This window comes from Arthrobacter sp. AL12, assembly GCF_029960645.1.
In the GTDB taxonomy this organism is placed as follows: Bacteria; Actinomycetota; Actinomycetes; order Actinomycetales; family Micrococcaceae; genus Arthrobacter.
Map to the genome: position 1 here is coordinate 1 of NZ_JASBQY010000002.1, position 55,693 is coordinate 55,693.

General features: G+C 66.1%; 56 protein-coding genes and 2 pseudogenes (1 of these 58 cut by a window edge). 27 read left to right on the top strand and 31 right to left on the bottom strand.

What is annotated here, in order from left to right:
* Positions 1–249: 249 nt before the first annotated feature.
* The 6 genes and pseudogenes from QK291_RS02715 to QK291_RS02740 all read right to left on the bottom strand — a co-directional run bounded on the left by QK291_RS02715 (position 250) and on the right by QK291_RS02740 (position 5,626).
* Complete coding sequence (locus QK291_RS02715) at positions 250–1,335, bottom strand: hypothetical protein (RefSeq protein WP_282378970.1); 1,086 nt, start codon at positions 1,333–1,335, stop codon at positions 250–252.
* A 1,571-nt stretch (positions 1,336–2,906) separates the two neighbouring features.
* Positions 2,907–3,134, bottom strand: a complete 228-nt coding sequence (locus tag QK291_RS02720) for an MFS transporter (RefSeq protein WP_348994552.1) — start codon at positions 3,132–3,134, stop codon at positions 2,907–2,909.
* Positions 3,135–3,465: 331 nt separating this feature from the next.
* The gene (locus QK291_RS02725; RefSeq protein ID WP_282378971.1) at positions 3,466–4,155 is read right to left on the bottom strand and encodes an ATP-grasp domain-containing protein; all 690 of its coding nucleotides are present in this window, start codon (positions 4,153–4,155) and stop codon (positions 3,466–3,468) included.
* Complete coding sequence (locus tag QK291_RS02730; RefSeq protein WP_282378972.1) at positions 4,152–4,475, bottom strand: hypothetical protein; 324 nt, start codon at positions 4,473–4,475, stop codon at positions 4,152–4,154. Before QK291_RS02730 ends, QK291_RS02725 begins: the two co-directional genes overlap by 4 nt.
* Before the next feature lie 241 nt (positions 4,476–4,716).
* Positions 4,717–4,850: pseudogene (locus tag QK291_RS02735) on the bottom strand (IS3 family transposase); the annotation flags it as partial.
* A 92-nt stretch (positions 4,851–4,942) separates the two neighbouring features.
* Positions 4,943–5,626, bottom strand: coding sequence for a DedA family protein (locus QK291_RS02740; RefSeq protein ID WP_282378973.1), 684 nt, complete (start codon positions 5,624–5,626; stop codon positions 4,943–4,945).
* A gap of 563 nt (positions 5,627–6,189) precedes the next feature.
* Here QK291_RS02740 and QK291_RS02745 point away from each other — a divergent pair.
* Positions 6,190–6,390, top strand: a complete 201-nt coding sequence (locus tag QK291_RS02745) for a hypothetical protein (protein ID WP_282378974.1) — start codon at positions 6,190–6,192, stop codon at positions 6,388–6,390.
* Between the two features lie 384 nt (positions 6,391–6,774).
* Here QK291_RS02745 and QK291_RS02750 read toward each other — a convergent pair whose 3' ends face one another.
* The 4 genes from QK291_RS02750 to QK291_RS02765 all read right to left on the bottom strand — a co-directional run bounded on the left by QK291_RS02750 (position 6,775) and on the right by QK291_RS02765 (position 9,926).
* On the bottom strand, positions 6,775–7,437 hold the full coding sequence (locus tag QK291_RS02750) for a GAP family protein (RefSeq protein ID WP_282378975.1): 663 nt from the start codon (positions 7,435–7,437) through the stop codon (positions 6,775–6,777).
* A gap of 39 nt (positions 7,438–7,476) precedes the next feature.
* A complete protein-coding gene (locus QK291_RS02755) occupies positions 7,477–8,631 on the bottom strand; it encodes an AI-2E family transporter (RefSeq protein ID WP_282378976.1) in 1,155 nt (384 codons plus the stop codon).
* Positions 8,632–8,837: 206 nt separating this feature from the next.
* Positions 8,838–9,197 (bottom strand): trehalase-like domain-containing protein, encoded by a 360-nt coding sequence (locus tag QK291_RS02760; RefSeq protein WP_348994548.1) that lies wholly within the window; start codon positions 9,195–9,197, stop codon positions 8,838–8,840.
* Positions 9,198–9,398: 201 nt separating this feature from the next.
* Positions 9,399–9,926: a DUF427 domain-containing protein gene (locus QK291_RS02765; RefSeq protein ID WP_282378977.1), complete on the bottom strand. Its 528-nt coding sequence runs from the start codon at positions 9,924–9,926 to the stop codon at positions 9,399–9,401.
* A gap of 182 nt (positions 9,927–10,108) precedes the next feature.
* Between QK291_RS02765 and QK291_RS02770 the strand changes: the two genes are divergently transcribed.
* Positions 10,109–10,756, top strand: a complete 648-nt coding sequence (locus QK291_RS02770; RefSeq protein WP_282378978.1) for an SRPBCC family protein — start codon at positions 10,109–10,111, stop codon at positions 10,754–10,756.
* 57 nt (positions 10,757–10,813) lie between these two features.
* On the opposite strand, the gene QK291_RS02775 is transcribed toward QK291_RS02770, so the two are convergent.
* From QK291_RS02775 to QK291_RS02795, 5 genes and pseudogenes are all read right to left on the bottom strand, one after another.
* Entirely contained in the window at positions 10,814–11,584 is a 771-nt protein-coding gene (locus QK291_RS02775; RefSeq protein WP_282378979.1) for an alpha/beta hydrolase, read from the bottom strand.
* Between the two features lie 101 nt (positions 11,585–11,685).
* A pseudogene (ligD, locus tag QK291_RS02780) lies at positions 11,686–12,929 on the bottom strand (non-homologous end-joining DNA ligase).
* Between the two features lie 101 nt (positions 12,930–13,030).
* Positions 13,031–14,197 (bottom strand): cytochrome P450, encoded by a 1,167-nt coding sequence (locus QK291_RS02785; RefSeq protein WP_282378981.1) that lies wholly within the window; start codon positions 14,195–14,197, stop codon positions 13,031–13,033.
* Between the two features lie 160 nt (positions 14,198–14,357).
* A complete protein-coding gene (locus QK291_RS02790; protein WP_282378982.1) occupies positions 14,358–14,786 on the bottom strand; it encodes a heme-binding protein in 429 nt (142 codons plus the stop codon).
* A complete protein-coding gene (locus QK291_RS02795; protein WP_282378984.1) occupies positions 14,783–16,969 on the bottom strand; it encodes a malate synthase G in 2,187 nt (728 codons plus the stop codon). The genes QK291_RS02790 and QK291_RS02795 overlap by 4 nt, the downstream gene beginning before the upstream one ends.
* 340 nt (positions 16,970–17,309) lie before the next feature.
* Between QK291_RS02795 and QK291_RS02800 the strand changes: the two genes are divergently transcribed.
* From QK291_RS02800 to QK291_RS02810, 3 genes are all read left to right on the top strand, one after another.
* On the top strand, positions 17,310–18,995 hold the full coding sequence (locus tag QK291_RS02800) for an L-lactate permease (RefSeq protein ID WP_282379463.1): 1,686 nt from the start codon (positions 17,310–17,312) through the stop codon (positions 18,993–18,995).
* Positions 18,996–19,098: 103 nt separating this feature from the next.
* Entirely contained in the window at positions 19,099–20,478 is a 1,380-nt protein-coding gene (locus tag QK291_RS02805) for an FAD-linked oxidase C-terminal domain-containing protein (RefSeq protein ID WP_282378985.1), read from the top strand.
* Positions 20,479–20,645: 167 nt separating this feature from the next.
* Positions 20,646–21,584 carry a 5'-3' exonuclease gene (locus QK291_RS02810; RefSeq protein WP_282378986.1) on the top strand — a complete coding sequence of 313 codons (939 nt, stop codon included), beginning with the start codon at positions 20,646–20,648 and terminating at the stop codon, positions 21,582–21,584.
* Positions 21,585–21,647: 63 nt separating this feature from the next.
* Here QK291_RS02810 and QK291_RS02815 read toward each other — a convergent pair whose 3' ends face one another.
* On the bottom strand, positions 21,648–22,778 hold the full coding sequence (locus QK291_RS02815; protein ID WP_282378987.1) for a serine hydrolase domain-containing protein: 1,131 nt from the start codon (positions 22,776–22,778) through the stop codon (positions 21,648–21,650).
* 254 nt (positions 22,779–23,032) lie between these two features.
* Between QK291_RS02815 and QK291_RS02820 the strand changes: the two genes are divergently transcribed.
* The 3 genes from QK291_RS02820 to QK291_RS02830 all read left to right on the top strand — a co-directional run bounded on the left by QK291_RS02820 (position 23,033) and on the right by QK291_RS02830 (position 25,303).
* Positions 23,033–23,620 carry a ferritin gene (locus QK291_RS02820; RefSeq protein ID WP_282378989.1) on the top strand — a complete coding sequence of 196 codons (588 nt, stop codon included), beginning with the start codon at positions 23,033–23,035 and terminating at the stop codon, positions 23,618–23,620.
* 12 nt (positions 23,621–23,632) lie between these two features.
* The gene (locus QK291_RS02825; protein WP_282378990.1) at positions 23,633–23,938 is read left to right on the top strand and encodes a DUF1905 domain-containing protein; all 306 of its coding nucleotides are present in this window, start codon (positions 23,633–23,635) and stop codon (positions 23,936–23,938) included.
* Between the two features lie 99 nt (positions 23,939–24,037).
* On the top strand, positions 24,038–25,303 hold the full coding sequence (locus QK291_RS02830; protein ID WP_282379465.1) for an MFS transporter: 1,266 nt from the start codon (positions 24,038–24,040) through the stop codon (positions 25,301–25,303).
* A gap of 404 nt (positions 25,304–25,707) precedes the next feature.
* Here the strand turns inward: QK291_RS02830 and QK291_RS19035 are convergent, their stop codons facing one another.
* Complete coding sequence (locus QK291_RS19035; protein WP_348994553.1) at positions 25,708–25,848, bottom strand: transposase family protein; 141 nt, start codon at positions 25,846–25,848, stop codon at positions 25,708–25,710.
* A 77-nt stretch (positions 25,849–25,925) separates the two neighbouring features.
* Here QK291_RS19035 and QK291_RS02840 point away from each other — a divergent pair, with 77 nt between their 5' ends.
* Positions 25,926–26,162: a hypothetical protein gene (locus tag QK291_RS02840; protein ID WP_282378993.1), complete on the top strand. Its 237-nt coding sequence runs from the start codon at positions 25,926–25,928 to the stop codon at positions 26,160–26,162.
* Between the two features lie 669 nt (positions 26,163–26,831).
* Entirely contained in the window at positions 26,832–27,212 is a 381-nt protein-coding gene (locus tag QK291_RS02845) for a VOC family protein (RefSeq protein WP_282378995.1), read from the top strand.
* Positions 27,213–27,274: 62 nt separating this feature from the next.
* On the opposite strand, the gene QK291_RS02850 is transcribed toward QK291_RS02845, so the two are convergent.
* Positions 27,275–28,906, bottom strand: coding sequence for an MFS transporter (locus tag QK291_RS02850; protein ID WP_348994549.1), 1,632 nt, complete (start codon positions 28,904–28,906; stop codon positions 27,275–27,277).
* Positions 28,907–29,132: 226 nt separating this feature from the next.
* Here QK291_RS02850 and QK291_RS02855 point away from each other — a divergent pair, with 226 nt between their 5' ends.
* Together QK291_RS02855 and QK291_RS02860 are read left to right on the top strand one after the other, a co-directional pair.
* Positions 29,133–29,435 (top strand): hypothetical protein, encoded by a 303-nt coding sequence (locus QK291_RS02855; protein WP_282378998.1) that lies wholly within the window; start codon positions 29,133–29,135, stop codon positions 29,433–29,435.
* A 127-nt stretch (positions 29,436–29,562) separates the two neighbouring features.
* Positions 29,563–31,026 carry a protein adenylyltransferase SelO gene (locus QK291_RS02860; protein ID WP_282378999.1) on the top strand — a complete coding sequence of 488 codons (1,464 nt, stop codon included), beginning with the start codon at positions 29,563–29,565 and terminating at the stop codon, positions 31,024–31,026.
* Positions 31,027–31,116: 90 nt separating this feature from the next.
* Here the strand turns inward: QK291_RS02860 and QK291_RS02865 are convergent, their stop codons facing one another.
* A complete protein-coding gene (locus QK291_RS02865; RefSeq protein WP_282379000.1) occupies positions 31,117–31,374 on the bottom strand; it encodes a metal-sensitive transcriptional regulator in 258 nt (85 codons plus the stop codon).
* A 132-nt stretch (positions 31,375–31,506) separates the two neighbouring features.
* On the opposite strand from QK291_RS02865, the gene QK291_RS02870 reads away from it, so the two are divergent.
* From QK291_RS02870 to QK291_RS02890, 5 genes are all read left to right on the top strand, one after another.
* Entirely contained in the window at positions 31,507–32,175 is a 669-nt protein-coding gene (locus QK291_RS02870) for a rhodanese-like domain-containing protein (protein ID WP_282379002.1), read from the top strand.
* Positions 32,172–33,080 (top strand): sulfite exporter TauE/SafE family protein, encoded by a 909-nt coding sequence (locus QK291_RS02875; RefSeq protein WP_282379004.1) that lies wholly within the window; start codon positions 32,172–32,174, stop codon positions 33,078–33,080. Before QK291_RS02870 ends, QK291_RS02875 begins: the two co-directional genes overlap by 4 nt.
* 47 nt (positions 33,081–33,127) lie before the next feature.
* Positions 33,128–33,424: a rhodanese-like domain-containing protein gene (locus QK291_RS02880; RefSeq protein ID WP_282379006.1), complete on the top strand. Its 297-nt coding sequence runs from the start codon at positions 33,128–33,130 to the stop codon at positions 33,422–33,424.
* Between the two features lie 127 nt (positions 33,425–33,551).
* Positions 33,552–34,961 carry an MBL fold metallo-hydrolase gene (locus tag QK291_RS02885; protein ID WP_282379009.1) on the top strand — a complete coding sequence of 470 codons (1,410 nt, stop codon included), beginning with the start codon at positions 33,552–33,554 and terminating at the stop codon, positions 34,959–34,961.
* Between the two features lie 94 nt (positions 34,962–35,055).
* Positions 35,056–36,369 carry an MFS transporter gene (locus tag QK291_RS02890; RefSeq protein ID WP_282379011.1) on the top strand — a complete coding sequence of 438 codons (1,314 nt, stop codon included), beginning with the start codon at positions 35,056–35,058 and terminating at the stop codon, positions 36,367–36,369.
* Here the strand turns inward: QK291_RS02890 and QK291_RS02895 are convergent.
* Together QK291_RS02895 and QK291_RS02900 are read right to left on the bottom strand one after the other, a co-directional pair.
* Positions 36,347–36,613, bottom strand: a complete 267-nt coding sequence (locus tag QK291_RS02895; RefSeq protein ID WP_282379013.1) for a hypothetical protein — start codon at positions 36,611–36,613, stop codon at positions 36,347–36,349. The two genes, QK291_RS02890 and QK291_RS02895, sit on opposite strands and share 23 nt — an antisense overlap.
* A gap of 97 nt (positions 36,614–36,710) precedes the next feature.
* Positions 36,711–38,387, bottom strand: a complete 1,677-nt coding sequence (locus tag QK291_RS02900; RefSeq protein WP_282379015.1) for an alkaline phosphatase D family protein — start codon at positions 38,385–38,387, stop codon at positions 36,711–36,713.
* Positions 38,388–38,670: 283 nt separating this feature from the next.
* Here QK291_RS02900 and QK291_RS02905 point away from each other — a divergent pair, with 283 nt between their 5' ends.
* From QK291_RS02905 to QK291_RS02915, 3 genes are read left to right on the top strand one after another with little or no spacing between them, the layout of a single operon-like run.
* On the top strand, positions 38,671–40,032 hold the full coding sequence (locus QK291_RS02905) for a hemolysin family protein (RefSeq protein ID WP_282379016.1): 1,362 nt from the start codon (positions 38,671–38,673) through the stop codon (positions 40,030–40,032).
* Positions 40,025–41,083, top strand: a complete 1,059-nt coding sequence (locus QK291_RS02910) for a hemolysin family protein (protein WP_282379017.1) — start codon at positions 40,025–40,027, stop codon at positions 41,081–41,083. Before QK291_RS02905 ends, QK291_RS02910 begins: the two co-directional genes overlap by 8 nt.
* Positions 41,084–41,137: 54 nt before the next feature.
* Positions 41,138–42,325, top strand: a complete 1,188-nt coding sequence (locus QK291_RS02915; protein WP_282379018.1) for a TerC family protein — start codon at positions 41,138–41,140, stop codon at positions 42,323–42,325.
* A 94-nt stretch (positions 42,326–42,419) separates the two neighbouring features.
* Here QK291_RS02915 and QK291_RS02920 read toward each other — a convergent pair whose 3' ends face one another.
* The 5 genes from QK291_RS02920 to QK291_RS02940 all read right to left on the bottom strand — a co-directional run bounded on the left by QK291_RS02920 (position 42,420) and on the right by QK291_RS02940 (position 45,240).
* Complete coding sequence (locus QK291_RS02920; protein ID WP_348994554.1) at positions 42,420–43,019, bottom strand: thymidylate kinase; 600 nt, start codon at positions 43,017–43,019, stop codon at positions 42,420–42,422.
* A 114-nt stretch (positions 43,020–43,133) separates the two neighbouring features.
* Entirely contained in the window at positions 43,134–43,658 is a 525-nt protein-coding gene (locus QK291_RS02925) for a hypothetical protein (RefSeq protein WP_282379022.1), read from the bottom strand.
* A gap of 34 nt (positions 43,659–43,692) precedes the next feature.
* Positions 43,693–44,019 (bottom strand): GYD domain-containing protein, encoded by a 327-nt coding sequence (locus tag QK291_RS02930; protein WP_282379023.1) that lies wholly within the window; start codon positions 44,017–44,019, stop codon positions 43,693–43,695.
* A 112-nt stretch (positions 44,020–44,131) separates the two neighbouring features.
* Positions 44,132–44,608, bottom strand: a complete 477-nt coding sequence (locus tag QK291_RS02935) for an NUDIX domain-containing protein (RefSeq protein ID WP_282379024.1) — start codon at positions 44,606–44,608, stop codon at positions 44,132–44,134.
* Complete coding sequence (locus QK291_RS02940; RefSeq protein ID WP_282379026.1) at positions 44,605–45,240, bottom strand: hypothetical protein; 636 nt, start codon at positions 45,238–45,240, stop codon at positions 44,605–44,607. Before QK291_RS02940 ends, QK291_RS02935 begins: the two co-directional genes overlap by 4 nt.
* A gap of 106 nt (positions 45,241–45,346) precedes the next feature.
* Between QK291_RS02940 and QK291_RS02945 the strand changes: the two genes are divergently transcribed.
* Positions 45,347–46,555, top strand: coding sequence for an alanine racemase (locus QK291_RS02945; protein WP_282379028.1), 1,209 nt, complete (start codon positions 45,347–45,349; stop codon positions 46,553–46,555).
* A 30-nt stretch (positions 46,556–46,585) separates the two neighbouring features.
* Here the strand turns inward: QK291_RS02945 and QK291_RS02950 are convergent, their stop codons facing one another.
* Both QK291_RS02950 and QK291_RS02955 read right to left on the bottom strand, forming a co-directional pair.
* Complete coding sequence (locus QK291_RS02950; protein WP_282379030.1) at positions 46,586–47,500, bottom strand: MBL fold metallo-hydrolase; 915 nt, start codon at positions 47,498–47,500, stop codon at positions 46,586–46,588.
* Positions 47,497–47,925 carry a helix-turn-helix domain-containing protein gene (locus QK291_RS02955; protein WP_282379031.1) on the bottom strand — a complete coding sequence of 143 codons (429 nt, stop codon included), beginning with the start codon at positions 47,923–47,925 and terminating at the stop codon, positions 47,497–47,499. Before QK291_RS02955 ends, QK291_RS02950 begins: the two co-directional genes overlap by 4 nt.
* 175 nt (positions 47,926–48,100) lie before the next feature.
* Here QK291_RS02955 and QK291_RS19040 point away from each other — a divergent pair, with 175 nt between their 5' ends.
* The 6 genes from QK291_RS19040 to QK291_RS02980 all read left to right on the top strand — a co-directional run bounded on the left by QK291_RS19040 (position 48,101) and on the right by QK291_RS02980 (position 54,534).
* Entirely contained in the window at positions 48,101–48,685 is a 585-nt protein-coding gene (locus QK291_RS19040; protein WP_348994550.1) for an NAD(P)H-binding protein, read from the top strand.
* 17 nt (positions 48,686–48,702) lie between these two features.
* Positions 48,703–48,897, top strand: a complete 195-nt coding sequence (locus tag QK291_RS19045) for a hypothetical protein (protein WP_348994551.1) — start codon at positions 48,703–48,705, stop codon at positions 48,895–48,897.
* Between the two features lie 453 nt (positions 48,898–49,350).
* Positions 49,351–50,481, top strand: coding sequence for a DUF998 domain-containing protein (locus QK291_RS02965; RefSeq protein ID WP_282379033.1), 1,131 nt, complete (start codon positions 49,351–49,353; stop codon positions 50,479–50,481).
* Positions 50,482–50,505: 24 nt separating this feature from the next.
* Positions 50,506–52,227, top strand: coding sequence for a SulP family inorganic anion transporter (locus QK291_RS02970; protein WP_282379035.1), 1,722 nt, complete (start codon positions 50,506–50,508; stop codon positions 52,225–52,227).
* A gap of 108 nt (positions 52,228–52,335) precedes the next feature.
* On the top strand, positions 52,336–53,952 hold the full coding sequence (locus QK291_RS02975; RefSeq protein ID WP_282379037.1) for an MFS transporter: 1,617 nt from the start codon (positions 52,336–52,338) through the stop codon (positions 53,950–53,952).
* 195 nt (positions 53,953–54,147) lie between these two features.
* Positions 54,148–54,534, top strand: coding sequence for an SHOCT domain-containing protein (locus QK291_RS02980; RefSeq protein ID WP_282379040.1), 387 nt, complete (start codon positions 54,148–54,150; stop codon positions 54,532–54,534).
* A gap of 59 nt (positions 54,535–54,593) precedes the next feature.
* On the opposite strand, the gene QK291_RS02985 is transcribed toward QK291_RS02980, so the two are convergent.
* The 3 genes from QK291_RS02985 to QK291_RS02995 all read right to left on the bottom strand — a co-directional run.
* Positions 54,594–54,779: a hypothetical protein gene (locus tag QK291_RS02985; protein WP_282379041.1), complete on the bottom strand. Its 186-nt coding sequence runs from the start codon at positions 54,777–54,779 to the stop codon at positions 54,594–54,596.
* Positions 54,780–54,828: 49 nt separating this feature from the next.
* Positions 54,829–55,215: a hypothetical protein gene (locus QK291_RS02990; RefSeq protein ID WP_282379043.1), complete on the bottom strand. Its 387-nt coding sequence runs from the start codon at positions 55,213–55,215 to the stop codon at positions 54,829–54,831.
* 89 nt (positions 55,216–55,304) lie between these two features.
* Positions 55,305–55,693, bottom strand: the 3' portion of a protein-coding gene (locus QK291_RS02995; protein WP_282379045.1) for a hypothetical protein. It continues 73 nt past the right edge of the window; 389 of the gene's 462 nt are visible here — the last part of the coding sequence; the start codon falls outside the window, past its right edge; the stop codon is at positions 55,305–55,307.

Genomic DNA, 55,693 nt, shown 5'->3' on the forward strand with positions numbered 1-55,693 from the left:
TCGCGCTGCAACTCCCGATAATTCGGAGGTGTTGCAACGATCGCTTGAACCCGCCTCAGTGGGCAGTTCCGTGGCCGCCTATGGGCAGTTTTTCATGGCCGCTAACAAGCCAGCAACCAACTGTGTTGCAACGACCCTTAGATTCAAGAAACCAACATGCCGCAGCCGGTCATTTTCAACATGCCGCGTTCAACATGCCGCGCCCGGTCATTTTCAGTCTGCCGTTGCCAGTTGTTCGTTCTCCCGTTATCAGTTGGCCACTGTGAAGGGAATTACGACTACCCCGGAGTTTGTCGAACCCAGCGTATTGTCACGGCACGACGTCCGGAGGTGTAGCTTATGTACTCCATTGGTCAGAGTCCTGGTATCTATCGAGATGGGGGCGGACCCGAAGGGCTCGGGTCCGTATGGACCTGCGGCGTCCCAAAGGACGGTTCCGGGGTTGGACGGAACGGCGTGAAAGTCCGGGTCGATCGAGATGAATGAGTGAGTTGCCGGGCGGGAGCCATCGGGGTGAGTGGTCAGGCCAACTACGGGAGTCCAGATACCTGATACCGGACTGTCTGGAATGGGAACTGACCGGACCGAGGCCTCACAGTACAGGGCGTGGGTGTACCATCCCTTGCCCCGCAGGAACGCATGCCTCGATAGGTCGGACAGAGACTTGCCGTTTTGGATGTTGACTTGCCCGTTGAAGCTGGTTTGCATTTCCTTGCCGGCCGGCTCCGGGACGAACGCGCGAAAACGGACCTCCTGCGTGCCGGAATGGTTGAATGCAGAAATTGGCCGCGAGAACGTCAGCCAGCGCTCACATGTTCCGGTACATACGAAGTCACCCTTGCCGGTTCTGGACGGGCCGGGGCAAGTGAAGTTCGCTGCTGTCGCCCGCAGGTAACACTTCTGAACGGTGGTTTCGGTGTCCGAGGTTTTGAACACCATCGAGACGTAATTGGCCTTGCCCGGGTTGTCGTGGAGGATAACCCGCACATTAACGGTGAGGTTACCCGAACTGATCGTTTCACGTTCAGGGATGCAGGCCCCCATGTGAACATGGCCGGTATTGGTGGTGGAGTTGTTGGCTTGGTCCGTGTCCGGCATCCACCACGCTTGACTTTCCACGAACTGCCGGGTTTCGCTGTACGTCGTGCTATCGGCGGCAGGGGCACCCAGGCAAGGTCCGGCCACAGCTAGAGCAGCACCGGAACTCAGTCCAGACATGAGAGCACTGGTCAACGCAACACCAATTACCAGCCCTAAGAGTCGTCTCATGACCGTCCATCCCTCCACGTACCTGTTTGCGTCTCTTGATTGTTTCTTGCATTGGGGTTCCTTCATGCCCCCGTTCTTTCGGAGTGGGCCATGTGCCAGCATTACGGGCGCGTCGCGGTCGTCAGCCCATGCCCAGCACGATGAAGGCCGGATGCGTTGAGGCCTCGGCTCCTTCCGCAGGCCGGGCCCGGAGGTGCGGCGTATGTCGATTCGGGAGTCTGCGCGCCTACGTTCTGCCAGTTGCCGACGTCCCAGCGCCGAACCGTGACGTGTTCCGATTGGTATTGAGGCCAAATGAGATTTCGCCAGTATATGCCCGGGATACGAGGCAAACCAGTGTGGCAGGGGGTTCCGATACTTCGATATTTGGCTGGTCTACCCGTTCTCATCGAGGGACGACGAAACCGGAGCCGCTCCGTAGCGCGGATGAATCTATCTCTCGGCGAATTTGGTCACTGGCACTGCTGAGCATTTCGGCCAAGGGCCGGGCGCGAACTACAGTGGCCGGAGCCTGAAGGATCCGCGCGGGCCGAGACTGCGGATCGTGGCCCACTCTGCTGCCGCGCTCGTCTCGCACCGCGCAGCCGAGGCCCCTGGGGTGCCGCGGCCGACGACGGGACAGCGCTCGGCGACGTTGCCGGGCTTGCTGACATCGTCCGCCGGCGCGGGACGCGCTACGGGCTTGAGCACTTCGGTGTCGACCTCGGGAAGACGCCGAGCGGCTGCTCAGTCATCGAGATCAGCTGCTTCCCGGTGACGCGGGCGCCCCCGACGGGGCGCGCGGATCTCCGGCTTCATCCTCGAACGCGCGAGAGCTTCCTGACCCCGTACGGTCCCCGATGGCTGGGTCTACCTGTACGCGTGCCTCTTCCGGGCGTTTGGAACCGGTGGTGAAGCGCGACGGTATAGAGCTCGGTCAGGACAGCGAGGGCTATGCGAACGCCGAGGACTGCGGGGATGCCCACATGGTCCAGACGAGGCCGGCGAGGACGCGGCCTGTTGCTTCGCCGAGGTCTTCCGCTGCGCTGAGTCGGGATAGCGTCGAGGCGCGGCGGTGTGGGTGTTGTTCTGCGGCCTCGGCCATCATCGCGCCCCAGGCTGGCCGGAAGGCGGCCTTGCCGACGTCGTCGGCGGCCCTTGCCGACGAGGAATCCGGCGAAGGTGGGGGACACCAGCCAGATGCAGGAGGAGGCGATGCTGCCCAGAGCGCGCATTCCCAGGGCCAGCCGGGTGTTTCCGCGGTCGGCGAGCCATCCCCACAGCGGCCCGGACAGAGAGATGGCGGCGGTGACAAGGTAGATGCCACCGGCGGCGGCCGCGGGCACTCCGGCGTATTCGACCGCGAAGACCGGCAGGAGGCTGGTCATGAGGTCGGCGGTACCGGCGGCGAGGAACCCGAAACCAGCCAGGGGTGTAAGCCGACGCCACGAGCCCTGTGGGGCGGTGGAGGGGGACTCGGAGGCGTGGCAGAGGCCGGCCATTGCCGGCCCGCGCAGGCGCCACAGGATTAGCAGGAGTGGCAGCACCGATATGGCGGCAGCTGTGACAAACACCCACGCGTACACGCCGACCAGGACGGTGATCAGCACACCGGCGGTGAACCGCCCGGCGGCGCCGGCGACCGTCTTGGCGGTTTGTTACCACGCGAATCGCCGCGCGACTGCCTGTTTGCCGCCGAGGCCGGACAGCACCGACGCGGCGGCAGGGTCGCGCAAGGCGATGGCGACACCGTGCACACTGCGCACGGCGAACAGCTGCCACGGCGAGGAGCTAACCACCAGCAAGAGTATGGCGACGGACCGCAGCGCCACGGCGATGATGTAGGCGCGGCGGACGCCCATGCGGTCGACCAGTGGTCCGACCAGCGGTTACAGCGCGATCGCGACAGCGAGATTGGTCGAGAGCAGTAGGCCGATGGCGGCCAGAGACATGCCCAGAGAGCTCGCGTAAAGGGGGAGCGCGAAGCTGACGATGCCGAATGCGAGGCGTGAGCCAAACCCTTCAGTAATCACGGTACCCAGCGGCGTGGTGAGTGGTGGCCGACGTTCGTATGTATTCGCCCGGGGCTCATCAGGCCAGATCCGCCCCCAACCCGATCTCGGTTTGCTCGTGTATCACCGAGGCGATCTGGGCCGCAACTTGGTCATGGCAGCCCTTGTAGCCGGGGAAGTAGTTGACGTCAACCACCACGGGGCCTTAGAGGCTCTCGATGACGTCGACCCCGAACAAGTCGAGGCTGAAGGCTGTCCGCACCTTTCTGGCGAGGTCGTTGATGGCGTCCGTGACCGGTACTGGGCGGCCATACCGTGTGAAGGAATCGGCGGCAAAGCGCTTGCGCACGGCGTGGACGTGGCTGCCGGCGACATAGACCTTCAGGTCTTCCCCCGGACCAGGCACGACGCGCTGCACTATGACCGTCTCCGGAGTGGGCGGCAGGGACCGCAAGTGGGCGGCGCTGTGGACGATGTGGACACCGATGCCGCGGTGCCCGCTGTGCGGCCTCACGATAACTGGCCCTTCCTCGAGCAGGGGTGCTGCCAGGGCCAGGTCCCCGGTCAGCCAGGTCTCAGGCGCCATCACTCCCGCCCTCCGCAGCGCCTGGGAAGCGTGGACCTTATCCTGGGCGCGCAGGCACGCCGGATATGCGTTCAGGATCGGCAGGCCTTGGTCGTGGAGCATACCCGCGAGGCTGAGGGCGAGTTCGGTGTGGGACTTCAGCAGATATAGGTCGGCATCCGGAAGGAACCGATCGGTGCGAAGCAGCCGGGCCTCGGGGATCCACCCGTCGGCGACGTGACCTGCAGCAGCGAGCAGGCGCGAGACCTTTTCGACAACCGGACTGGGCACATCCGGTACCCGTTGGGCGAGCAGGAAGGTGATCCTCATGAGCCGACCGCCCGCCGGGCGACGGCCGGGCCGGCGTCCTTGGCCTCGACGGCGGACGTGGTGGTGGCGGCAGCCTTGGCGTAGATATATTCGGCCAGCCGCAGCGCCCCGTCGGGTACACCCTTGAACCCAGGAAACGGGTTGACGTCGACGACATACGGTTGGCCTCGGCTGATGACGATGTCCAGACCGAACAGGTCGGTGCCGATGGCTTCGCTGACCGCGCGGGCAATGTCATGCACTTCCGGAGTCAAGGTGAACTGTTCTCCCTGCTTCTGCTCATACGTTCTGGCTGGCCACTGTCGTTTGATGCCGAACATCTGACCACCGATGCAATAAAGCTTTCGGTCCTTGCCCTGTCGTGGCAGGTACCGGGTGGATCTGGTTGCCCAGGCTCGAAGCCTTCGGGAACCTCAACGCGGGGCGTCTCACCCGGCGGAGAAGGCTCTGCTGCTGCTGCCCCAGGCTCTATGTGTGCCGACATCGTTGTCCACGGCGGCCTGCGCTGCCAATGGGATTTCGGGCAGCGATTTAGTGGATTCTTCTACGCTGCCAGGGCTGGCTGTTGCAAAACCCCTCGATATGGCGAATAACGTCGAGACGGGCTTGTGATTTAGTCGCGTAAACGGTCCGATAAAAGGCGCGTGTTTTTTCAGGGCTGAGAAGAACGATTCGACCATGCTGTTGTCTCCGCATCGGAGGAAGACCCGCATCCGGGCGCAGCAGGGGCCGGACATCCAAGTGTCGGGCCGGGGTTGATCTCCGGCGGAACAACTGGGCCCAGGCTTCATTCGGCGCCGGGCACGCCGTCCCCTGTCCCTTCCACTGACCTGAGCTTCCGGCGTCTGCGCCGTCGCCGGACGATCACCAGGCCCAGCACGACGATGGGGACCAGCACCCAGCCGCCGATGTCGAGAGCATCACCGATGGCCCGGGCCAGCGCCCCGGCCAGATAGGCGAGCACGCTGAGGCTCGCTACCCAGGCAATGGACCCCGTAATGGTCCACAGCAGGAATGTGGGCCACGGCATCTTGGCAGCCCCCGCGGCAATGGCGCCCCAGAGCCGGACGACAATGACCCAGCGGCCGAAGAACAAGGCTGAGCCGCCGTGCCGATCGAAGAAGGACTCCAGCTGGGCGATGCGGTTCTCGTCGGCGTGGAAGCGCTGTGCAAGTTTCAGCATCAACGGGCGGCCCCCCACCCGCCCCAGTACATAGCCAATGGTGCTCCCGAGCATGGCGCCCAGGCTGCCGACCGCGATAACGGCAGTAAGGTTCAGATCTCCGTGGCGCGCCGAGGCGTAGGCCCCAAGCAATACGGCCACGGCGGGAAGCGGTACACCGGCGCACTGGGCCAGCACAATCACGAAGACGCCGAAGTAGTACCCCCATTCGTCCGCGACGCCTGCTTCCGCGGCGACGAAGCCTGCCAAGCCCAGCGCCACGAGACGGAGGGCAGCTAATCCGGTCATCGCTCACACCTCACTCCGCTGCCACGCCGTGGTTCGAAACGACGGTCCCCGCGCTGGCCAAGGTTGTTCTCCAGTCGTGCCGCGCGACGGGGATGGCCCCGGTATACCCTGATGGCCCGGGCCGCGTCAAGAGCACGCGGCGGCCACAGCGGGCAGTGACACGGCCCGGACAGCCGCCCCGCCGGCGCCGCCGGACTGCCGGAACAGGACCGCAAGCCCTCCCCGGTGCGCGAGGTCACCCGGCGCGGATGAGGTGCCGCACTGCACCCGGGGCGCAGGATGGAGCCGGGGCGATCCGTCGGATCTCGATTGGCAGACCGCTCCTGGCCGTCAGGAAAATCAACGGAATGGGTTCTGGCTTCACGACACGACTGCGCCGGCCATGAGGCCGATGGCAGAGCATTCAACGGAAAGCGGTCGGCACGAAGAGTACTGCCCATCATCCTGTCGCTTCAATTGGCTGGACCGGTTGGGTCACTTTCGCCGGAGTCATTCTGATCATCAACGGCGTGTTCAGCGGCCTTCAAGGTCTCGTCGCGCTCACCGGGCCCGACACCTATTATTTGTCGACCCCTGGCGCGCTCTTCATCTTCGATGCCAAGGGGTGGGGCTGGTGGAATGTGGCCCTCGGGGCTTCCCTGATCCTCACCGCCGTCGCGCTCTTCTCCGGTGCAACGTGGGCCCGAGTCGTCGCTGTCGTCGTTGCGGGCCTCAGCGCGGTCGTTCAACTGATGCTCATTCCGGCCCAGCCATGGTGTCCCTGATCGTCATCGCCGTCGACGTGCTGATCATCTACGCGCTCATCGCCCACGGCGACGAGCTGCGGACCGGCGAAACGCCGTCGAACGTCGACTCCTGAAACGGAACGCAGCGGGTTTCCTCTCAAACCAGCTCTCGGAAACTCCTCGCCGACCAGCCGGTAGGGATCCATGCCGAAATCGTCCGCACTTGAACGGACCACGGCCCCTGGCTCTGCAGGACAGGCTCCTCGTTTCGATCCTCGTCACGTCGAGGGTCCCCTGATCTCCTTCCGCAGGGTGCGGAGTCCCGGAGTCCCGGTCCCAAGCCCTCCGGCGCCGGCGAAGGCTCGATCCCGGGATGAGCCTCGCGGCGGCCGGGACCGGACCCGATCTCCGCGACGTCCCCGGTCAGCGCTGAAAGAGGCTGTAGCCGAGAAGGAATAGCCCGATCACCAGCGTGCCGATCGCCGCGATCCTGCGGCCGTTGCGCTGCAACCAGTTGTAGAGGGTGGTCAATGGTACTTGGGCGCGCTCCGGAGAGCGCAGCCAGACCGCGACAGGAACGACGACGGCGGACTGGGCCACGGCGGCGTAGGCGAGGACCAGCAGGCTACTTGGCAGTGGCGGCAGTGCCCGGACGCCAATCACGGCACCTGCCGTGACCGCCAGGAGGATCGCCTTGGGACGCAGGTTCAAGCCGAGGCCGAGGAGCACGAATTCCCAGGGCCGGGCGGCTTGGAACCTCAACTTCATTTTGTCCAGCATGGCGTTATCCCGCCGGTCCCTGCCCACGAAGAGGTAGATGGAGTAGCCAATAAGCATTGCACCGATCACGAGACCAAACTGTGCCACCACTTCATCCTTCAGGCGCGGCCTGACGGGCAATAACTGCAGACCCACCGCCGCTAGGCCCACGAACACAATTGAACCTGCGAGGCTGCCGATCAGGAAGGGAAGGGCGCCGCGGCGTGGACTGGGGGAGAGCAGAATCATGATCGTTACACTGACGGGCACTGTACTTATCGCCCCGGCGAGGGCGAAGAGCATCAGGCTGGTGAGGGTGCTCAGCATGCGGCTCTCACTTGCCCCGGACAGCCCGCCGACGGCACGTCATGCCTTCGTGTCACTGCCCGTGTCCGAGCGGCCCGGCCGCGGCCGGCCGCGGCGGGCGCGGATCGCATCGTCTTCCTGCCTGAGAAGCAGTTTCACGTCCTTCTGGTCTCCCGTCAACGCTCGCCACCATGAGAGGGACGGGTCGGCATCGAGCAGGATCGTGCGCACGAAGAGTGTCAGGGGGACGGCGAGGATGGCGCCGACGGGACCCAGAACCACGGTCCAGAACAGGACCGATACGAAGGTCAGAGTCTCACTAAGCGAGACAGCACTGCCCACGTACTTGGGCTGAATGATCGACTGGATCACGGCGTTGATCCCGCCGTAGATGATGATGATGGCCCAGACGGTCGGCCAGCCCCCGGCGAGGAATCCAAAGAACAGCGGCGGGACGATCGCGATGAAGTAACCAATGTTGGGGATGAAGCTGCAGATGAAAGACAGCAATCCCCAGAGCAGGGCGCCGGGGACCTGCAGGATGACCAGGATCAGCCAGTTGAACAGGCCCTGGGCGATCCCGAGGACCGTGGTGGCGACCAAATAGCGACGTACTCCGGTTCCAAAGCCGATGAACGCGGAGACCAATGCCGGCCGGTGGTGGTTCAAATGGGTCAGGATCGCGGGTACACGCGATCCGTCGACGGCCATGAGGATCAGCATGGTCAGGATGATCACGAGGCTTCCCAACAGGCTCGCTATGTTCCCCAGCAGACCGCCGAGGAACGCGATGATGCGGTCCGGAGTGAACCCATTCAGAACCTCTTGGGCTTGTTCCGGGCCGAAACCTAACGACTCCAGTGTCGCGGCGATGTTCGCGCCGAGCTGGGACATTTGGGGCGCGTATTGCGGCAGCAGTGCGGAGAACTGGGCGAGGGAGCCAACGAAGACTGCGGCGAAGGCAACCAGCAACCCGAAGACGGCCGCTATCGTGGTCCCCGTGGCTATACCCCGCGAAATTCCGCGCGCCTGCATCCAGCGTCGAATGGGATGAACACAGAGGGTGAGCACGAACGCAAGAAATACCGGGGTGACGATTCCCCTTACCGCTCCTAGGCCGAAAGCCACGACGGTTGCGCCAGCCAAGGCGAGCAAAATTGCGGCGGTGCGGGGGAGGGCTGGGCGTAGGTCGGACTCCGATGATGCCGGCTCCATTGTGCCCTCCTTGGTTCAGTCTGGCCCTATTTCAGGGGTGCGGAGGCGTGATGAGGAGTGGGGTTCGCCGCCTGCGCGCCGTCCCATGATCGTTTCCCATCGGTGTCAAACCCGGGCTGGGTCTGTGAGTCGGGTGTCATGGGAGCCTCCTCGGCCGGTGGTGCCCGGCGCGGCGAGTCTTTTCTGCGCCGTCGTCCAGGCATTCATTAAGTGTGATGGCGGCATCTATGAGCGCGAGGTGCGTGAACGCCTGCGCAAAGTCGCCGATCTGTGGCAAAGGCCTCACCCCTCGGACGCGTGCTGAAGTGACCGCCGCGCCGCTGGTCCAGCAGCGAGACGAAGATGCTGGGGGAGTCGAGGCGTGGACTGCAGAACCAGTCAAGCGTGCCGTCTGCTCCTGATCCGCTCAAATCCTCAGGTACAACTAGTGTTTGCTCCGCCCGGCACGGGCGCCTCACCCCCGGGGGGTGATCCTGGGCCCTTCGCCGCTGTAACAGTTGAATCGCCCAAAACAGGATCTCGGCCGGCTGACGTCTGCGGTCGGCACTGTGAGTACTGCCCATCATCCTGTCGCGTCAACTGGCTGGACCGGTTGGGTCACTTTCGCCGGAGTCATTCTGATCATCAACGGCGTGTTCAGCGGCCTTCAAGGTCTCGTCGCTCTCACCGGGCCCGACACCTAATATTTGTCGACCCCTGGCGCGCTCTTCATCTTCGATGCGAAGGGGTGGGGCTGGACCGGGTCGTCGCTGCAAAGGGTGCTGTGCTCACCACCCGGCGGTCCCCGGCCCGCCCTTGAACGGACCAACGACCTGCGTGGTGATCCAGCCGCCGTAGAAGTCACCTTCCTGGGAGGTCACGTGCTCGCCGTTGACCTCGCAGGAGTCCATCCGACCCGGGTAGAGGGCCACCCGGGTACTGAGCGACTCGAACCCCCGGGTTGGTTCCGGGTAGGTCCACCCGGCACGGGGAACAACGACTCCGCCGGCAACGACGTCGAAGTAGTGCGCTTCCCCCTTGAACTCACAGAAGCTGGTGCCCCCGACCGGGACGAGCACACCGGCAGGGAATGATTCCAATGGCAAGTAGTAGACAGGCGGATGACTCGTCTCCAGGACGCGCACTGCATCGGTGGTGTCGGCAATCACCTGACCGCCAAGCCGCACGATAACCCGTTCGGATCGTGGCTCGACCCGTGGCGGCCGCGGGTAGTCCCACACCGATTCCTGACCGGCCTCGGGTTTGATGGGCTGGGGGCGTCGGAAGAAGCCGGAAAAACCTTGAACAGAAGTCATGTCCCCATGATCTCATTCTCTGCTGGGATACCACCGGGGACGCAGGGGAGGTCTCGGCTGGCTGAGGTGGCGGGGAGGGGTCACGTTGGTTGCCCCGGCCGGGGTCAGCCCCGGCAATGCAACAAGGGGTAAGCGGGACCGGGGCGAATGGCCCGTGACCGCGAACTCGGTGGTCTTCAGGATTGGCAGATGACGAAGCGACAACACATGAAAAAGCCTTACCGCCCAGCCGCAGTGTTCGCTGGGCTGGTGGCATCGGGTTTCCTGTTCCGGCGCTTTCAATTGCGGTGGGGTGCCACCCCGCCGAAGCCGGCGGCGGGCTTCCGGGCGACCACTTCCTGTCCGCTGCCGGTCTGCAGTCAACGCGGGCGATCACCATCGAGGCTCCGGCGGGTGCAGTGTGGCCCTGGTTGGCGCAGATGGGCCAGGGACGCGGCGGACTCTACAGCTACGACTTCCTTGAGAACCTGGCCGGCTTGGATATCCACAGTGCTGACCGAATCCATCCGGAGTGGCAGGACATCAAGGTCGGCGACCGATTTCACCTGGCACCGGCTGCTTCCGCAGACCTGGAAGTGGGGTTGGTGGCGCCGGGCAACGCCGTCGTGCTGCGCGTTCCTCCCGGTTCCAGTTCCGGCCCGTTCGATTTTTCCTGGGCATTTGTCCTGCGGCCACAGTCCGACGGCACCACCCGGCTGCTGGTGCGGGAGCGCTATGCCAACCGGCAGTGGTGGGCCCGGTGCCTGGTCGAGGCGGTGGAGGTTGCCAGTTTCATCATGTCCCGGCGGATGCTCCACGGTATCCGGTGCCGCGCAGAGGGCAACGGTTAGCAGCGTTCCTTGAGCCTCCGGGCGAAGGGCCGTCACCGGTCGTCCGGGCGGGCCCGGTCAAGCCCGGTCAAGCCAATCTCTGAGCAACGCCGCGCGGAGGTCAGGCCGCTCGTGCATGAGTGCATGGCCCCCGCCGTCTGCTACTGCCAGAGTGGCGTGCGGGTAGCGCTCGGGTAAGTCCAGAGCGTCGGTGTAACCAACGACCGAATCGCGTCGTCCGGCCGCAATCAGGGTCTGCGCCGGGAAGGTGCCCGGTCCGACGTCGACCATCCATCCGGCGAAGATCCGGCCCAGCCCAGGAGCATCGACGAGCCTGGAGCCCGGCACGATATGGCTGCGGTAGCGGCGGGCGGTGGCCGGTGTGCGCACGACGAAGTATTCCTCGAAACCTTGCCGCTGCCCAGGTTCGAGTTCGTAGTGGGCATCAGCGTCCTGAAAAACCACCTGGTGGTCGGGCACATTTTGTGCGCGCTCGGCGACGGGGCATAGCAAAGCCAGGGCGCGCACGGTGTCTGGCCGCTGCGCGGCCACGCCGCGCGCAAGATATGCGCCGTAGGAATGCCCACGGAGCATCACCGGTCCGGCCTCCAGTCGATCGATGAAGTCAGCGATGAGCGCGACCACGTCGTCGTTGCAGGCCAGGTCCCCGGTTGTGGAGCGGCCCATTCCTGGCAGGTCCGGGTAGATCCGCCGGTAACCCGGACCGGGGACCACGGCCTCGATCGCCGCCTCTATTTCGCGGTGATCAACACCGGCGCAGTGAAGCGCCAGAAACGGCACGCCGCTACCGTGCTCGACGCAATGAATCAGGACGCCATTGAGACGCAATGAATCAGGACGCCATTGATCCGTCGCTCCATGTCAACATCGTATTGACCGAACCGTGGAAACAACACCGCCCAGCCATGTGGCCTCCCGGGGCCGCCGTGTCAGGGCCCAGGCCGCCCCGGCCACTCTTTGCCCGCCCACGGGTCGTAGTCGGCGATGAGTTCCTCCTGTGGCGGGCGCTCCTTCTCGGCGACGTGCTGCAGGTTCACCCGCACCCGGTACCAGAGCGAACTCGATCCCCGCATCCCGTCGACGAGTATATCGGCGGGATGCAGGGCCGGGACGAGGTCCGCATGCCGGGCCTTCCATTCATCGAGCGCCGTGAGCGCCTCGGCCTTGGTCTTGGTTCGTGCCACTTCGATCAGCGGCATCACCGACTGCCGGCGGCCCGAGCCGTCGCCGCTCCGCGGCGGTTTCTCGGCAGGACCGAGTTCGGCAGCCAGGGTGAGGAGCCCGTCGAGGGACCCGACGGCGTCGTCGATGCCTTCGTGGGGGTCGCCCACGACGGCGAAGCGGTCAAGCACCGTGGGCACCGTGAATTGCTCCGGGCGGGTGGAAGCCACCTCGTCCCAGGTGAGCGGTGTCGAGACCCGGGCGTCGGGCAGCGGCCGGATCGAATACGCCGACGCCACGGTGCGGTCCTTTGCGTTCTGGTTGAAGTCGACGAACACACTTTCGCCGCGCTCCTCCTTCCACCACCGCGCGGTGCCAAGGCCAGGGACGCGGTTCTCCACCTCCCGGGCGAGGGTCTCCGCGGCGAGCCGGACGTCGCGGTAGGGCCACAGGGCGCGATGCGCACCAGGATGTGGAGTCCGCGCGACCCGCTCGTCTTCGGCCATCCCACCAGCCCGACGTCGTCGAGCACCTGCCGCGCGACGTAGGCGACGTCGACGATCTGGGACCAGTCGACCCCCGGCATCGGATCCAGGTCGACCCGGAGCTCGTCGGGGTGCTCCAGGTCCTCGGCGCGCACGGGGTGCGGGTTCAGGTCCAGGCAGCCAAGATTCACAACCCACGCCAGGCCCGCAGCATCCCGGATCACGGCCTCCTCGGCCGACGTCCCCGACGCGTAGTGCAGCGTCGCTGTGTGGATGAAGCCGGGGTGGTTGTCCGGCACGCGCTTCTGGAAAAACGGCTCGGCGCCAATCCCCTTCGGGAAGCGCTTGAGCACCATTGGCCGCCCGCCGGCGCCCCGCAGGGCACCCTCCGCGACGGCCAGGTAGTAGCGAACCACGTCGAGTTTGGTCAGCCCGGGCTCGGGGAACACCACCTTGTCCGGACTCGGGATGCGAACCTCCATGCCGGCAATGTTGAGGACCTCGGCGGGGGCCTTGGACGGGTTCATTCCGCCACGTTAGCAATGATCGGATGTCCCAACCAGGCCCGCTGCACGGCAAGCGGATTGACCCGAAGGGCCGCCGCCTGCCGGGCACGACGGGTCTGCACTCAGGCTGCGTCCCAGCGGACCGGGAGCGTCTTCACCCCGTAGACGATGGTGCTGTCCATCCGTTCAAGGTGTGCTCCCGGGGCGAGGGTCAGGCCGGGCAGCCGGGTGAGGATGGCCTCCAGCGCGATCCGTGCTTCCAGTCGGGCCTGCGGGGCACCGAGGCAGAAGTGAACGCCGTGGCCGAACGCCAGATGCCGGATCTGGCCGCGGTCGATGTCGAACCGGTCAGGCCGCTCGAACTGCCGCTCGTCGCGGTTCGCGGAGCCGATCCACGCCACCACCGGGGCGCCGGCCGGAATCTCCGTATCGCCCAGGGTGGTGTCGGCAACGGTGACCCGGTACATGGACTGGACGGGGGACCGAAAGCGGAGCACCTCTTCAATGGCTGGGGGAAGCAGCGATGGTTCCTGTACCAACCGTTCGATGGTGCCGGGCACTTCGGTGAAGCACAGAACAGCGTTGCCGATCAGGTTGGTGGTTGTTTCATTGCCGGCGACGAGCAGCAGGGCGCAGAAGCCCAGCAGCTCGGCCACGTTCAGCTTCTGCCCGTCAATCTCGGCGGCGAGCAGGTTGCTGATCAGATCGGGACCGGGCCGCCTCCGGCGCTGCTCGATCAGGTCTAGGAAGTACCCGGTCATCTCCACGTTGGCGGTCTGGTGGTCCTCAGTCGCCGCGCCGGTCCGCGTTTGGCTGACGATGACGTCGGACCAGTGCTTGAAGCGGTCGCGGTCAGCGGTAGGGATGCCCATGAGTTCGGAGATCACGATGACCGGCAGCGGGTACGCCAACGCCTGAATCAGGTCGGCTGTTCCGAGTGAAGCGATCCCCGCCAGAAGCTCGTCGGTGAGCTCTGAGATGCGGGGGGCCAGCGCGTCCACAGATTTCGGCGTGAACGCCTGGGTCACCAGGGAGCGCAGCTGCCGGTGCCTCGGGGGATCGGTGGTGATCAGGCTCGACGCGAAAAGATGGCCTGTCTCGGATGGATCGTCGCCGCCCATCCTCGAGGAAAATCTGGCATGTTCGGAGAGCACCCGCTGCACGTCCTCATACCGGAAGACATGCCAGCTTCCGGATTCCTCGTCGTGAAAGACGGGGGCGGATTCCCGCATTCGCTCGTAATGGGGAAAAGGGTCCAGCGGATACTCACTGGCCGGGGCGAAGTCCATGGCTGGCCTCCCTGCTCAGCCCGGCGGTCTATCGGCCCTGATGACCGTCGGGGCGTCGAATTGATGGACCCGTGGAACCCTGAGTTTATTCGACGCCCGCTCCGCCTGTCAGTAGCTAACTGGGCGGCACCACCCCGGGCTTTTGGAACTACCAGGAGCGTCAGTCCACCTGAGCCGTCAGGCCGGCGGCCTCGATCGCGGTCGAGGCCGCCGTCTCGTCATTGTCTGAGCTGTCGCCGCTGATGCCGACGGCACCCATGATCGTGCCGTCTTCGTCGCGTACCAGAACGCCCCCGGGCACCGGGATGAGTCGGCCACCGAGGGCGGCGGCCGCCGCCGCGATGAAGTAGGCCTGCTGCTCGGCGCGTTCCATGATGGCGCGTGAGCCCATCCCCAGGGCCAACGCCCCGTACGCCTTGCCTTGGGCGATCTCGAAGCGGTTATTCGAGGCGCCGTCCTGGCGAGCGGCGGCCAGGACGTGGCCGCCGGCGTCGAGCACGACGACGGTCAGCGGTTTGAAACCGTGCTGCTGGCCCGCCGCGAGGGCGTCGGAAATGATGGACTGTGCGGAAGCCAATGTCATGTTCATGATGCGTTCCTCGCCAGGTTGTGGGTGTTTTTCTGCGCCGCACGGCGCCGGTGCAGGACAGGCTCGGTGTAGCCGGATGGTTGAGCGGCGCCGTCGAGAACCAGTTCGCGGGCCGCGAGGAACGCCTCGGTATCGAACGCCGGGGACATCGGCGTGTAGGCAGGGTCGGAGGCGTTCTGCTCGTCAACGACCGCGGACATTCGCCGCAGTGACGCTTCAACCTCTTCCTTGGTCACGATGCCGTGCAGGAGCCAGTTGGAGATGTGCTGTGAGCTGATGCGGCAGGTGGCGCGGTCCTCCATCAGAGCCGTGCCGTGGATGTCCGGGACCTTGGAGCACCCGACGCCTTCGTTCACCCAGCGAACCACGTATCCCAGCGTGCTCTGGATATTGTTGTCCAGCTCGTTGCGCCGGTCATCGGTGGCCCAGTCGTTGGGGTCACCGACGGGGATGGTGAGTAGTTGCCGCAGGGTCGAGCGGCGCTTCCCGGCGAGTTCGGCCTGCCGGGCATCAATGTCGACCTGGTGATAATGGGTGGCGTGCAGGGTCGCGGCGGTCGGCGAGGGGACCCAAGCGCAGTCGGCACCGGCGAGCGGGTGAGCGCTCTTCTGGGCGAGCATGTCCGCCATGTTGTCCGGAGCCGCCCACATGCCCTTTCCGATCTGGGCCCGACCGCTGAAACCGCACTCCAGTCCGATGTCGACGTTGGCGTCTTCGTAGGCCGCGATCCAGCTGGAGTGACGCATGTTGGCTTTGCGGACCATGGGCCCGGCGAGCATTGAGGTGTGGATCTCGTCGCCGGTGCGGTCCAGGAATCCGGTGTTGATGAACGCGACGCGGTCCCGTGCCTCCCAGATGCACGCCTTCAGGTTGGCAGAGGTGCGGCGCTCCTCGTCCATGATTCCAATCTTCAGGGTTAGCGGTTCGAGGCCCAGTACGGCCTCGGTGCCGGCAAGCAGGGCGCAAGCCACGGCGACCTCAGTCGGACCGTGCATCTTCGGCTTTACGATGTAGACCGACCCGGCCCGCGAGTTGTGACCGGCGTGCGGCCCGCGCAGGTCGTGAACGGAGCCGAGACCCGTGAACAGGGCGTCGAGGATCTCCTCGGGCACCGGAGCGCCCGCAGGGTCGAGTACGGCGTCGCTGGTCATCAGGTGGCCTACCTGACGGATGAGCAGCAGCGAGCGGCCGGGCAGGGTCAGCTCCGATCCGTCGGGTGCAGCGTAGACGCGGTCGGGGTTGAGCCGCCGGGTGGAGGTACGTCCGCCCTTGGCGACTTCGGCGGTCAGGGTGCCCTGCATCAGCTGCAGCCAGTTGCGGTAGCCCGCGACCTTGTCCTCGGCGTCGACCGCGGCCACGGAGTCCTCAAGATCCATAATCGTCGTCGTCGCGGACTCCAGCACAATGTCCTTGACACCGGCCGGGTCGCCCGAGCCGATCGGGTGGCCGCGGTCGATCTGGATCTCCACGTGCAGTCCGTGGTGCACAAGCAGCACGGACTCGGGCTCGTCCGCGGCTCCCCGATAGCCCGCGAGCTGTGTCGGCTCGGCCAGCCCCTTCGGGCCGTCCGGCGTCTCGGCGACGAGGGCGCCGTTGACGATCCGGTAAGCGGTGACATCAGCGTGAGATACGAACGCCAGGGGCGTGTGCTCATCCAGGAACTGCCTCCCGCGTGCAACGACGACGGCGCCGCGGACCGGGTTGTAACCGCTCGTGCGTTCGCGCCCGTCGGCCTCGTCGATGACGTCGGTGCCGTACAGCGCATCGTACAGTGAGCCCCAGCGGGCGTTGGCCGCGTTGGCCGCGAATCGTGCATTCAGCAGCGGGACCACCAACTGGGGACCGGAGACGGTCGCGATCTCGGAGTCAACCCGGTCGGTCGTGATGCTGAAGTCCCCGGGCTCCTCGACCAGGTAGCCGATGGAGCGGAGGAAGTCTTCGTAGTCATCCGGATCCACCGGCGCAGTGCCACGCGAACGGTGGTACTCGTCGATCTGCTGCTGTATCCGGTCACGGATGCCCAGCAGATTCTGTACCCGCGGAGAGAAGTCCGCGATGAGCGCGGCAGCGCCAGCCCAGAATGCCTCCATCTCGATCCCCGTACCCGGAAGTGCTTCGTCCCGGACGAAGGCGTAGAGCTCTTCGGCGACGCTGAGCCCGTTGGTCTCCAAATGATTAGGCATACTGGCCACCCTTAATAATTCTCGTAATGTGGAAAGAAACTACCAATATATAAAACCTAGCCAGCGCAGCGTCACCTGTCAACGCCGAATCCCGCCACGGCAAGATGCGCCGCCGCGCCGGGCGGCACTTCTTGACTGTGATTTGAATCGCACGTATTCTCTAGCATCTGAAAGATTAATTTCACAATGTGGAATCCCGCGGGCCGGGTGGACTGCTTGCCAAAGGGCCAATGCAGAGCCCTCGTTTGCTTGGAAAAACAAAGGAGTTTTTGTGAGTCCAAGGTTTGAGCCGTTTCAGCAAATCATCGATCCGATAGTGGGTTCCCTAGCCATCTCAGCCATGGTGGCCGCTCTTCCACTGCTTTTGCTTTTTGTTCTTCTCGGGGTTTTTCGAGTCAGGGCGCCCAAGGCGGCCATCGCGAGCCTGTTGCTGTCCGTTGTACTAGCCATCGTGGGGTGGCGAATGCCGTTTGGCCAGGTGCTCAGCGCCGGCGCCCAAGGTGCTTTTTATGCCCTTTTTCCGATCCTATGGATCCTCATCAACGCATTGTGGGTTTACAAGCTCACGGTGGACACGCCCTGGTTCGAGGTTTTGGGCCGTACCATCCGCTCCATTTCAAATGACCTGCGCATTCTGTCGATCCTGATCGCCTTCTGTTTCGGCGCGCTGCTTGAGTCGCTGGCGGGCTTCGGCGCGCCGGTTGCGATTTCGGCTGCGATGCTTATGGCTGCCGGGATGAAACCATTGAAGTCAGCCATCGTCGCGCTGCTGGCCAACACCGCCCCCGTGGCCTTCGGAGCGATGGCCGCTCCGATCATTGCCCTCAACGGCGTTACCGGCATCCCCCTTCAGGACCTCAGTTCCATGGCCGGCCGCCAGACACCCTTCATCGCCGTCATCGTCCCGCTCATCCTCGTCTTCATCGTTGATGGCAAGCGGGGACTCCGGCAAACCTGGCCCGTGGCCCTGGTATCGGGCATCGTCTTCGGCGTGTCGCAATTTCTTGCCTCGAACTTCCTCGTGGTCGAACTCACCGACGTCGTTGCCGCACTCGCGACCGTCGCGGCGGTCCTGCTCATGTTGAAGTTCTGGCAGCCGGCGGAGATTATCGGAATGAATGACGTCGCCGACAGCGACGCTGCCGACGTCCGGCCTGTCAGTGTTGGCGCTCAATCCGGCACCGGCTATGGGACGTCCTCCGGTTTGGGCGGGGTAAGTCGAAATGGTGCGGCCGCACAGGCGAGCACGCCCGGAAAAACCAATGGCGCCGCGGTAAGGCCGCCCAACGGCGAGGTGTGGATGGCTGTTGCCCCGTATCTGATCATTATGGCCGTGTTCTCCATCGCACAAATCCCGGCTGTGAAAGCCTGGCTCACGTCCGTCGGGTCAGTCACGTTTGAATGGCCCGGGTTGGACGCCGTTGATCCTGATGGGAAGCCGGTCGCCGCGCACAAATTCAAACTTGACCATTTCAAGGCCACGGGGACGATGCTGTTGATCTCGGGAATGATCACTATGGCGCTGTACAGGGTTGCACCCCTTCGGGGTGTCCGCATCTATCGCGACACGCTGTTCCAGTTGCGGTGGACTATCGTGACCGTCACCTCGGTCCTGGCGCTGGCGTTTGTCATGAACGTCTCGGGGCAGACCAACTCACTGGGAATCGCGCTGGCGTCGGCCGGGGGATTCTTCGCCTTCTTGTCCCCGCTCCTTGGCTGGATCGGAGTTGCGCTTACCGGCTCGGACACCTCGTCCAACTCCTTGTTCGGGCAGCTGCAGGTGACTGCCGCCGAGCAGACAGGACTCTCGCCGACGCTGATGGCGGCGTCCAATTCGTCAGCAGGAGTGTTGGGCAAAATGCTGTCGCTGCAGAACCTGGCCGTGGCCTCGGCGGCTGTTGGGCTGGACGGGGCGGAAAGCGTTCTGTTCCGAAAGCTCATCGGCTGGAGTCTGGCACTGCTGGCGTTCATCACCACACTCATTGTCCTGCAGTCCACCCCGGTCTTGGGATGGATGGTTCCTTAGTGAACCCTCAACGTCCCGTGCGGCAGGCTGGCGGTCTCCGAAACGTGTCCGGGGCGTTGCCAATATTGAAAAAGAATCAAAGAAGCGAAAGAGAGCAGGCCCTGTGAGTACTAACGTTAGCGAGATCAATTCAGAGGCTGGGGCAAGGCTCGTCGCCGCGGCCCGGCACGGTTCGACGGCGGAGGCCGACCGCAGGAACGTCAACACCGACCGGTCCGGGTACACGCCCGGCACACTGCCGGACGGTGTCGTGTACGCGACCAGCATCAACGACGTCGTTGAGACAATGGTCCGCGCGACTGCGGGGAGCATCCCCATTGTTGCCCGAGGTGCCGGCACCGGCCTGGCGGCGGGTTCGGCCGCGAAGGCAGGCGAGATCGTCCTGGACCTATCGGGGATGAACCGCATCCTGCGTCTGGATCCGATGGAGCAGATCATCGTTGTCGAGCCCGGCATCCTCAACGCGGAGGTCAACGCCGCCGCCGGCGAGCACGGGCTTTTTTACGCCCCGGATCCCGCCAGCACCGCCATCTGCTCCATCGGTGGAAACATTGCCACCAATGCCGGCGGTATGCGTTGCGCCAAGTATGGCGTCACGCGTGAGTCCGTCCTGGCGCTGAAGGTTGTCCTCCCGGACGGGCGCCTCCTCGTGACGGGCCGGGAAACGATCAAGGGCGTTACCGGGTATGACCTGAACGCCCTCATGATTGGATCCGAAGGGACACTCGGGGTCGTCGTTGAAGCGACTTTGCGTCTTCGCCCGCTCCCTGTGGCGACGGCAACGGTCGCAGCATTCTTCCCGGACATCGTTGCCGCCGCCCAAGCCGCCTCGGCCATCATCGCTGCACGGATCACGCCCTCCGTGCTGGAGCTCATGGACGGCCCGACCCTGGCGGCTGTCGATGCCGCACTGGGGACGGACTATCGAAGCCGCGGAGGTGCCTTCCTCCTCGCTCAGACGGACGGGTACGGGGCCTTCCTGGAACAGGAGGTGCTGATTCAAGCCATTGAACCGCTCGCTTCGTCCTATGAAAAGGCCACAGACCCGCAAAGGACGGCGGAACTTCTGAGAGTGCGTCGAGAGGCCATTCCGTCCCTCGAATTGCTGGGCAACGTCTGCATCGGTGATGTCGGTGTTCCGCGCGGACGCCTGGCCGAGATGGTCACCGGGATCGAGGAAATTTCACGCCGTACCGGAGTCCGGATCTTCACCGTCGCCCATGCCGCCGACGGCAACCTGCACCCGATGATCGTCCTTGACGAAGGCCAGCCCTCCACGGAGGGACCGGCGAAAGATGCGCTTGGTCAGATGTTCCATTTAGCCAGGAGCTTGGGCGGAACACTCACCGGGGAGCATGGAGTTGGAATCCTCAAACGCGACTGGCTGCACGACGAACTGGGAAGTGACTCCCTCGAGCTGCAGCACGCCATCAGGAGAGTTTTTGACCCGCTCGGCATCCTCAACCCGGGCAAGGCAATCTAGGGGTCTCGACCTGCACCTGGCACGGCGCAACTGCTGCCCTTTGAGCAGCAGTTGCGCCAGCGGGGTCGGGGAAAGTCGCATTGGCAAGGACCCGGGCCCGTGGCAGCGGACGCCGCTCCGGGCCCGGGGCGGGTTCTCAGGGAGGGTCTTGCGTGTCAGGATCAGGTATGCCCCACCGCCTGATGCTGCTGGACACCGCGTCGCTGTACTTCCGCGCCTTCTACGGAGTCCCCGACACGATCCGCCGCGCCGACGGCACTCCGGTGAACGCCGTGCGCGGCCTGCTGGACATGATCGCCCGGCTCACCGCCGACTACGACGCGACGCATCTCGTGGCGTGCTGGGATGACGACTGGCGCCCGCAGTGGCGGGTTGACCTCATCCCGAGCTACAAGTCGCACCGGGTGGCGGCGGAGGTCGTTGCTGGCCCCGACATTGAGGTCGTGCCCGACGCCCTTGAGGCGCAGATTCCGATGATCCGCAGGGTGCTCGAGCTCGCCGGCATCGCCGTCGTAGGCGAACCCGGACACGAGGCCGACGACGTCGTCGGCACCTACGCCAGCCACGCGCAGCTCCCCGTCGACGTGGTGACCGGTGACCGCGACCTGTTCCAGGTCGTGGACGATGCCCGTCAGGTCCGGGTGATCTACACCGCGCGGGGTATGAAGAACCTCGAAGTCCTCACCGACGCGGTCGTCGTTGAGAAGTACCGCGTGCTACCCGGGCAGTACGCGGACTACGCAACACTCCGCGGCGACAGCTCCGACGGGCTGCCGGGCGTCGCCGGCATCGGCGAGAAGACCGCCTCGTCGCTGCTCGGCGAGTTCGGCACCCTCGACGGGCTGCTTGCCGCCGCGGCGGACGCGGGAAGCGGGCTGTCCGTGTCCGTGCGGTCGAAGCTCGCAGCGGCCACGGACTACCTCGCGGTCGCGCCCGCCGTCGTCAACGTCGTCCGCGACCTGAAGCTGCCGACGCTGGAGCAGGCGGGTGCGCAGCTGCGCCCTGTCGCCGGCGATGCGCGCGCCGAACTCGAAGGTCTCGCGACCGAGTGGAACCTCGGCGGCTCGGTCACCAGACTCCTCGAAGCGCTCGACCGGCGTCGCTGAGGGGATGCTGCCCCGCGGCGCGGGCCCAAGGCCTGAGCGTGCGGTGCCCCGTGATGACGGCGATTAGGACCACGGCGCTGATGCCACAAGCGCGAAGAGCGGTTCGAAGTCGTACATGCGGGTGCTGTTGCTCATAACAACGATGCCGAGACCGAGTCCGGGGTAGAGACGCATGACGTTCCAGAAGCCGGCTCCGGCGCCGAAATGCTCCACCCACTGCCCCGGGGTCTTCGTCGGCCGGCGGAACCAGCCGGTTCCGTGATCGAACGGTTGGCCCGCCTGGTCAATCGTGCGCATGCTGCGGGCCGCCCCGGGGGAGAGGACCCGGGTTCCGTCGATCTCGCCGTCGCAAAGGTGCAGGCGAAGGAACCTGCCTGCATCCAGGACATCGCCCACCAGGCCGCCGTAAGCGGGCCCGTCCACGTAGAAGGGGTTCAGTGACAGGTACGGCCCGTGTCGCTCCCCGGCGATCCCGCCGGGGAGCATGCCGCGCAGCAGCGGGTCCGCGATCCGGGGAGCCTTGACGTACCCGGTCGCGGGGGCCGCGCCGTCCTGATAGCGGTATCCGGTGTGATCCATCCCCGCTGGCCGCAGGACGGACTGGCGGACATAAGCCTCGAAAGGCATCGCGGATGAGGCCGCGATGACCTGACCGGCGGCAAGGTAGCCGACGTTGGAGTACCTGGCACTGCGCCCGGGCGGGTACCGGTAGGCGCGGCGCCTGCCCATCAGACGGCGGAGCAGGGCCCCGGGATCCGGCGGATCCGCGTCGGCCGGGTGCACCCAGCGGATGGGCATCGGGTTGCCGAGTCCGGCGGTGTGGTTGAGCAGTTGGCCCACGTTCGGCGCCGTCGTCCCGGCCGCCCGGAGGTAATCCACGTACTCGTCGACCGGGGCGTCCGGGTCGAGGCGGCCCTCGTCAACGAGCCGGCACGCCGCCGTCGCGGTCACAATTTTGGACATGGAGAACCACAGGTACGACGTCGAGGCGGTTGCCGGCGTCGTCGCTGCACGGTCGGCGAGGCCGTAACCGGCGGCAAAGAGCAGTCGATCGCGATTGACCACGGCCACGGACAGGCCCGGGACGCCGTCCCGGCGCATCATCGTGGTGACGGCCGCCGTCAGGCCGCGGGGTGGTCTCCCCGCTGCGATGTTTTCGCCCGGCGCGCCCGGGTTGGCGCCGTCAGTCACCATGGCTTATCCCCTTCGCCTCGGGTGCACCGGGTCTCCACGCTATGTGGCCGGGCGTGATCAGCCCAGCTTCAGACCGCCGAATGCCGGTGTCAACAGACGGCGGAAGTTGTGATGACATCCGGACCGGAAGCAGGGTCTTGACGCGGCGATCCCAAGCGGAGGACGCTCGTTTCAGGCCCTCCGGCAGTCCCGGGCCAGCAGTGGCACGGCGCCGCAGGTCCACACCCTTGAACACCGACCTGAGGAGAGCCCCCATGAGCCCCCAATTCAACGAGCTGCTGACCCGCCAGGTTGGCAATGAGTTCGCGGCCTCCCAGCAGTACATCGCCATCGCCGCCTGGTTCGACGGACAGGACCTGCCCCAGCTGGCCAGGCACTTCTACCGTCAATCGCTGGAGGAGCGGAACCACGCCATGATGATGGTCCGCTACATCCTGGACCGCGGCATCAAGATCACCATCCCGGGAATCGACCCGGTCCGGAACGACTTCGCCTCGGCAGAGGAACCGCTGGTCCTGGCCCTCGCCCAGGAGGTTGAGGTCACCAACCGCATCAAGGAACTGTTCGCGGCGGCGCGGGCGGAAAACGACCCGCTGGGCGAACAGTTCATGCTTTGGTTCCTCAAGGAACAGGTCGAGGAGGTGGCATCGATGTCCACACTGCTCAATGTCGCACGCCGGGCCGACAACCTTTTCGACGTCGAGACGTTCCTCGCCCGCGAACGGGTGGGCGACGCCGGCCAGCACGGGGGAGGGCGCGGCGGACACCACGGCCACGGAGGCGCCCACGGGGGACCCTCCGACGACACGGGAACGCCGGACGTCGCCGGCGGTTCGCTCTAGGCTCCGTCAAGAATGGCGCTGAGCTATGCCTTCACGGCCACGCTGTGGCACTATCCGGGCGAAGCCGGGTGGCACTTCCTCACCCTTCCGGAAGAACTTGCAGCGGAGATCAGGGAAGACACGGTTGCGCTCCGTCGGGGCTTTGGTTCGGTCAAGATCACGGCGAAAGTCTCGGGCCACAGCTGGTCCACGTCGCTCTTTCCCGACAGCAAGAGCGGGACCTATCTGCTGCCGGTCAAAAGGGCCATCAGAACGGCGGCCGGTCTCGAGGCAGGGGACCGGGTCGCGGTTCACCTGGAGGTGCCCGACTCCGGCTGAGCACCCCGGGATGCAGTCCCTGTTCCTCTGGCGCGTGCCGGCGATGGAGGCGAGAATGGGCCCGTGGTTCCGCTCGCCCCGGACGAGGACGGCCTTTCGATGAAGGCCGCCGCCCGCAAGATCCAGCGCATCTACCTCACGCTGACGCTGGGCAATACCCTCGCGGCTTCCTTCATCTGGGGGATCAACACGCTCTTCCTGTTGGATGCCGGTCTCAGCAACTTTGAGGCCTTTGCCGCGAACGCGTTCTTCACGGCCGGTATGGTGCTCTTCGAGGTGCCAACCGGGGTGATTGCCGACGGGTGGGGGCGCCGCGTCTCTTTCCTGCTCGGCACCGTGACGCTGGCTGTTTCGACCTACCTCTACTACCTGCTCTGGCAGTCGTCCGCCCCGTTCTGGTGGTGGGCGGTGGTGTCGGTCTTGCTCGGTCTGGGCTTCACGTTCTTCTCCGGCGCGGTCGAGGCATGGCTCGTCGACGCGCTGCGCTTTTCGGGCTATGAAGGCGGGCTGGAGGCGGTACTCGGGCGGGGACTCATGGTCTCGGGGGTGGGGATGCTCGTCGGCTCGGTCGCCGGCGGAGTGATAGCGCAGGCCACCAATCTGGGCGTGCCGTTCCTGCTGCGCGTGGGTGTGCTGCTGGCGATGTTCGTCGTGGCCTTTGCCCTCATGCGCGACGTCGGATTCACCCCGGAACGTTCGACCCATCCGCTGCAGGCAACCCGCGCCGTCCTGTCCGCCTCAATCGAAAACGGATTGAAAAATCCGCCGGTCCGTTACGTGATGCTGGCAGCGCCGTTCACTGCCGGCGTCGGGTTCTATGTGTTCTATGCCCTCCAGCCCTACCTCCTTGAGCTGTTCGGCGACCCGCGGGCATACTCCGTGGCAGGCCTGGCGGCGGCACTCGTGGCGGGAGCGGAAGTGCTCGGCGGCTGGCTGGCGCCCCGCATCCGGCGCCTCGTCCGCAAACGCACGACGGTGCTGATTCTGAGCAGCATCATGAGCGCCCTCATTCTGGTCGTTCTCGGGTTCACCCGAGTGTTTTGGGTAGCCCTGGTGCTGCTGGCGCTCTGGGCCGTAGTCGCCTCGGCGGGGACCCCGGTGCGCCAGGCCTACCTGAACGACATGATCGCCTCGAAGCAGCGGGCGACGGTGCTGAGCTTCGACTCACTCATCGGCTCCAGCGGCGGAGTCGTGGTGCAGCCGGCGCTTGGCCGGGCAGCCGACGTGTACGGCTACCCTGCCTCGCTGGCGATCGGCGGCGTGATCGAGTTGATCGCCGTGCCCTTCCTGCTGGCGAGCCGCCGGCAGCGCCACCAGTCCGATCAGGCCAACGCACCGACCAGCACCACGGACGTCGGATCCTAGCCCCGTCCGCGGCGGCGCCGCCGCACCCTGCGGCCAGGACGTTCCGGCAACCCCAACAGCGATGTCGGACGGTCCCTGTTGCCTCACGTCAATACAAGAACGACGGCGCCCACATGGAGCAGAAGAACTGGTCCCGGGTACGTCAGCTGGTCGGCTACCTTCGCTATGACACCGCTGCGGAACTGGAGCTGCTCAACGAGATCTGGGAGCTGGACCGGATCTTCACCAACTACCTGCTGCCCCAGCAAAAACTCATCGCCAAGGTCCGCCACGGAGCCAAAGTGAGCAAAACCCATGACCGGGCCGCGACCCCGCACCGTCGCGCCGCAGCCGACCCGGCCCTCGCACGGATGCCCGTGATCCGGATGAACGCCTGCTTCAAGAAGATCCGGCCAGCTGCCCTCTCAGTTGCCCGGACGGGACCGGGTGAAGGTGATGCGGTGCTGGATGCAGAACTCGAAGAGCTCGTTGTTGATGAACTCACTGCCGTTATCCGAGTCGATGCCGATGACGGGAAACGGGAAGACCGCCAGGATGTGCTGCAGGGCCGCGAAGACTTGCTTCTGAGCCCCTGTTCGGCACGGACCGGTTCACGGTCCAGCCGGTCGCGATATCCGTGACCGTGAGTGTGAAGCAGAACTGGCCGGAACTGTTGGACCCGTCGTGGCTGACCAGATCGATCTCCACGAAACCCGGCGCCGCGTCGTCCCACTGGGCCCAGGTGCGGACCGGGATCTGGGACTTCAGCAGCGATCCGGGCTTGGTATGGGAGCGGCCATGCGGCAGGAGCTTCGCCCGCTGGCCCGCCAGCCGCCGGTCGATGGTCGCGGCGCTCATGCGGGCGAGCAGCGCTGCCTGACCGTCGGTGATGTCCAGGGCCTTCTCGGCCCGCAGCATCGGCACGAGATCCGGCAGCATCGGAGCCAGCAGCTTGCCCGCCGGGGCCCGCAGCACTGCCCAGCACAGCACGAGTCCGTCCTGGAGATCAGCCCCGTAAACCGGTGCACGACCCGGCCTGACGGGCCGTGGCCGCGGCGGATCGAGCGCATGCCGCAACACCGCCCGGGCATAATCCCGGTGCCAGCCAGTCAACTCGACTAGCTCATCCAGGATCCGCCCCTTCCTGGCCCGGTCGCCTGCCCGGTAGGACTCGGCCAGATGCTTCGTGACAGCCTTGCGCTCACCCGTCGTTAATCCCATTCCCAATGATGTCCGCGGCCAGCCTTGCCGGACCTTTTCCCATGAGGCAACGTATCCGGCTACGCGGAGGTTTTTTATGAGTCAACGCGCGGTCTTGACTCCCGCGGCCCCGGGCCTACGATAGTGCGCATCAGCACCATGCGGGGAGCAGCCGGGTATTGTCCATCGCTGACGCTGAGCATGTTGGTGACCCCGGCAAACGAGGCCCGGGGCTGGCACGACGGAGCCGGATGCACCGAGTTGCCGGCGGACGTCGATTACATCGTGGATGGCAGCTGGGGTGACTTCCAGGAACCTGATCAACACAGATCAAGAGGGAGAAACAATCATGCTGAAGGATCTCGAAATTGTCGCAGTCCTCCCCGCGAAGGACATCGTTCGGGCGCGTAACTACTACCGTGACGTGCTGGGACTGGAGCCTGCCGACACCATGGACGAGGAGAATCTGCTGTACCGCTGCGGCAAGGGAACGGCTTTCCTGCTCTACCAGACCGACAATGCCGGAACAGCGAAGAATACCCAGATGGGCTGGGTAACAGGCGACATCGGCGCCGAGATGCAGAATCTGCGCAGCCGCGGTGTCGTGTTCAAGGAGTACGACTTTCCTGGCCTGAAGACCGAGAATGGGATCGCTTCGACTCCGGCAGGCAAGGTGGCGTGGTTCCTGGACAGCGAGGGCAACATTCTCAATATCTCCGAAGGCCTGTAGGGCTGGAGCCTGAAAGCGCCGCCCCTGCATCACTAGGGGGCTTTGCGGGGACGGCGCATGCCTTACGGTACTTTGTCACCCGGTGATTCTCCCTGCGCCCCGACGGCCTCTTCGGGGAGGCGTCCGGTGATGAACAATGCGGCGATCGCCAGCAGCGCGGTCAGAGCCAGCGCGGCCCGCAGCGCTTCCAGGCGGGAGCCGGAGTTGACCGCCATGATGGCATCGGCGGTCTCCTGGTCGACTCCGGCATTGTCCAGCGCCTCCCGGAGCTGCGTATCGGAAATGAACGGGACACCGCTGGCCAGCTGGACCGAGGCTTGCTCCTGCACGGAACTCGGAACGGCGGGGTTGTTCTGGATGCCGGCCATGAACGAAGCGCTCAGGGTGGCGATCAGTACGGACCCGATCAGCGCGGTCCCCAGGGATGCCCCCAGGTTGGTGGCCGTGTTCTGCAGCCCGCCGACCTCCGCGCTCTGTGAGTCGGGAACCGCGGAGACGGTGATGGCGCCCAGCTGCGAGGACAGCGCCCCCAGCCCAAAGCCCATCAGGAGCATCGGGATGGCGACAATGCCCGCGTTCGCCCCCGGGTCCATACCTCCCACGAGGATGAGGATGCCAATGGTCATCAGCATCAGCCCCAGCCGGACGACCCGGCGCGGGTTGGCGCGCGGCCGGAACTTGGGGATTCCGACGGCGGTCAGGATCAGCGCCACGGATAGCGGAAAGATCCGGATCCCGGTCTCCAGCGCGCTAAGCTCCAAGACCACCGACAGGAACAGCGGGATGGTGAAGAACACGCCAGCCTGAATGAGGAATTGAGCGAAGAATACGCTGAGCCCACCGGTAAGACGCTCGTTCCGGAAAAGCACGGGGTCGATCAGGGGTTCGCCCCCGATGGAGGCCAGGTGCGACGTCCGTCGCAGGAACACATAGAGAACAAGCAGCCCGCCGATCAGCAGCCAGACCACCGGGGAGAGGCCGAGGACCGTTGGCGCGCCGGACTTGGGCTGCACCCAGCCCCACTCACCCGAACGCAGCACCCCGTACACAACCATGCCCAGTCCCGCGATCGACAAGGCGGACCCCACGTAATCGAGCCGGACCTTGGCCGGTGGCACGTCCTCAACCTTGCGCAGGACCAGCAGAATCGCCAGGACGATGACAACCTCGCCGACGAAAACATACCGCCAGGAGGCAAACGTGGTCACTGCGCCGCCGATGAGCGGGCCTGCAGCGACTGCCATGGCGCCCGCTGCAGCCACCAGCCCGTAGGTCGCGGCCCGGCGATCGGGCGGGAAGTTGGCCGCGACGAGCGAGACGATCGCGGGCATAATCAGTGCTGCGCCGACGCCCTCCAGGAGGGACCAGCCCAGAAGCAGCACTCCGAGGTTTGGCGCCAGCGCCGTCGTCAGCGAACCGGCGGCATAGATGATCAGGCCGAGGGCAAATGCGCGGCGGCGGCCCAAGATGGTCCCGACTTTGCCGCCGGTGATCATGAGCGAGGCCATGACGAGGGTGTACAGGGTGATCGCCGTTTGGATGCCTGCGATGGTCGTTCCGAGGTCCGCGGCCACCGTGGCCATTGAAACGTTCATGACCGAACTGTCGAGCGTCATCAGGAACTGGGCGGATGCCAGCACCGCCAGGACCAGTCCGGACCCAGTCCGTGTTGTTGTCGTCGCCACGGGACTCACGGCTTCGACCTCTTACGCGTGCCGTTTGCCATTGCGCGCATGACGTCATGCTCCGCGCACGCGCATAGCCTGTCAAGCGCGGTGTGCTACCCGCCAGACCCGAGAATGGCCCGGTTCCGGGCGTCCGCAGGGCCATGCGCGAAATATCACCCCGCCGATGCCTTACCTGCCGCGGCCTTCCGGGCCTACAGTTGGGCATGTACAGGCCGTCGACAGGAGTGCCCCAGTGATTACCCTGCAGATCGAACACCAGGTCCGGGACTTCGGCATGTGGAGGAGGGCCTTCGACAGTGACCCCCTGAACCGCGCTGCGTCGGGGGTGCGATCGTACCGGATTTCGCGTCCCCTTGACCAGGAGGACTACGTGATGCTGGAGATGGATTTCGATACGCAGGCAGCTGCCGTGGATTTCCTGGGCAGGCTCCAGAACGACACCTGGAAGACCGGTGTGACGGCGCCGGCGCTGGTCGGTGAGCCGTCGACCAGGATCATCGAGACGGTCGCCATCGAGAAGGTGTCCGGCCTCTAAGCCCGCTGTTCACCTGGCCGGGACTGCGGGCTCGGCTCGTCGCGCCGAGTTCGCGCGCGAGCAGGCTGCCCTCTGCGTATCCGATGGCTGCGGAGCCGCTGGAGGCGCCGCAGGATATTCTGTTTGTATGACTGCCGCAGCCCCCTCCACCGTCGCCTTAGACGGACGCTTCGCCCGGGAGCTCGCGGAAATGGCCATCCCCTGGCGCGCAGAGGAGGCGCCCGACCCGAGGCTCCTCGTGCTCAACGAGCCCCTGGCTGCTGAGCTGGGCCTGGACCCCGGCTACCTCAGGGACGCCGACGGGGTCCGCCTGCTGGTCGGCAATCTGGTCCCTAGCGGTGCCACTCCGGTGGCCCAGGCCTACACCGGCCACCAGTTCGGCTGGTTGGCCCCCCGGCTCGGCGACGGCCGGGCGCTGCTGCTCGGTGAGATCACGGACACGGACGGCCAGCTGCGCGATTTCCATCTCAAGGGCTCCGGGCGCACGCCGTTCGCCCGCGGCGGAGACGGTTTTGCAGCGGTCGGCCCGATGCTGAGGGAGTACGTCGTGAGCGAAGCGATGCACGCCCTGGGCATCCCCACCACACGCTCCCTCGCCGTGGTGGCGACGGGCCGCCCGGTGGTCCGCGACACCATGCTGCCGGGCGCCGTGCTCACACGGGTCGCCTCCAGCCACCTGCGCGTGGGCAGCTTCCAGTACGCCCGGGCCACGGGTGACCTCAACCTCCTGCGCCGCCTGGCCGATCATGCGATCGCCCGACACTACCCCGGCGCCGCGGACGCCGAGCAGCCCTATCTCGCCCTGTTCCAGGCGGTCGTCGCCGCTCAGGCGTCACTGCTGGCCCGGTGGATGCTGGTGGGATTCGTCCACGGGGTCATGAACACCGACAATATGACCGTCTCCGGCGAGACCATCGACTACGGGCCCTGCGCCTTCCTGGACGCCTTCGACCCGGCCACGGTCTATAGCTCGATCGACGAGACCGGGCGCTACTCGTACCGCAACCAGCCGGTCATGGCGGAATGGAACCTCACGCGGCTCGCGGAGTCCCTGCTGCCCCTGCTCCACGAGGAGCAGGCGCAGGCGGTCGCCCAGGCGCAGGAGTCCCTCGGTGCGTTCCGCCGGCAGTACAGTTCAGCCTGGTCCGCCGGCATGGCGGCCAAACTCGGCCTGCCCGCCGGGTTCGACGACGGCGTCGCTTCGCCTCTCGTGGACGAGGTGCTCACCCTGCTCCAGGCGGGCGGGGCTGATTACACCTCGTTCTTCCGGAGCCTCAGCGCGGCCGCCCGGGGGAACACCGAACCGGCGCGGAGCCTGCTGCCCGATCCGTCAGCGTTCGATGCCTGGTCCGCGCGCTGGAGCGCCCTGGGTCCCGACGCCGACGTTATGGACCGGGTCAATCCCGCCTACATCCCGCGAAACCACCTGGTGGAGGAGGCTCTCGCCGCCGCCACGGGCGGCGATCTGGGTCCGCTCGAACGCCTCCTGGACGCGGTGACCAGGCCCTTCGAGTTGCGCCCCGGTTTGGGCCGGTACGCCGCTGCCGCGCCCGGGGACTTCGGCGCCTACCGGACGTTCTGCGGAACCTGAGCCGTAAGACCGGACGCGTCGCGCGGGATTCCTCCGACCGGGACAAGTCGGGCCAGTTGCCCGCCGTGGACGGCCCGCGTGGGCCGGGACTCAGGCGAGCGAGAGAAAGAGCTTTTCCAGGTCCTTCGTACTCATGCCTGAGTCCTTCCGGACCGCGCACTGCTCCAGCCCGCTGGCAATGATGGCGAATCCTGCCCGGTCCAGCGCTTTCGAGACGGCGGCCAACTGCGTGACGGTGTCCTTGCAGTCGCGCCCTTCCTCCAGCATCCGGATGACGGCCCCCAGCTGTCCCTGAGCGCGCTTCAGCCGGTTGATTGCGGGGGCGAGTTCGGCTGAATCAAGGTCCATGAGTCTCTCCAAAGCTAGGGATGGCTATGCTCAAGAATATACCCCAGTGGGTATTTTTGACTACCCCCCGGGGTATCTGTAATACTCGGTGGGGTATTCAGTTGTTGGTTAGATCGTCTCGAAAGGACACCCATGACGCCCCCTTCCACTTCCTCCACCCAGGTTTCTTCCGCCCCGCCGGCGGTCACATCGCTGGCTCCGGAAACGCTGCGCAGCTGGTTCGAGGAACACCAGGACCTCATCGTGATCGATGTCCGTTCGGCCGCCGAGTTCGAAAACATGCACATCCGCGGTTCCTACAACGTCCCGCTGCCGTTGCTTTCCGAGCACACTGAGGAATTGGCAGCCCGGCTGGGCAGCCGCGTCGTGCTTGTCTGCCAGTCCGGAGCGCGGGCCGAGCAGGCACGGCAGCGCCTGGGCGGCGCCGGCATCGGCACCGGCACCGCCTATGTGCTTGCAGGCGGCGCCCCCGGCTTCGCTGAGGCAGGCGGTGACGTGGTCCGCGGCAAGGCCCGCTGGGACCTCGAACGCCAGGTCCGGCTCGCCGCCGGCTCCCTCGTGGTTCTGGGCCTCGCCGGAGGCAAGTTCGTCTCGCCGAAGATCCGGCTCCTCGCCGGAGCCATCGGCACCGGTCTGACCTTCTCGGCCGCCACGAACACCTGCGCCATGGGCCAGGCTCTCTCTGCCATGCCCTGGAACAAGACCGCACAGGAGCCGACCCGCGAGTCCGCCATCCTGCAGTTCCCGGTCGCAGGATCCCTGGCCACGAACTTCAAGGCCACGGAGTCCAAGGCCTCATGACCGCCACGCTGATCCTTACTCTTGCCCTGTCGGTGCTCATCGGGCTGTCGCTCGGAGTGCTCGGCGGCGGCGGATCCATCCTGACGGTGCCCATCCTGGTCTACGTGGCCGGGTTCGAAGCCAAGGAAGCCATTGCCGCCTCCCTGTTCGTGGTCGGCGTCACCTCGGCCGTCAGTGTCTTCAGCCACGCCCGCGCCGGCCGTGTCATGTGGCGCACGGGACTGCTGTTCGGCGCCGCCGGAATGGTCGGTGCCTTCGTGGGGGGTCTTCTGGGGGGGCATATCCCCGGCCAGATCCTCCTCATCGCATTTGCCCTGATGATGGTAGCCACCTCCATCGCCATGATCCGCGGCCGCAAGAAGAAGGCCGCTGCCGGCACCGAGGCGCCCACGCACACCGACCTGCCGCTGTTCCGTGTCCTGCTCGACGGCCTCGTCGTCGGCCTGGTCACCGGCCTGGTCGGCGCCGGCGGCGGATTCCTGGTGGTACCGGCCCTGGCGCTGCTCGGCGGCCTGCCGATGGCAATCGCCGTCGGAACCTCGCTCGTTGTGATCGCGATGAAGTCCTTTGCCGGCCTGGCCGGCTACCTCACCACCGTTGAGCTGGACTGGGGGATCACGCTGGCCGTGACGGCGGCCGCCGTCGTAGGCACCCTGATCGGGTCCAAGCTCGCCGGACGCATTCCGGAAGCGGCCCTGCGCAAGGGCTTCGGCTGGTTCGTGCTGGTGATGGGCGCGTTCGTCCTCATCCAGCAAGCCCCCGTTGACCTGCGCGGACCGATCGCCCTGGGCGTCGCCGGAGCCGCGGCCGTCGCGGCCGCAGTCTGCTGGTTCTTTGTCAGCGCCTGCCCGCTGCGCAAGTCCACCCGCACCACCCGCAAGGACACCCAGCCCACGCCGGTCTGAGTCGACCGGCCCACCCATCAGCCACTCCTGAAACGAAAGGCATCACCATGGCAGAAATCAGCATCACCGAAACGGACCAGCGCCGCAACCGGGCGCAGGTCCTGGACGTCCGCGAGGACTTCGAAGTCGCCGAGGGAATGATCCCTGGCGCAATCCACATCCCCATGGGCGAACTGCAGGCCCGCCTCTCGGAGCTTGACGCCGCGGTCCCCGTGATCGCCATCTGCCGCAGTGGCAACCGAAGTGCCCGTGTGGCGGACGCGCTCAACACCGCCGGCTTCACCGCAGACACCATGGACGGCGGCATGCTCGCCTGGAACCGCGCGGGCCTGCCCACCACCTGATCCGCCCCTGACCCGCAGTTCCCGCACAGCCGCTGGGCTGACCACCCCTTGCAGAATACCCCCGGGGGTATTATTGTTGTTAGTAGTCGACGGGGGAGACGCCCCATTTCTTTACGAAGGAGAGCACATGCTTCTGGAACGCATTTATGATGAGGACCTTGCCCAGGCCAGCTACCTGATCGGCTGCCAGGCCAAGGGCGAGGCCGTGGTAGTGGACGGCCGCCGCGATATCGCGGTGTACCAGGCGCTGGCGGCGAAGAACGGCATGAGGATCGTCGCGGTCGCCGAGACCCACATCCACGCCGATTACCTCTCCGGCACCCGGGAGCTCGCCGCCGCGACGGGGGCGAAAATTTACCTCTCGGGCGAGGGCGGACCGGACTGGCAGTACGGGTTCGAGGGCGAGCGGCTCTTCGACGGCGACACGATCACCCTGGGCAACATCAGCATCCAGGCCCTCCACACCCCGGGCCACACCCCGGAACACCTCTCCTTCCTGGTCACCGACGGCGCGTTCAGCGACCAGGCCGGCTACCTGCTCTCGGGTGACTTTGTCTTCTCCGGGGACCTGGGCCGCCCGGACCTGCTGGATGAGGCCGCCGGCGGGATCGACACCCGTTTCGCCGGTGCGAAGCAGCTCTTCGCGAGCCTGCGGGACAAGTTCCTGACCCTGCCGGACTACGTCCAGGTCCACCCGGCGCACGGTGCAGGCAGTGCCTGCGGCAAGGCCCTGGGCGCGATCCCGTCCTCCACGGTCGGCTACGAACGGCTCTACGCCTGGTGGGGCCCGTACCTGGCCGCCAACGACGAGCAGGGCTTCGTCGATGAACTCCTCGACGGCCAGCCCGACGCGCACGCCTACTTCGGGCGGATGAAGCGGGAGAACCGTGAGGGCCCGGCCGTTATGGGCGACCGCGCCCCGCTGCAGGAACTGGACCTCGCCGCCGTCGCGCAGGGCCTGGCCGCTGACACGCTGACCTTCATCGACACCCGTCCCAACGACCAGGTCCACCGGGGCACCGTGACCGGGTCCCTAAACGTCCCGGCCGGCAAATCCGTGGCCAGCTTCGGCGCCTGGGTCGTGAACCCCGAAACCGACAAGAACCCGCTCGTGCTCCTCGCCCCCGACCGGGACGCCGCGCAGGACATGTGGGACCACCTGGTCCGGGTCGGGATCGACGACGTCGCCGGCTACGTCACAGGCTTCACCGGCCTGCCCACCAGCACCCCGAAGCTGATCTCCCCCGAGGAGCTCGAGGGATTCGAGGCCGGCATGATCCTGGACGTGCGCAACCGCACCGAGCACCAAGCCGGGCACATCCCGGGCTCCCACCAGCTCAGCGGCGGCCGCGTGATGTGGCACCTGGACGAACTCCCGGCCCAGGGCACCATCGTAAGCTACTGCCAAAGCGGCGTCCGGAACTCCGTCGCGGCCAGCGCGCTGCGCCGCGCCGGCTACGACGTCGTCGAACTCGACGGCAGCTACAACGCCTGGACCGCCCACCTGCAGGCACGGGAAACCGTCCCCGCCAGCTGACCCGCACCGCCGGCATCCCGCCGACCGGCACCCCATGGCGGCGGCCCTGACGCCAGGGCCGCCGCCACACCTCGTCCCCACCACAGGGAGCACCATGAACTCCGGCACCACCAATCCGCTGCAGCAGCGGCACCGCCGCACCGGCCCCACGGTGGGCCTTAGGCAGAACCTGGCGCAGTTCATGCTCCTCGTCGCCGTCAACGCGCTCGTCGGCGGCACGCTCGGCCAGGAACGCACGGTGCTTCCGCTGCTGGCCGGACAGGTCTTCCACCTGGATCTCTACACGTCCGCGTTGACCTACATCCTCGCCTTCGGCCTCGCCAAGGCCGCTACCAACTACTTCGCCGGCACCCTCTCGGACCGCTACGGCCGCAAACCCGTCCTCGTCGCCGGCTGGATCATTGCCCTGCCCGTCCCGCTGATGCTGATCGTCGGACCGGACTGGGGCTGGATTGTGGCGGCCAACGTGATGCTGGGCATCAGCCAGGGCCTCACGTGGTCCACCACCGTCATGATGAAAATGGACCTGGTCGGCCCGGAACGCCGCGGCTTCGCCATGGGCCTAAACGAAGCGGCCGGCTACCTCGGCGTCGCCGGCACCGCCCTGGCCACCGGCTACATCGCCGCCGCTTACGGACTGCGGCCCGGACCGTTCCTGCTCGGCGCCGCCTACATAGCGCTCGGCCTTGGCCTCTCCGTCCTCGCCGTGAAGGAAACCCGGGGCCACGCCCGGGTTGAAGCAGCCAACCACACGTCCGCCCACACCGGTGCCCACGGAGGCCTGAGCAACCGGGAAATCTTCACCCTCACCAGCTTCCGGGACAAATCACTGTCCTCGGTCAGCCAGGCCGGCATGGTCAACAACCTCAACGACGGCCTTGCCTGGGGACTTTTCCCGGTCTTGTTCGCCACCGCCGGACTGACCATCGAAAAGATCGGCATCCTGGCCGCCGTGTATCCCGCCGTCTGGGGCGCCGCGCAGCTCGTCACCGGGGCCCTGTCGGACAAGTACGGCCGGAAGTGGCTGATCGTGGGCGGTATGCTCCTCCAGGCCGCCGCCCTGGCGACGATCGCTGTCGGCCGGGACTTCGGGATCTGGCTGGCCGCTGCCGTGTTCCTTGGCCTCGGCACGGCGATGGTATACCCCACCCTGCTCGCTGCCATCGGCGACGTCGCGCACCCGGGATGGCGGGCCCGCTCCGTCGGCGTCTACCGGCTTTGGCGCGACGGCGGCTTCGCTGTCGGCGCGCTGCTCTCCGGCATCATCGCCGACGCGTACGGCATTCCGGCCGCCGTCGGCGTCGTCGCAGGACTCACGGCCCTGTCAGGCCTCCTCGTGGCCGTCCGCATGCGCGGCACCGACCACCACCCACGGTCCGACCGGGCTAAGGCTCCAGGCAGACCGTGATGTCAAGGTAAATGCCGTTGGTGACCAGGCGGTCCGCCAGGAACTTGGCGAGGCTCGCCTCGGTCGCGGTGTGCTCGCTCTTAGCGATCGCGCCCCGCAGGCAAGCCATCGTCGCCGTGGACTTGACGGTGGACAGGGGTGCACGGTGGTCGGAAACCAGCCGCTCAATATCCGTCCGGAAGGCCTGCTGGTGGCCTTCCCGTGCGGTGGCGAGCAGGGTGAAGGGTACGAAGGCAGTCGGCACGAAGAATCCTTTTCTGGCGGCGGCCCCGTGGCCGTCCAATGAGAACAAGTCGTCGAAAGTTCCGGCTATTCCACGAACTGGTGTACTGAGTCCGAGCTCACCCGGCGGGCTCCCCGGCCTGACGGGGAGCGACGGTGACGGAGGAGACCAGTTTCAGCCGGGGATGCAACTGGTCATCGCCATCCACGACGCCGGTCTGCCACCACAGTTTCAGCCCCTCCGGGGCAACCTCCAGGCAGGCCAGATTGTTGTCGAACCAGGGCCCCTTGAGGCCGGACCAGCGAAACGGCGGGTCAGGGACCTTTGCCGAGCGGGCCACCAGGGCGCCTACCGGCGTCGCCAGGCCATAGGACATGATGGCCGCGAAGGACCTCATCAGCCGGGGCAGCGGGTTGCGGATGGGGGAGCAGACGGCCTGCACGATCCGGCTGCCCGAGGAGCGCTCAACCTCCGACACGTAGGAATAGTGGACGTCTCCAGAGAGAAAAGCGATGGTTTCCGGCGCCGGGCCCCGTTTGCCGTCGGCGACCTCGGTCACCATGGCCGCCACTTCCTGGAAGCTGTTCTGGAAGGCGCCCCAGTGTTCCAGGTCCACCGCCTGGCGCAGCTTTTCCCCGGCACGGGCAGCAGGTTTCCCCCACGCACCCTGGGATATGGCCTCATTCCAGGATTCGACGTAGTGCAGGCCCATCGGCAGCAGGAAGGGCAGTGACGTCGCCACCAACAGGTGGCGGAAACCGCCGTGCATCCGTCCGTCAAGCCAGGCCATTTCCGCCTTGTCCAGCAGGGCGCGGTCGTCCGGCGTCAGGTCCCGGGCGGCCCGGGAATCCACCACAATCAGCCGCGTGTCCCCGAAATCCCGGCAGTAGCTCCACCGGTACGATACCGGGTCCTGATCGGCCCGGTCCGCGAAGCTGTCCAGTGCGGCGCTCACGTCGATCTCGTCCTCGCCCGCGTGGTCGGCAATTTTCTGCCAGATCGGGTCCCCGGCCCGCTCCTTCGGTGAGAGGTTCCCCAGATGCTGATAGACCCAGTACGAGGCCAGCCCCGCGACAATCCGCCCGTGCCACCAGGAGGTGGCCTCCATCTCCTTTTTCCAGCTGAGGGAGGTATTCCAGTCGTCGCGGATGTCGTGGTCATCGAAAATCATGGCGCTGGGCAGGGTGGACAGCAGCCACCTGTTTGCGGGGTCTGACCAGGCCAGATTGTAGAGGTGGGCGTATTCCTCATAGTCCTTGAGCTCCTCGCCGGGCGGTTCATCGATGTCCCTCCGGGAGCGGATGAACTCCTGCATCTGCTCGCTGGTCAGGTCGGCGTACACCTGGTCGCCGAGGAAAGCCACCAGATCCGGCCACGACTCATCACCGCCGGAAGCCATCTTCAGTGCGTACGCGCGCAGCGAGTCGACGCCGTGGGTCCGGTTGCCGGGCTTATCGTGCGGCACACTGGTCCGGCAGGAGCCGAAGGCCATCCGCAGCGGCTTGCCGGGCTGCAGCGTCGCGATCATGGACGGCGGGAACTCCGAGGCGGGATCGGGCCAGACCTGGCTTCCGTTGATGGCGAGGGCGTACGGCGTGACTGTGCCAGGCTCCAGCCCGTCCAGTTCCACCAGGGCGTAATGGTGGCCGTGGACGGCGAAGGTGGCGGTTACCCAGTCCCTGCCGCCCGCGCGAAGGGTGACCCGGGCAGCAGCCCGGGTCTCAACCCAGATGCTCGCTGAGGTCTCATCCACGTAGCGCATCATGGGGCCGAGCACGAGGGGTGAGGTAGTCATGACTCAGTTCTACCTGCTCGGCACCGGTGCGGCCATGCTTTGGCGGCAAGTGACCCAGCGGAGCGGCTGATCTTCGTGATCGTGCAGGGCCGGCCGCCCTTGCTCTCCAGCGAACCGGTAGTCCGCCCCGCGGCGCCGTGGCGTAGGTGGCGGTGGCGCGCCGCGACGTCACGGGGCCGGGCGGATAGACTGGCAGGCACTATGGATGACCCTCCCTCACATATGCCCTTGCCCCTCCACTTCCTGACCGGAATACCGGCCACCGCAGGAGAGGGGCGCCCGAATGTATGAATGGATCATGATCGGCGTCGGCCTCGTCCTGACAGTCGGCACGGGAATGTTCGTTGCCTCCGAATTCGCCCTGGTCAACCTGGACCGCAACGACCTTGAGGCCCGCCAGGCGCGCGGCGAAAAACGGCTGACGCCGACCATCAAGGCCCTCAAGATCACGTCGACGCACCTCTCCGGCGCGCAGCTCGGCATCACGTTGACCACCCTGCTGACCGGGTACACTTTCGAGCCGGCCATCAGCAAACTGCTGAGTGGACCGTTGGCGAGCGCCGGTGTCCCCGAGGCCGTTGTCCCCGGGGTGGGCGCCGTCGTCGGCATCTTCCTGGCCACGATTTTTTCTATGGTGATTGGCGAACTCGTCCCCAAGAACTTCGCCCTGGCGCTGCCGCTGGCCACGGCAAGACTGGTGGTTCCGTTCCAGACGCTGTTCACCACGGTCTTCAAGCCCGTGATTGTCCTGTTCAACAACACGGCAAATTCCATCATCAGGTCCTTCGGCATCGAACCCAAGGAGGAGCTCTCGGGCGCGCGCAGTGCCGAGGAATTGAGCTCCCTGGTCCGTCGCTCCGCACTGGAAGGCGTCCTCGACCTGGACCACGCTGCCCTGCTGCACCGGACACTGCGGTTCTCCGACCACAGCGCCGCCGACGTGATGACCCCGCGCGTGCGGATGGCCACGATCGGAGCCGACGACACGGCCGAGCAGATCGTCAGCCTGGCGACCGCCACTGGCTATTCGCGCTTCCCGGTGATCGGCCGGGACCGGGACGACGTCGTCGGTGTGCTGCACGTCAAACAGGCCTTCGCGGTGGCCCTCGACGACCGGTCGGGCGTCTCTGCGTCCGACCTGATGATCGAGCCGCTGCGGGTGCCTGAATCCATGGGCGTCGACACCCTCCTGGGTCTCCTGCGCCGGCAGGGCCTGCAGGTGGCGATCGTCTCGGACGAGCATGGCGGCACCGCCGGCATTGTCACGCTCGAGGACCTGGTGGAGGAAATCGTCGGGGAGCTCGAAGACGAGCATGACCGTGCCCGCACCGGCGTCGTGCGCACGGGCCGTTCGCTGACCTTTGATGCCTCCCTCCGGCCGGATGAACTCCTGGACCGGACCGGCATCACCGTCCCGGACGGCGAGGAGTACGACACGATGGCCGGGTTCGTTACTGACCGGTTGGACCGGATTCCCGAACTCGGCGACGAGGTGGCCATCCACGGCGGGACGCTGCGGGTGGAACGCGTAGTGGGGACGCACGTCGAGCGGCTCCGGTTTACCCCGGACGAATCCAGGGAACCCCCGCGGAGCGCCCATGACCGGATCATCGACAGTCTCACCCAGGAGCTGACCCATGAGTGAATATCTGCCAGGCATCATCTGGCTCGTCGTCCTGCTGGTCGTCAACGCCTTCTTCGTCGGTGCCGAATTCGCCGTCATCTCCGCCCGGCGGTCGCAGATCGAGCCGAAGGCCGAGGCGGGAAGCAAAGCCGCCAAAACCACCCTCTGGGCGATGGAGCACGCCACCCTAATGCTGGCGACCAGCCAGCTTGGCATCACGGTGTGTTCCCTGGTCATCCTGAACGTCTCAGAACCGGCGATCCACCACCTGCTGGAGATCCCCCTGGGCCTTACCTCCCTGTCGGCCGAGACGATCGGGATCGTCGCGTTCGTCGTTGCTCTGCTGCTGGTGACCTTCCTGCACGTGGTGTTCGGCGAGATGGTGCCGAAGAACATCTCCTTCTCCGTTCCGACGCGGGCGGCGCTGCTGCTGGCCCCGCCGCTGGTGCTCGTGGCCCGTGTCTTCAAACCGGTCATCTGGACCCTCAACGGCATCGCCAACTCGATTCTGCGGCTGTTCAAAGTCGAGCCGAAGGATGAGGCGACCAGCGCCTACACCCTAGACGAGGTCGCGAACATCGTGGAGCAGTCCACCCGGGACGGGGTGCTGACGGATACCAGCGGGACCCTGACTGCGGCCTTCGAATTCACGGCCAAGACCGTCGCCGACGTGGAGGTGCCGATCGATTCGATGGTGCTGCTGCCATCGACGGCCACCCCGGCCGACATCCAGCGGGCGGTCGCGGCGCACGGCTACTCCCGTTACATCCTCACGGACGACGACGGCGCCCCCACCGGCTACCTGCACCTCAAGGACGTCATGGACCTCACGACGCCGGCCGCGTTCCGCGAGGCGGTAGCCGCCAAGCGGATCCGGAAGCTGGCCTCAGCCTTCAGCGGGAGCGAGCTCGAGGACGCGCTGGCCGTGATGCGCCGCACAGGAGCCCACGTGGCCAGGGTCTTTGACGCCCATGGCACGACAACGGGCGTGCTGTTCCTCGAGGACATCATTGAGGAACTCGTCGGCGAGGTGCAAGATGCCACCAGCGCTTACACTCCTCGGACCATCTGAAATACCGGACCGAACCGGCCGCCTTGGCCGGATCCTTCACGGAAGTTGAGCACCATGACCGTTTCCCCCCTTATCTGGGCCGTCACCATTGCCGTGATCCTGGCGCTGCTGGCCTTCGATTACTTCTTCCACATCCGCAAGGCCCATGTGCCCGCGCTTAAGGAGGCCGCCGCGTGGTCGGCCCTCTACGTGGGCCTGGCCGTCGTCTTTGGTGTCCTCGTATGGATCTTCGGCGGCACCGAGATGGGGTCGGAGTACTTCGCCGGCTACATCACGGAAAAGGCACTCTCGGTCGACAACCTCTTTGTCTTCCTGATCATCATCGCAAGTTTCCGGGTGCCCCGCGAAGACCAGCAGAAGGTGCTGCTCTTCGGCATCATCTTCTCGCTGATCGCCCGCACCGGGTTCATCCTCCTGGGCGCTGCGCTGATCAATTCCTTCGCGTGGGTGTTCTACATCTTCGGACTGATCCTGCTGATCACTGCGGGCAACCTGCTCCGGCCGGACGCCCACGGCGAGGACACGGCCGATAATTTCATGATCCGCATCGCCCGGAAGCTCTTCCACACCACGGAACACTACGACGGGGACAAGCTCTTCACCATCCAGAATGGCAAGAGGGCGCTGACGCCGATGTTGCTGGTCATGGTGGCCATCGGCGGAACCGACATCCTGTTTGCCCTGGACTCAATCCCGGCGATCTTCGGGCTGACCCAGAATGTGTTTGTCGTGTTCACCGCCACGGCGTTTTCCCTGATGGGCCTGCGCCAGCTGTACTTCCTGATCGACGGGCTCCTGGACCGCCTCATCTACCTCGCGTACGGCCTGGCGGTCATCCTTGCCTTTATCGGGGTCAAGCTGGTGCTCCACGCCCTGCACGAGAACAACCTGCCGTTCATCAACGACGGCCAGCCGGTTCCCGTCATCGAGATCAGCACGGCCACGTCCCTGACCGTCATCGTTGGGGTGCTTGTCCTGACCGTCGTGGCGTCGCTGCTGAGCAAGGCCGGCAAAGCCCAGACCTCCATCAACAATGCGCGCCGGCACGCCGTCAATTATCTTGACCTGGAATACACCGCCGATTCGTCCGAACGTGAGCGCATCTACCGGCTGCTGACCGATGAAGAGTCCCAGATTCTGGGCATGGATCCGAAGTACCGCAACAAGGCCAAGGACATTGACAAAATCCGGGCGCTGGTCGCGGAAGCGCACCGGCAGCACGAGGAGTACCTCGCACGTTAGGGTGCCGGGCCCGGCCGGGTCTGTGGCCCGTGCGGCCTCAGGCGGGCCCGGCCGGGTGGCCGGTCAGTGCGAACTCAGGCGGGGCCTTGCGGACTCAGGCGGGGCCGGCGGGGGAGTGTTCCCCGGCGGGCCCTCCGAAGGCACGGGTGATGGCGGCTTGCAGTCGGGCCAGCACCTCGGCCGGTGTCCCGTCGGCGGGGATGCTGGTAAACCCCGGGAATTCCGGGAGGGATCGGTACGCCCCGCGCAGGGACTCGAGGTCTTCGAGCCGCTCGGAGTCGGTGCCTCGCGCGAGGACCCGTGCGTGCGCTTCGCGGGGGGCAATGTCGAGGTAGATGAGCAGATCGGGCTGGGGGAGCGCACGGATGAGAAATGGAAGCACCCGGCCCCGGGGCAGTCCGTGCATCCGGCGCAGCGCGAGCTGGCAGTGCAGGTCCCGGTCCATGACCACCAGGCCGTGAAATCGCCTCGCGCGGCGGTGCGAATTCAGGACGTTAACGGTCCGGACTGTCGTTTCAAGAACGTCCGCCAGCCGCGGAGGCACGTGAACCCCGAGCCTGGCACTGATGAGGGACATCTGTCGGCGACCGGCATAATTTCCGAGAAAAAGGGCGCCGTTCCCCTCGCCACGGGCGGCACCTACCAGGGCGCGTGCCGCCGTCGTTTTTCCTGAACCGTCAATTCCGGTGAGCACGATCAGCAAACAATCTCCTTGGGTGGGGTGAATGGTGGGCCGCTACCCTCCCCAACGAATGGAAGCTCGGCTTGATCCCCCGGCTGGGCGGTCCGCGGTGCCGCGGTGCCGCGGTCAGAGATTGTGCGCCAGCAGTTCGAGCCCGATGACCACCAGGCTTAACACTACTTCGGCAAACATGATCAGGGCTTTGTGGCGGAACGGCAGGTCGAGTCGCCGGATCGCGAGGTAGCCGACGACGAGGAGTGTTACCACAAGGACGACGGTTGCCCACTGCAAGGCCACGGCAGTCGACCAGAGTCCGAGGCCGGCCGCCGTGAGGAGCAGGAGCGGAGTCACCAGGACGCTGAGGGCCTCCGTGCTGACGGCGATCATGTGGTGCAGTTCCTGGCCGCTGGGGAGCTGGGCGTGGACCGTCAGATGGCTCAGCAGGTCCGCGACGAAGATCCCGAGCAGGGAACCTATGACCACGATGCTGAGGGTCACGGCCGCGGCAGCGGGCGTCGTCTCGTCTGCGTGGCTCCGCAGGGCCAGCACCACAGCCAGGCTGGTGAAGCTGATGTAGACGCGCTCTTTGAGGCTCGCCGCGCGATGGACGGCAGACAGCTCAGGCCGCCCGGCCGGTTCGATGGCATTCATCGGGGGAGTCCTGTCTGTGCGTGGGACGGGATCGTCAGGTGCCGGGAGCCCGGTACCCGACCTCCGCGGCCATCCGCAAGGCGTCCAGCGTTTCGTCGACGGTCAGCAGCACCGTTGTTTCCAGCGAACTTAATGCTCCGCCTCCCGTGATGGCCAGCGCCACCGCGGCCATGGACACGTTGTTCGGGGCCTCCCACAGGTTGTAGCCGTCGTGGCTGCCGAAGGCGTACCAGAAGCCGTGGAGCTTACCGCCGACCGATTCGATATAGGCCTGGGCGGCTTTGCCGCGGTCTTCCGGGTTCTGGATCATCCTGGCCCAGGTCTCAGGGGTATAGCTGAACTTCGACAGATAGAGCGGCATCGTCTTTCCCTTTCGTTCGCTTCCGGGAGTACGGATTACCCAAGGATGGCAGTCCGCTGCCGGCCCAGCAATGGCAGCCGGCGGTCAGGGAGAGGGCCGGGGGACGCGCCGATCAGGTGCCGCAGCTCTCGAGACGTTGGATCAGAGCGTCAAGGATCGGCAGTTGGCCGCTGACCAGCCTGCTGCGGGCCTCCTCCACCCCGGTCCATGTGGCATCGTCGACCTCGGGGTAGTTCCGGACCGTGCCGGATCCCTTCGGCCACTCGAGGGCGAAGGTGTTGCTCAGGATCCGTTCGGGAGCAAAATCGGACTCGGCCGTGAAGACCGTGATGACCTTTCCCGAGGGTTGCCGGAAGGCGCCGAGTTCGTCGTAGCTGGCGGACGGTGCAGGGGTCCCCACTTCCTCGCCGAACTCGCGTTCCGCGGCGGCCAGCGGGTCCTCGTCTGGAAGGTACTCGCCCTTGGGAATCGACCAGGCGCGGGCATCCTTGCGCGCCCAGAACGGTCCGCCCATATGGGCTATCCACACCTCAACGTCGCCTCCTCCGCGCCGGCGGTACAGCAGGATGCCAGCGCTCCGAACTGTCATGGCGCACGTCCTGTCCGGGGCGGCCCGGGGTAGTGGTCCCGCACTGCCCCGCCGCCGCTGGCCGGGAGGAACTGGCGGTTCCGGATCCGTGATTCGCCGAAGTCGATGGCCAACGGGTTGATGGGCCATGGTCCGCGGCCCCTCGACTTGGGGCGGCCGACGGCGATGTGCGGTGTCCAGCGGGGGTACCGGAAACCGAGGGCGCCTGAGCCGAGGATGAAGTCATCGACGTTGTCCACCAGCAGCTCGTCCAGCAGTTCATGCAGCGACGTCACGAGGGAAACCTGGTAGTCCCGCACATGCGGGGGCACCTCCACTTCCAGCCCGCTGACGCGTCCGCCGCCCAGCAGGACCAGACGCTTGGACGTCCCGGAAAAACCTGCCAGCACGGGCAGCCCTTCCAACCAGGAGACCGCCGTGGCGGCGGCGTCCTCGGCGGTGGTGATGCCCCTGGTCCACTCCGCGACGTCCCGGGCGAAGTCCGCCAGGACGCCGATGTGCAGCAGGGTCAGGTGCAGCCCCTGTTGCCGGCGCAACGCGTCGACCTGGCTGCCCAGTTCCTCGTAGTCAGCGGGTCCGGAGCCGATGGTGAGTACCGGGACCTCCAGCGTGATGCGCGGCGGTGTTTCCATTCGGTCCCCTCCTGTCCGCAGTGGCTGCTGGCTCTCGGTGCCATTATCCTCCCGGGCGGCGAACCTGGCAGGTCGAATCCGGCCGGTGCCATGGCAGAATAGCCCCGTGAGCAGCCCGATCCAGCCCCAGAGCGGAGCCGATGACAATGTCGCGCCGGGGCTGCCGGCAGCCCCGGCGTATCCACAATTGCGGCTCAATATCGCTGCCCTCGACAACAACATCCGGGTGATGGCCGCCTGGTGCCGGCAGCGGGGCGTGGAGCTGGCCCCCCACGTCAAGACAACGATGTCCGCGCCGGTCATCGCCCGTCAGCTGGCTGCCGGCGCCGTCGGCGTCAGTGTCGCCACTGCGGACCAGGTCGCAGCGGCCCTGGGCTGGGGACACCGGCACGTTCTTGTGGCCAACGAGATCGTGGACCAACGCGGCCTGTTGCGTCTCCGCTCCTGGCTGGAGGAAGATTCCGGGAGGGAAATCCGGTGTTTCGTGGATTCCGCTGCCGGTGTCGAGGCGGCAGCCCGGGTGTTCGCCGGGGCCACCGTCAGCCTCGAGGTGCTGATCGACGTCGGGACACCGGGCGGCCGCACTGGTACCCGGAGCCTCGACGAGGCCCTTCGCCTGGCTGGGCTGGTCCACGGGACGCCAGGCCTCCGGCTCGTCGGTGTTGCCGGCTACGAAGGCGTCGTGCCCAACAGCCGGTCGGAGTCCACGGTGGACGCCGTCGACCGGCACTGCAGGCTGGTGCGGGATGTCTATCTGGCCGCCGCGCAGTACTTCGAGACCGCCGCCCCCGTCTACTCCATGGGCGGGTCCGCCTTCCCGGACCGCGTTGTGGAGTACCTTCCGGAGGACAGCCTGGTGCCCGGAACCCGGAGGATCCTCCGGTCCGGCTGCTACGTCACCCACGATCATGGCACCTACGCCAGCGTCAGCCCGGTGCCGGGCCTAATTCCCGCGCTGTCGGTCCGGGCCGTCGTCCTGTCCACCCCCGAAACGGGTATGGCCGTCGTCGGGGCCGGCAAACGGGACCTGCCCTACGACGCCGGGCTGCCGGTCTTCCTGTCAGCCCACACCGCGGACGGCGCCTCCAGGGACGGGGCGACCGCCGAGGTGCGGAACCTGTTCGACCACCACGCCGTCCTTACCGGGGTGAGCGGGCTGGACGTCACCGATGTGGTCGACTTCGGGATATCCCACCCCTGCTCGGCGTTCGACCGCTGGCCCGAATACGTCGTCACCGACGGCGGCGGTCAGGCCACCGGAGTGTGGCACACGGATTACAACCGGTCCTCCGTGGCCGAGAGCCGGTGGCCGTGACGTGTCGCTGCCGCAGGCTTTGGGGCAGCGCTACCGGCCCGGTGACCGGAAGAGGCCGACAGCCCGGAACAGCCCGAAACGGACGGACTGGGCAGCGGACTCCAGCCGGCAGGGCCCGTTCCAGATGATGAAATTCGGGTAACGGTGCGCCCCGGGGCGGCCGGCGATCCGGCCGGCCGCGTCCCGGACCGCGTGCAGATCCCCGACCGTCAGGGGAAGGGGCGCTTCACCGGGGTGCCGGGTTGAGCCGAGCGGAAAGTCCCTGAACGCCCGGGCCGACATTTCGATGTGGGCGCCAAGTACCGCCCTGACCGGATGTGCCGCGCTGAAGTCGCAGAGGGCACGCAGCGAATCCTCGAAGGCCGGAAAATCCTGCACATAGAGCCGGCCGGGATAGACCGTGTCGCCGGTGAGCAGCATGCCCGTGGCCTCGTCATAAATGGCGACGGCGGAAGGATGGTGCCCCGGCGTCGGTATCACCTCAAGCACCCGGCCGCCAAGGTCCAGGCGGGCCGTGCCGCGGGGCCAGTCGGCGATCCCGAAGAACGAGGCAACCTCCGCGGCGGAATGTCCCACGACGCGGGTGCGGGGCCGGTCAGTGAACTGCCCGTCACCGGCGACGTGGTCCCCGTGGGCGTGCGAGTGGGCGACGATGAGTTCGTAACCAGCCCTGGGGTGTGCGCGCAGCCAGCCGTCCATGAGGGTGTCCACTACCGCCCGCAGGGGAAATCCGGAGGCGTCAGCCGTCGCGCCCGTATCAAGAAGGAAGGCACGGTCCTCGCCGAACAGCAGATAGAGGAACGGTGCCTCGAAATTCGTCTTGATGCTCTGCCGGAGCAGAACCGTGCCGGGCGCGGCCTGGTGCACCTGGATCGGCGGGGCCGCGCCGCGGCGCCCGGACCCCGTACCCGCGTACCAGCGCACATCAAGATCGAGTTCCGTCACGGCGCTGCTGATCCGTCCGCGGCGTCCACGGCCTCCCCGGAGCCGGCGGCGCCGGAGGAGCGGACGATTTCGTCGGCGTGCTCCGCAATCCAGGTCACCAGCGGAAGCAGCACAGCGGCAAGCTCCCGGCCACGGTCGCTGAGGCGGTATTCGACCCTGGGCGGGATGACCGGCTGGGCCTCGCGATGGAGGAAGCCGTCCCCTTCCAGTGTTCTGAGGGTTTGGGCGAGCATCTTCTCGCTGATGCCTTCGGCCCGACGTCGAAGTTCGCTCCAGCGCTGCGGGCCGTTCCACAGCGCGACCAGAATCAGCACGCCCCATTTGCTGGAGACGTGATCGAGGACCGTGCGGCTGGGGCAACCGGCCGGAAAGATCCCATCTGCGCCCTGCCGGGGAGCCAGGACGCCCTCTGTACTAACTTTCATAGCAGTACCTTACTTCAAAGTGCGTACTCTCTTTCGGGAAGTATCGCCGTCGCGGTGCCGTTTCGTATGGATATCAGCCATGCCCGTGAAAGGACCATCACGACCATCGTTATCACCGGCGCGACCGGACAGCTTGAGGGCCTAGCTGTTGAAGCCCTTCTCGAAAGCGGCGTGCGTGCCCGCGGGGCAGATCGTGGCCGCCGGACGGGATCTGGCCAAGGTCGCAGACCTCGCCGGCCGTGGCGTCCAGGCCCGCCAGATCGACTACCATGACCCGGCCTCCCTGCGGCGGGCCTTCGCCGGTGCCGGCAAGGTGCTGCTGATCTCCGGCAGTGACGTCGGCCAGCGCCTTGAGCAGCAGCGGAATGCCATCGAGGCAGCCAAGGATGCCGGCGTAGGGCTGATCGCCTACACCAGCATCGCCAACGCCAGCCGCACGGATTTGCAGTTGGCGGCGGAACACCAGGCCACGGAAGAGGCCCTGTCGGCATCCGGTCTGCCGTTCACACTGCTCCGCAACGGCTGGTATCTGGAGAGCTACACGGACCAGCTGGGCAGCTACCTCCAGCAGGGCGCCATGCCGGCAGCGCGGGAGACGGCCGGGTCAGCGCGGCCACCCGAGCCGGCCATGCCCGCGCCGCCGCGGCGGTGCTCCTCCGCGATGACCAGGCCGGGAAGGTCTACGAGCTCGGCGGCGACGTGCCCTTCACCCTCTGCGAGCTGGCGGAGGAAGTCAGTGCCGCCGCCGGGCGGCCGGTGACCTACCGGGACCTGCCCGTGACGGAATACGCGGAGCTGCTGGTGGGTGCCGGACTGCCCGCCGGCTACGCGGCCATCCATGCGGACAGCGACCGGGGCATCGCGCGGGGTGAACTCCTCGTCACCAGCGGTGACCTCAGCAGGCTCATCGGCCGGCCCACGACTTCCCTGCGCGAGGCGGTGCGGGCGGCTACGGCCGTGAACCGCGGCTAGGCTCCAGGCCCTTGCCGGGCGTCTCAGGAGCCCGATCACGCCTGGCGGCAGAGGCGCCCTTGGCCAGTGGCCAGGGGGCCGACGACCGCTGGGGGAGAGAACCCCGGTCTCAGAGGGCTCTCATGCGTCGCCGACCCCGTCTCACACCGGACCCCACGGCCCGGCAAGTAGAGGTACTCGGTCCCATACGCCGCAACGTTACAGCAGGGGCGCGGACCTACTACCATTCAACACCTTGTATGCAAGAACGGCGAGAGGAATCTGGTGTGCTTCACAAGGTTCGGTGGGAGCGATTCATCCTTGCCGGGTGACGGCACCGGGCCCGGGCGGTCGTAGCGTTGGCGGTATCCGGAATCAGACCGAGCCCGCGGAGTTTCGCCCCAGCAGGACGAGCCGCCGGTGACGGCGGCTCTCCGGGACCCCCACAGCCCAGGCGAGGCGAAGTGAAGGATGATGACACTGAAGAAGCATGGTGCAGTCACGGCCGAGTCGCGGGCCCTCGTCATCGGCAGTGCGGGCTTCCTTCTCCTCGGCGTGGTCGCGTTCCTGCTGGTGGGGCGGGAGCCTGTCGCCTTGTCCGGACGGGGTTCGGCGGGCGACATCGCCGCGCTCGGGACGGCGGTCCTGGGTGCCGCAGCGGTGGTGGCAGGTTCCCTACAACGCCGTGCACAGGAATCTTCTGAGCCCGCCGCGGGCGGCCGGACACGCCATAACATCGACATCGCCGCCCTCGCGCTGGCCCATGCCTGTGTCTTTCTGCTCGGCTGGCTGGCGCTGTTCTCGATTTTCCAGCGGGCGTTCGCGGGTGCAGTGCTGTACCCCCTGGCCGCGGCAATCCTCGTCGGGGCCACGGGGGCCATCAGTGCCTACATCGCGTACCTGTCGGCAGTCACCATGAACGCCTACCGACTCGCCGCGCTCCTCGCCGTCTTCCTCGTCACGGGTGTGCTGACGAGCATGCTCACCGCAGAGGACCCGCAGTGGTGGCAGGAAAACCTCAGTGCCCTGGGCACGAGTTCCGACGTCTCCGGAGCGGCGTTCAACGTCACGCTGATCGTTGCCGGCGTCGTGGTCACCACCCTGGCCGGATACTCGACCAGGACGCTCCAATCGACGGCGGACACCGCGCCCTCGCGCCGCCGGGTCCGGCGGCTGGAAGGCGGCATCATCCTCATCGGCATTCTCCTCGCCTGCGTGGGATTGTTCCCCGTCGATGAGCAGTTCTGGCTCCACACCGCGGCAGCGTCCGGCATGGTGGTGGTGTTCGGAACCCTGATTGTCCGCATGCGGTCGCTGGTCCCCTCGATCCCGGCGACGTTCAACGTGCTGGGGCTGGTCTTCCTGGCGGTCATCGCCTTCGCCGTGGTGTTGTACTTTCCGGTCGGCTACTACAACCTCACCGCCGTGGAGCTCATTGCCGCTTCGCTGGTCTTTGCCTGGCTGATCGTTCTGATCCGCAACCTCGCCGCCGTCGACGTTGACGAGCTCGCGGCCGACCCGCCGGCACATCCGCAGTCCCAGCACACCGACACCGCCGGCAATACCGCGGCACCCGGAACGGACAGGACCGCCACGGGGTCCTAAAGAGAACGCGACAGGGGACGAGAGATGAAGAAATCGCAGCGGGGACGCCCGACCGGGCTGCCCATCGCCGGCCAGCTCCGCTCCTACGACCACGACTGGCTGAGGGGCGACCTAATCGCCGGGCTGACCGTCGCGGCCCTGATCGTTCCCAAGAATCTTGGGTATGCCGGAATCGCGGGGATCCCGCTGCAGAACGGACTCTATGCGGCGGCTGCCGGCGCGATCGTGTACGGGATCTTCGGCTCGTGCCGGCAGATCTCGATGGGCCCAAGTTCGGGCCTGGCGGCGGTGGCCGCGAGTGCGGTGCTCGCGGCCAACATCACCAGCGGGCCGGATGTCGCGTCGTTCGTCGCTGGAATCACCCTCGCCTCAGGAGTCCTGTTCCTGCTGCTTGCCGTCCTCAGGATGGGCTGGATTGCGCAATTCCTCTCGCGGGCGGTGGTCACCGGTTTCCTCTTCGGCGCGGCGATCGACGTTGTGATCGGGGAACTTCCAAAGCTCACCGGCACCGAGGTCACCGGCTCCAACCCGATCCAGGAACTGCGGTCGTGGCTCGGGACCCTGAGCGAGGCGCACCAGACCACTGTCGTCGCGGGCGTTGTCTCGCTCGTTGTGGTCTTCGGGCTGAAGGCGATCGCGCCCCGAGTCCCCGGCGCCCTGGTCCTCGTGGTGGGCGGACTGCTGGCGGCGGCGGTGTTCGATCTCGGGGCCAAGGGAGTGGCGCTGGTGGGTGATGTGCCCAGCGGGCTGCCGCGTGCGGAAATCCCGGACGGCCAGCTGATGTGGGACAACGCGGGAACCGTGGCCCTCGCGGCGGTGGCGCTGGTCCTGATCGGCTTTTCCCAGACCGCGGGGGATGCGCGGGCGTTCGCCGCCAAGCACCGCTACCAGATTGACATCAACCAGGAGTCCATTGCCCAGTCGTTCGCCAACATGGCCGCGGGGATCTTCAAGGGGATGCCCGTGTCGACGAGCCTGTCGGCGAGTTCGCTCAACGACCACTCCGGAGCGAAGACCGGCCTGGCCTCACTCACCTCCGGTGCCACCGTCCTGCTCACCCTGCTGTTTCTGGCGCCGCTCTTCTCGATCCTGCCCAAACCGGTGCTGGCGGCGCTGATCATCGAAGCCGTTGTCATGGGCATGATGAACGTTCCGGAGATGCGGCGGCTGGCCCGGGTGCAAAGGTTTGATTTCTGGATTGCCGTCGCAGCCATTGTCGGCACCCTCATCTTCGGAGTCCTCGCGGGCGTCATCATCGGGATCGGACTCTCGCTCATCTGGCTCATCGGGGTGGCGACCCACCCGGAGATGCCGTCCCTCGGACGGGAACGGGGCACGCAGGTCTTCCGCGAAGCGGCCGAGCATCCCGGTGACGAGGTGATTCCCGGGGTAGCCGTGATCCGGTTCGACGGCGGCCTCTTCTTCGCCACCGCGGACGCACTGGAGGATCGGCTGCGCGAGACGATCCACTCGACGTCCGGCCTCACCGGCATCGTCCTGGACTGCGGCGGGATCAATTTCGTCGACTCCCAGGGCGCCGCGAAGATGGCAGACATCGCGGACCTCGCCCGGGAGGCCGGCATCACCCTGCGCCTGGCCCGGCTGAAACCCGCCGTCCGGGCCACCCTGGCCAGGGACGGGGTGATCGAGCGCAACGGCGCGGAGCGAATCCACGGCAACATCTACCGTGCAGTGGAGGCGGAAGAGGCTGCGGCGGACAAGGCGCGCGACGAGCAGCAGGGGTAGCAGCCTGGCCGCAAGGTCACCCGCCGGGAATGATCTGCCCGGCATACCGAGTGGCTAGCTTTGGGGGAGCGGCACAGCACATCCGACAAGCCCGGGAGTCGATGAGAGATGAAAGAGCCGAACGACGACGGCACCCTGGCGGAGCGCTCTAACACTCCGGCGGAGCCCTTTAACAACAGGCTCGCGCTGCTGCTGGCGATGGCGATGTTTGTGCTGGTGGTCGACACATCGATCATGAACGTTTCGATCTCCGCAGTGGTGAGGGATATTGGCTCGACCGTCAGCGGCCTCCAGTCAGCGATTGCGCTCGAAGCGCTGGTTTCCGCTGCTTTCATCCTGATCGGCGGAAAAATCGGCGACTTGATCGGGCGGAAGCGCGCCTACGTGATCGGGCTGGTCTGTTACGCCATCGGCGCCGTGGCGATGACGATCGCGCAGACCCTCCTGCCGATCATCATCTTCTGGGCCGTGATCGGCGGCCTGGGCGCCTCGCTCCTGCTGCCCGCCATGCAGTCCCTCATCCACGGCAATTTCGAGGGGGCTGCGCAGAAACGTGTCTATGCGCTGGTCGGGGCCTCGGCGGCGATCGCCGCTGCGGTGGGGCCCCTTCTCGGCGGGTTCATCACCACGTTCCTGTCCTGGCGCGTCGCTTTCATGCTTGAGGCCCTGATCATCGCGGTCGTGCTGTCCGGCATCAAACTCGTTCGCGACGTGCCATTCGAGGGATCCCGGGAACTGGATGTCTTCGGATCGATCCTGTCCATCGTGGGCATGGGCGGCGTCGTGCTCGGCATCCTGGTCTGGCAGGAAGGCGGCGAATCGGTGGGCGCACTCCTGGCCGTCGGCGCGGTCGGACTCGGCGGCTTGGTCTACTGGCTCATTCAGCGCAAACGCCGCGACAAGCCGACACTGCTGGACCCGGATCTCTTCCAGTCGAAAGCGTTCCGCTTTGGTGCCACGGGCCAGCTGCTCCAGCAGATCGCCCTCGGCGGCACGATGATCGTGCTGCCCATCTACCTGCAGATGGTGCTCGGATACAACGCGATGCAGTCGGGGCTGTCGATCGCCCCGCTTTCGCTCACGATGTTCGCGGTGGCCATGCTCGCCGGGAAGAGGCCCGGGACGCGGCGCCCGGCGAGCCTCATAAGGTGGGGCTTCCTGCTCCTGATTGTGGGTCTGGTGGTGCTGGTTCCGATCGTGCCGCGCGCGGACTCCGGCTGGTGGCTCCTGATCCCGCTGATCATCGCAGGTGGTGGCCTGGGGCTACTGGTATCCCAGCTTAACAACTACACACTGTCCCCCATTTCGGACGAACGGGTCAGCGAGGCCGCCAGCGTGAACTCCGCCGCAGGGTCGTTCGGTCTGTCGTTCGGGCTGGCGTTCGCCGGCGGCATCATGCTGGCATCGCTCTCGTCCATCTTCATCGGCATGGCCACGTCCAGCACGGTACTCGCGCCCGATCAGCAGCAGCAGGTCTCGCAGAGCCTGGAACAGGACGCGCAGGTGATGAGCGATGCGCAACTCGAGGAACTCCTCGCCGGCCAACCGGAGGACGTCGCGGACGAGATCATCCGCATCAACACGGAGGCACGGCCCCTGGCGCTCCAGGTCGCATTGTTCATTCCGATTCTTGCCGGCCTCGCCGGCCTCGGCACCTCCTTCCGCATGATGAGGCTTCAGGATTCCAAGCCTTCCGGTGCCGGGGAAGGCGCGATCCTGGGTTGAGTTTTGCCGGTGCCGCTCCCACCCGGGAATTCACCCTCAGCGGATGAGGAATTCGCCGGGGTTCCGGGCAGAAGATGTTTATACCGGCCAATGGTCAGGCTGCCAGGCGACGACCCAGACCTGCAGTTAGCTCCATTCCCACCCGAGGCTGCGTCCACGTACAAAGCCCACATCCATTGAAAGTAGGGAAGCCAAATGAGTTTCTGGGATAACTTTTGGGACATTTTCTGGTGGTTCATTTATGTGTACGTTTTCTTCGCGTTCCTGTTCGCGCTGTTCGCTATCATTGGGGACATCTTTCGCGACAAGGAGCTGAACGGCTGGTTGAAAGCAGTCTGGATCGTGTTCCTGGCCTTCCTGCCGATCCTGGGCGTCCTGGTGTACCTGATTGCCCGCGGCAAGGGCATGACCGAGAGGATGACGGAACGCTCCCGCCAGCACCGGGAAGCCTCGGAAGCGTACATCCGCCAAGTGGCCGCACCGAGCCCAACCGAAGAGATTTCCAAGGCCAAGGCCCTGCTGGACTCCGGAGCCATCAGCCCCGACGAGTTCGAAAAGATCAAAAGCAGCGTCGTGGTCTGACGCCCGGCGCTCTGCCGTCGCAGCTCTGAGCGGTACCGAAAGGTCCGTTCAGAGCTGCACTACGGTGTAACAGGGTCCGTTGGGGCAACGGCGGTTCCCGGACGCTGGTTTGAAACCTCGCCCTTGTCGCGCCGGAAGCACGGGGTCTCATCGAGCATCTGCTGGGCCTCCGGCGGGGAGGCATCTTTGATGGACACCGGGTGGCCATCCGGGTACTTTTCTTCGGACAACGTATCGATCTTCATGAGCGCAGGCCAACGTTGCAAGCGATCACGTCAACGGAGGTGTCAGGTGTCAGCTCATGACCCTGGTCTTGATCCTTTGGAACTCGTCAGGGCTGATGGTTCCGGAGTCCAGCAGGGCCTTGGCCTTGGAGATCTCCTCGGTTGGGCTCCCAGTGGCTACCTGGCGGATGTACGCATCGGCGGCCTCCTGGTCTTGACGGGCCCGTTCCATGGACCGCTCGGTCATGCCCTTGCCGCGGGCAATCATGTACACCAGGAGCGTCAAGAACGGTACGAAGGCCAGGAAGATGAACCAGACGGCTTTCCACCAGCCGCTCAGTTGATGGTCGCGGAATAGGTCGGCGATGACAATGAACAGCGCGTATAAGAAGGCGAAGATTGCATAGACAATAAAGAACCACCAGAAGATATCCCAGAAATTTTCCCAGAAACTCACTTGGCATCCCTACTTTCGATTGTTGCGGCTTGAACCTTTTTGCAGGCTTGTCCGAAATTGGCGCCGGATACACGCGCCCGTAACTGTCGTCAGCACTGAACATCGGTCACGAGGTCGCTCAGTGCGGCCTGGACGTTGGCAGCTTCGGCCCGAAGAGAGTCGGCCGCCGCGGTGAGTGTGGTGACGTTGTCGATCTCATTGACGGCCGAAGCGAACTTGTCCTCAGCCGACCTGACGGCGTCCACCCGCCCCTTGGCCTCGCCCCCTATCGCCGTGACAAGGTCGTTGTAGGTCTTGACCACCCGATCCCGTGCCGCGCGGACCTGCTCCACCGTGGCGCCCGGCACGAGGGCTTCCTTGAAGCCGGTCAGGGCGTCGGCAAGGGCATCTGCGGCGGCGCAGACCGGGGAAACGGTTGCCTGCGGAGTGGACGTGCTCGATTGCGGCGTGGAGGTGCCCGCTGGAGGGCTGGCGGTCG

What these genes read in the sequence shown, in the direction of transcription:
- QK291_RS02985 (WP_282379041.1), bottom strand. Translation starts at nt 54,779, where the DNA reads ATGAAGATCGATACGTTGTCCGAAGAAAAGTACCCGGATGGCCACCCG.
- QK291_RS02890 (WP_282379011.1), top strand. Translation starts at nt 35,056, where the DNA reads ATGAACTCCGGCACCACCAATCCGCTGCAGCAGCGGCACCGCCGCACC.
- QK291_RS02740 (WP_282378973.1), bottom strand. Translation starts at nt 5,626, where the DNA reads ATGACCGGATTAGCTGCCCTCCGTCTCGTGGCGCTGGGCTTGGCAGGC.
- QK291_RS02910 (WP_282379017.1), top strand. Translation starts at nt 40,025, where the DNA reads ATGAGTGAATATCTGCCAGGCATCATCTGGCTCGTCGTCCTGCTGGTC.
- QK291_RS02760 (WP_348994548.1), bottom strand. Translation starts at nt 9,197, where the DNA reads ATGATGGGCAGTACTCACAGTGCCGACCGCAGACGTCAGCCGGCCGAG.
- QK291_RS02845 (WP_282378995.1), top strand. Translation starts at nt 26,832, where the DNA reads ATGCTGAAGGATCTCGAAATTGTCGCAGTCCTCCCCGCGAAGGACATC.
- QK291_RS02880 (WP_282379006.1), top strand. Translation starts at nt 33,128, where the DNA reads ATGGCAGAAATCAGCATCACCGAAACGGACCAGCGCCGCAACCGGGCG.
- QK291_RS02725 (WP_282378971.1), bottom strand. Translation starts at nt 4,155, where the DNA reads ATGAGGATCACCTTCCTGCTCGCCCAACGGGTACCGGATGTGCCCAGT.
- QK291_RS02955 (WP_282379031.1), bottom strand. Translation starts at nt 47,925, where the DNA reads ATGAAAGTTAGTACAGAGGGCGTCCTGGCTCCCCGGCAGGGCGCAGAT.
- QK291_RS02810 (WP_282378986.1), top strand. Translation starts at nt 20,646, where the DNA reads ATGCCCCACCGCCTGATGCTGCTGGACACCGCGTCGCTGTACTTCCGC.
- QK291_RS02975 (WP_282379037.1), top strand. Translation starts at nt 52,336, where the DNA reads ATGAAAGAGCCGAACGACGACGGCACCCTGGCGGAGCGCTCTAACACT.
- QK291_RS02970 (WP_282379035.1), top strand. Translation starts at nt 50,506, where the DNA reads ATGAAGAAATCGCAGCGGGGACGCCCGACCGGGCTGCCCATCGCCGGC.
- QK291_RS02940 (WP_282379026.1), bottom strand. Translation starts at nt 45,240, where the DNA reads ATGGAAACACCGCCGCGCATCACGCTGGAGGTCCCGGTACTCACCATC.
- QK291_RS02935 (WP_282379024.1), bottom strand. Translation starts at nt 44,608, where the DNA reads ATGACAGTTCGGAGCGCTGGCATCCTGCTGTACCGCCGGCGCGGAGGA.
- QK291_RS02795 (WP_282378984.1), bottom strand. Translation starts at nt 16,969, where the DNA reads ATGCCTAATCATTTGGAGACCAACGGGCTCAGCGTCGCCGAAGAGCTC.
- QK291_RS02885 (WP_282379009.1), top strand. Translation starts at nt 33,552, where the DNA reads ATGCTTCTGGAACGCATTTATGATGAGGACCTTGCCCAGGCCAGCTAC.
- QK291_RS02800 (WP_282379463.1), top strand. Translation starts at nt 17,310, where the DNA reads ATGGTGGCCGCTCTTCCACTGCTTTTGCTTTTTGTTCTTCTCGGGGTT.
- QK291_RS02830 (WP_282379465.1), top strand. Translation starts at nt 24,038, where the DNA reads ATGAAGGCCGCCGCCCGCAAGATCCAGCGCATCTACCTCACGCTGACG.
- QK291_RS02715 (WP_282378970.1), bottom strand. Translation starts at nt 1,335, where the DNA reads ATGAAGGAACCCCAATGCAAGAAACAATCAAGAGACGCAAACAGGTAC.
- QK291_RS02875 (WP_282379004.1), top strand. Translation starts at nt 32,172, where the DNA reads ATGACCGCCACGCTGATCCTTACTCTTGCCCTGTCGGTGCTCATCGGG.
- QK291_RS02785 (WP_282378981.1), bottom strand. Translation starts at nt 14,197, where the DNA reads ATGGACTTCGCCCCGGCCAGTGAGTATCCGCTGGACCCTTTTCCCCAT.
- QK291_RS02930 (WP_282379023.1), bottom strand. Translation starts at nt 44,019, where the DNA reads ATGCCGCTCTATCTGTCGAAGTTCAGCTATACCCCTGAGACCTGGGCC.
- QK291_RS02755 (WP_282378976.1), bottom strand. Translation starts at nt 8,631, where the DNA reads ATGGAGCCGGCATCATCGGAGTCCGACCTACGCCCAGCCCTCCCCCGC.
- QK291_RS02900 (WP_282379015.1), bottom strand. Translation starts at nt 38,387, where the DNA reads ATGACTACCTCACCCCTCGTGCTCGGCCCCATGATGCGCTACGTGGAT.
- QK291_RS02825 (WP_282378990.1), top strand. Translation starts at nt 23,633, where the DNA reads ATGGCGCTGAGCTATGCCTTCACGGCCACGCTGTGGCACTATCCGGGC.
- QK291_RS02750 (WP_282378975.1), bottom strand. Translation starts at nt 7,437, where the DNA reads ATGCTGAGCACCCTCACCAGCCTGATGCTCTTCGCCCTCGCCGGGGCG.
- QK291_RS02870 (WP_282379002.1), top strand. Translation starts at nt 31,507, where the DNA reads ATGACGCCCCCTTCCACTTCCTCCACCCAGGTTTCTTCCGCCCCGCCG.
- QK291_RS02865 (WP_282379000.1), bottom strand. Translation starts at nt 31,374, where the DNA reads ATGGACCTTGATTCAGCCGAACTCGCCCCCGCAATCAACCGGCTGAAG.
- QK291_RS02820 (WP_282378989.1), top strand. Translation starts at nt 23,033, where the DNA reads ATGAGCCCCCAATTCAACGAGCTGCTGACCCGCCAGGTTGGCAATGAG.
- QK291_RS02730 (WP_282378972.1), bottom strand. Translation starts at nt 4,475, where the DNA reads ATGTTCGGCATCAAACGACAGTGGCCAGCCAGAACGTATGAGCAGAAG.
- QK291_RS02925 (WP_282379022.1), bottom strand. Translation starts at nt 43,658, where the DNA reads ATGAATGCCATCGAACCGGCCGGGCGGCCTGAGCTGTCTGCCGTCCAT.
- QK291_RS02965 (WP_282379033.1), top strand. Translation starts at nt 49,351, where the DNA reads ATGACACTGAAGAAGCATGGTGCAGTCACGGCCGAGTCGCGGGCCCTC.
- QK291_RS02815 (WP_282378987.1), bottom strand. Translation starts at nt 22,778, where the DNA reads ATGGTGACTGACGGCGCCAACCCGGGCGCGCCGGGCGAAAACATCGCA.
- QK291_RS02765 (WP_282378977.1), bottom strand. Translation starts at nt 9,926, where the DNA reads ATGACTTCTGTTCAAGGTTTTTCCGGCTTCTTCCGACGCCCCCAGCCC.
- QK291_RS02860 (WP_282378999.1), top strand. Translation starts at nt 29,563, where the DNA reads ATGACTGCCGCAGCCCCCTCCACCGTCGCCTTAGACGGACGCTTCGCC.
- QK291_RS02790 (WP_282378982.1), bottom strand. Translation starts at nt 14,786, where the DNA reads ATGAACATGACATTGGCTTCCGCACAGTCCATCATTTCCGACGCCCTC.
- QK291_RS02915 (WP_282379018.1), top strand. Translation starts at nt 41,138, where the DNA reads ATGACCGTTTCCCCCCTTATCTGGGCCGTCACCATTGCCGTGATCCTG.
- QK291_RS02905 (WP_282379016.1), top strand. Translation starts at nt 38,671, where the DNA reads ATGTATGAATGGATCATGATCGGCGTCGGCCTCGTCCTGACAGTCGGC.
- QK291_RS02980 (WP_282379040.1), top strand. Translation starts at nt 54,148, where the DNA reads ATGAGTTTCTGGGATAACTTTTGGGACATTTTCTGGTGGTTCATTTAT.